Source organism: Polaromonas sp. AET17H-212, from assembly GCF_002379085.1.
In the GTDB taxonomy this organism is placed as follows: domain Bacteria; phylum Pseudomonadota; class Gammaproteobacteria; order Burkholderiales; family Burkholderiaceae_C; genus Polaromonas.
This window is the reverse complement of the sequence record NZ_NBZW01000031.1, coordinates 1-48,138: the sequence shown is the minus strand read 5'-3', so window position 1 is coordinate 48,138 and position 48,138 is coordinate 1. Positions and strand designations below refer to the sequence as shown.

Below are 48,138 nucleotides of genomic sequence, written 5' to 3'. Positions count from 1 at the left end.
GGCGCATTGTTCCCGGCCATGGATATGAACCTGCCCGAGGGGTACTTGTTCATGCAGATCCGCGAGTTCTTCCCAAAGCAGACGATCACCCCTATGCACCTGCTTGCCCTCATGGGCAACAACGGTATCGGTCGGCTGGGCTACCGACTACCTGATGAGAATGCGCCCACGCATTCCGCGGTGGTCAACAAGGCAGACTTGCTGGCCAGCGGAAACGGCCCGGCTCTCTTCCAGGATCTGATGCGGGCGTACCCGGCGAGGTTGATCGCCTCTTCGATGCTATCGCGTTGTTTGGCTCTTCCGACGAGGTGTTCGTAGCTGTCAATAGGGTCGGACGGACGCACGTAAGCCCGCATGACTTCTTCAACCGCTCGCTTTTCTATTCCTTTGATCGCCATGCCAGTGCTCCGGTAGTCCAGCGTTTCATTATGACAAACCGCTTCCTTGCATTACTCGGCCAACTCGAACAGCTCAGGCTGAATAAACTGGGATGGCATCAGCCTTGGATAAGGCTTGGCATTCTTGTTTCATTATTGCTTAAGTATTATTTTGACCCATATCCCGGCACGCCCCCAAGGTGGATTCGCTCAGCGCCACGCTGCCGCCGGCGGTGGCCGTGAAGCAGGGTGAATAGGCCTACCATGCTCGTTGCGATGAGGTCGAAGGCGAATTGAGAAGGCCGCAATGGCCGAAAGGTATGAGGCTGGCACGGAGGCCAGCGGAACTGGTATGCACCAATTACGGGGTGAATCCTTCACCTGACGGGTGGTGCCCGCAAACGGTGGCGGCCTATTTCTCCTGGCGTCCGGGCAAAAAAAAACCGCCTGCACAAGGCAAGCGGATTTTTCATGTTTAGTCCACGATCCCGGACAGAACGTCTTTTGCGGTCGGGAGGGTCGAGGCCATGGTTTCAGCCCAGGCTTCGAAATCTTTAGTCGTCGTTCCTTTTTTTCTGGCCTTTGCCCAATCCTTTTTGGAGAACGAGCTTTTCGCCTGGTCACGACTCATGAACACAGATTGCATGGTTGCGGTCACGCGAACCAGTTCCGTTTCCAGCCCCTGCTCAATCGAGGCGAGCATGGCGCTGTTCACCAGCACCTCGTCGCCCTGGTAGTCGAGGCAGTAGCGCGCGCCGGGGAGGTTGAGGCGGGAAATCGGAGGCCTGCCCGCCATGAATTCCTCGATCGCGAAGGTCGTCAAAGGATCTGCTCCTCCGTCCAGGTCGGCTCCAGAGAAGGCTTCCACGAACGGGTCGATGCCGCGAGGCACGTCGAGCATGTAGATGCCGTCACGATCGCCATTTACGGTACGGTGGATGCGAGCGGCTTCAAGCCGCGCATCCTCCGAGTCGTAGGGCCCAATGATGTAAGGCGAGACGTCGCCGGCCATGATCAGCAGCCGGCGCGCGCTGCCATTGTCATGGTCAAACGCATTGCCCTGGATGTAGTTGCCGGTGCGGACTGCTTCCAGCACTGCGGGGCTCGGTTCGGCGTTTTCGCCGATAACCTTGCCGTCGATGATCATGCCTTTCGTGGCAGCGATCAGTTGCTCGAGTTCATTCTTGATGAAGGATTCGATTTCAATTTCGGAGTCCGAGGCCAGCAAAAGCTGGACGGTGATGATTTTTGTCATGTTTTATCCTTGGTTTTTCGCCCGCCCAATCGCCGTGTGGCGTGTAGGGGTGAGTCTGGTTCGGGTAGGTCGGCCCTGCGGGTCGAGGAGCTGCTGCGAAAGCAGCCCGCGGTCGTCTAGCGGGCGGGAAACGATGTTGCGCCCGTCTTGTGGCGTGAGATGAAATCGGCAGCGACGGCATTTTGGATTTCTGTGTAGAGAACCGGCTGGATCGTGTCAATCGCGGCGTAGATCTCCTTCCAGACTTGCGCTCGACTGCGCTTGATCACCCAGTAGGTAACGCGCCACTGAAATGTGTCGTGGTCCCATTTGAGGCGGTTTGGGGCGTCGTGGCCGTACTCGACTGTGGGTAGTGCCAGGAGGGCTTTGTCGATCAGCTCTACACGCCGTTTGAGCAGGATGAGCAGCTCTCGCGGCCGTGCAACGTGAAGTCGCGAGTCCACGAACTGCGTAAAAGTGCTGGCCATGCTCAGCGGGCCATCCAGGGAGAATGCTTGTGATTCATGTCGCTTTGAGTTGGTAAACGATGAACGACACCCGTCCCTCGACGGGAACGTATTGCCCGATCAAGGTGAATTTGGGAATGCAGAAACGAAAAAGGGTTGAGCCGCCTAAGCGACTCAACCCGATTTCTTGTTTACTCTCAGTGAATTGTGCGCACGCGATGGAACAGAGCAGGAACCTGCTTGCGATCGCCATACAAAAACACTTCAAGTTTCTCACGCACCCAGCCAGAAACGGAGGGTGAATTGAGAGCTTGCACCAGCACCGCACGGTGACCGGCATCCATGACGGCATCGAGCAGTGCTTGCACTGCAACGGGACCACCGCTTTTTGCAGCACTGTTGAGAGTGCTACCGGCTTCTTCGCTCATCGACTGCAAAACGTAACCGATGTGGTCGCAAAAACCTGCGTACTTTGATTCATAGACTTGGCTCAACATGTTCATCTCCATTAAAGGGAAAAACGGGAGAACCAAGCAATGTCCCCAAAGGGAACGCATGGTTCCCGTAAGGGGTGGATAAATGCTGACAGTTGTCAGCGGATTCGGAAAATCCGAAAGCGATCTAATTTAAGCAGAGGGGGTTGGCACTGTCAACCGAGAGCGACCAGTTTGGCCCAGATCAGGTGCGCTTCTGCCTGAATTTTCCGGGATTCCGGGGTGTGGCTGTGTCGGTCCCGTTGCTTATGAGTCCGTGCCCGGCGATCAACGCAAACGGCGAATGAGTCCAATGGCAGCGACCACCGCCGCGGCGAAGCACGTGCCGGCAGTAAGGCCGTCAGTTTTGCCATAGCCGACCTGCATCGCAAGCAGGAGAAAGGCCACCGTGAGGACTATGGAAAGGCCAACCTTGCTCCTGAGCGCGAAGGAGGCCACCAGAAGAATAATCACGACGATCAGCACGGGTGAACCTTCTTTCGGCTACGTCTGGTCCGAAGTTTTCAGAGCTGAGCGTCAGAGCCGTTCATTTGGCCCGTCAGGCGAGCGCCTGGGTGAATGTCGAGGTGCTTGTCGTAGCGCACGCTTCCGTGGACGATCGAGGTGGCCGCCAGCTCGACGGCCTGCCGTGCGTGCAAGTCGTCTTTGACGGTGCCTTCCACGTAGATGAAGTCGGCAACCAGCATGTCGGTGACGACTACAGCGCCTACGCTGATATGGACCGTGCCGCCGACTTTCATGTCGATCTTGCCGGTGTAGTTGCCGTCGATGCGGATGCAGAGGTCAGACGTGGCCTCAAGGGAGCCGTTCATCGTTGCCGCCGCTGGCAGGACGTTGACGGCGCCCGCGACCTTCCCTGGCGGGACCAGGCGCATGCGGACGGCGTTTTGTTCTTGTGGGGGATTCATCATTTGGAGCATTCCTTTGTGGTGGGTAGGGATCAGGCGGCCGCTTTTGCCTTCTTCGTGGACGCCTCAACGTCGGCGCCCTCCTCGATTGCCAGGCGGGTGTAGCGGACCTCTCCCGTGCAGGTCGCTTTTGCGCCGAAACTCGCGAGGCCTCCGTTGGCTTCAATGACCCCGTCGGCCTTCCCTTCGATGCGGATGTTTGTCGCGTGTGACTCGCCGCTCAGCACGCCAGCTACTTCGACGGTGATGCTGAAGCCTTCGGCGGCGGTCACCTTGCCTTCAAACTCTCCCTGAATGCGCATGTTGCAAGGAAGGTCTGCAGTCCCTTTGAACTTCATGCCAGTTGGGATCACGCACTCATGGGCCAGACGAGCAGCTGCAGGCGCGAGGGAGTCGTCGGTGCCGAACTGGCGCGCGGGTTGGGGCACACGGAGGAAGGACGTGTCGGCACGAGCTGCTGCCGCTGCGGCGAGCACGCGTAGTGGGCCGGCTCCATCGGCGGCCATTTCAGGCTGGGCCTGCTCAGGTTGGACTGCTGCGTCTAGTGGCGAAGTTTGGGCGTGCGTTTCATCATTCATGGGACTCTCCTATTGGGGGGTATGGCTCTGTTGACCCGAGCCGTAGGCATAGAAAACGTCGAGGTGGACCCGTATCCGGCCGAGGATTGCATTCGCCTTCGCCTGGTCCCCGTCATCCAACGGCGGAAGGGGCGGGACGCACCGGTCGATCTGCTTTCCTGCCGGCGTCCAGGCCCAGCGCGGCACGCCCTGCCCGGCCAGCGCATCTGCCAGGGCCGAGCGGGCTCCCACATATTCCGGCGCCGCGCCCTTTGGCAAGATCTCCAGGGCGGCGCGCGGCACGGGCCGGCCATAGGGATCAAGGACGTGACGCAGGATCCAGTCAGGAGCTGTGCGCAGGCTGGCCTGTTCGGCGAAGAGGTTCCGGCTGAACTGGTAATGACCGTGGATCAGCGCATCGATCAGAAGTATTTCGTCCGTGTTGTTGGCAGGGATGAACACCGAGGGGTGAGTCGGCATGATCCACGCCGCGCGGGCCCACAAGCCCCCGCGCGAAGTCGTCTCAACGTGGAGGAACGCGATGGTTTCTGGCTGCCGAACATCGACCCATCCTGCAGGGCGCGGCGCGGCCAGCTCGCTTGCCTGTAGGACGCGCCGAAGCGGCGTGCGGCAGTTGCGATTGAGGAAGTCAAAAACAGCAGCATTGATCCCAATAGGCTTGTGCAAATGGCGCACATGCAGGGCTTTGGATCCACCTTCAAGGTCAGTGATCCGGCGCAGCGGCGCGATCAGCAGCCTACTCTTGACCTGGCCACCGCTAGGGACCGCCAAAGCGGCCACAAATCGCTCCAACTCGCGGTTGAGCTCGTCCCTTGCGTTTTCCCGGTACGGCCGGGGAATGAACATGTGCCGGCTCAGGGGCTCACCCTGGACGGTGATCCGGTCAGACGCCTGGGCCAGTTCATAGCGAGCACGACCCCAGTCACGATTCCACTTCGGGTGCCAACGATTCAGACTGGCTTCCGCCCACAACAAATTCAAAAGCGTACGGAGGTTCAACTCCTCCGGCTGGTCGGCCCGCTCGCCCGGTTGCTCGACCCTGGGCAGCTGGTTACCAGAGGCACCCGGATAGTTTGTTCGGAAAAAGCTGAAGCTCAGTTCAACCCCTTTCGTCCCGTCGGCGATCTGCAGCCCTCCACGGGTCTCGACAGGGGCAATCGCCTGGCCAATGTCTCTGAAAAAGATGCAGTTGGAATCATGGAGGTGACCTTCCTCCGGCCAGACGGCGAGGTGGTACTTCCCTTCGCGCAGCCTGACCTGCAACTTCAGTGGGCTGCGGCGGCACTTGCACAGTGCGTGGCCATAGCGCTTGCGTGCGTCATCCAGCGCGTGCTGGAAAGCGAGGATTTGGGAGGGGTTGCCGAGTCTGGCGTGGTCAAAGAACTCACCGGCAATGAGGATGCCAATGAATCTGCCTTGCGCGGACTTGTCGGTGAGGTGTGAAAGTGTGGCAGTGGCCACGGCAAAACTCCGGTGAAGTTACAGGCCCATTGTGTGGCCGGGTTCTCGCATTCAGCGCCCTTCTACACGCCATTTCTGCCCTGTTGAGCATCTTTCGCCTCTGTCCAAGGCACCTGTCACTTGCCGGCCGCACGTTTTGCGCATCGCGCGCGCAGTGAACTAGCCTCGGGGCGATTCTTCGCCATTGGCGCGCATGATCACCTGAAACGGGGGCATGCCGCTGAGAAGCCGTCTCCCGTAGCCCGTGTCCACCAGGCGCTTGTCATAGCAGATGACCGTGCCGGTGTCTTCCTCGGTGCGAATGAGTCGGCCGACCCACTGGTTGAGCTTGACCCCCGTCGCCGGTACGGACAATTCGTTGAACGAATCGCGCCCCTGGGTGGTCAGCCATTCGGCGCGGGCTTGCCCGATGGCATCAGTGGGTGGCTGGAACGGGAGCTTTGCGAGCATGAGGGTCTCGCAATAGGCGCCAGCGAGGTCGACTCCCTGCCCAAAGGATTGCAGGCCCAAGATGATGGAGGGCTCGCCGGCGTCCACTCGTCGCTTGTGCTCCCTGATCAGCGCCGAGCGGGACATGCTTCCCTGAACCAGCACCCTGGCTGCCAGCGATTCCGGCATGCTCTCGTGGGTTTGTTGCATGTGCTTCTTTGAAGTGAAGAGCGCCAGTGCGCCGGATTTCACATGTGCCGCGTCCACCAGGAATTCGCCGATGACCTCGCGGTTGTATTCCGCAATGTCGCGTGCTGAACTTTTGGTCCGGACCACAACAAGGCGCCCCTGGCGTTTGAAGTCAAACGGGCTTTCCACAGAAAGAGTGGTCACGTCCGGATCATCCCTGAGGCCGATTTCATTGAGGAGGAAATCAAAGGAGCCGCAGCTGGTCAATGTCGCGGATGTAATGACGGCTGACCGAACCTGGCTCCAGAAGACCTTGGCGAGGTGCTTGCCGGGGTTGAGGGGGCTTGCATGGGCCTTGACAGTGACATAACCCGTTTCGTCACTGAATGAGAGCCATTTTGCGTTGGGTTCTTCCGCATGCTCGAGCAGAAGAGTTGCGGCCTGCAGGGCGCCATCCAGGCGCGGAGCGAACGCCCCCAAGGCTGAATACATCGTTGTCAGGCGTGCAGCGTCACCGGGGGACTCCTTCAACAGGGTGTTGAGGGTATCGGCCAACCCGGTCATGTGTTTCGCAAGGGCGTTGGCGGTCGCCTGGACATTGAGCAGCGGTTGCTCAAGGTAGTCAGGAATGACTCCATGCTCGAAGCGGACCGTATCCTGACCTGCGGGCCGGTCGACAGGGAAGAGTCCCATGCCGATCGCCTGCAGCTCGTTGAGCGCCCGCTTTACGCTGCGTGTGAGCTCTATTGCTTCCGCCGTGCTGTCATAGCGAATCGCGGTTCCAACTTTCTGGACGCGTTGCGCGAGCTGGTCGAGCCAGCGGAGGTTGGTGAGGTCCATTTCTGCGGTGAATTGACCGCTGGCTACCTCGGCCAGGGCATGGCCTTCATCAACTATGAGGAGCGTGTCGCTCAAGTCCGGCAGCACTTTGGTACCCAAGGAGGCCAGCAGCAGCGCATGGTTCGAGACGATCACATCCACATCGGCAAGGCGCTTGCGCGCCTCGTAGTACGTGCAGCCCGAGAACATGGGGCAGCGCCGGCCGGTGCAGGTATGACGATCGGCGGCAACTGTTTCCCATTTCAGGCCGGCCCCTGCGATTCCGACCGTATCCTTTTCACCGTCCCACTTGCCGCTGGCCAGGTCCCTAGCAAGTTCGCGATGCAGGACGATCGCGCTCTCGCTAGTGGCCGTGGTGGGGCCGGGGTCCTTGGATGCGTCTTGCCCCGCCTCGTCGTCGAACAGTCCGTGCAGGTCGCCGCCCTTCCCGCTTGTTGAGCGCTCAAGTTTGACCTTGCAAACGTAGTTGCTTCGTCCCTTGGCGAGCATGAAGGTGAACGGCTTGTCCATCAGCGCGGAAAAGCGCGGCAGGTCCTTCTCGACCAGCTGCTGCTGCAGGGTTATCGTTGCCGTCGAGATAATCACCCGCGTTTTCCGCTGGATAGCCGCTGCAATGGCCGGGACGCTGGCTGCAAGGCTCTTGCCGACCCCTGTGCCCGCCTGGATGACCGCGATTGAGCGTGTCGGGGCTTCTGACTCGCCGAGCGTGCCCGACGAGAAGGTATTTGCGACCTGTCGCGCCATGTCGCGCTGCCCCGGCCGCGACTTGAACCCAGGATCGCCCCCGAGGACTGTCTCGTAGGCCTCAAAGGCAATTTTTGCGGTCGGGTTCATCTTGTCAGCTTGGCATGGAATGGCCGCTGCGCAAGTCAGGGCTGGGGCTTGATACCGGGCAGATACTCGATCCCGGTTAGCTCCACCAGTTCGGCGTAGCTGATCGGTGGATAAACACGGGTCTGGCTTGTATTCTCGCTCCAGTGCGCCCATGCGCGATTGGTGCTTGCGTCGTACACGAGCTTGAAAATGTGGGTTGGCACGGCCACACCGGAGCCAATCGTGCAGGCCACCGCGTCATATCGGTAGGGAACCCGAGTGCCTGGAAGGTGGGAGGCCGCTGCTACAACAGCCTGCGGATTCGTCGGCGCAGCGATGCCTGCACGGGCAAGCGCGTCCTTGGCTTCCTTCACAAACGGGCAGTGGTTGCGCAGGTAGGCGGGTCCGGTGATGACGTACACGTTGCCCTTGGCGCGCAGCGCGTATTGGCGTGTGGCCTTCTCGATGGTGACCCAAGCCTTGGCGTTGTTCACCTGGTTTTGTGGGATGATGTTCGCAAGGCTGAAGCTTTGGGCCATCGCCTCAGCGTTGGCCATGTCGGCGGCAGCAGATAGGTGACCCCGAGCGTAGGTGCTCCCTCGAAAGTCGTTCAGTGCTGCCCGATCGCGCGAGGGAATGCGCGCCTCTTCGTAGAAGGCGTCTGTGCGCTGCAGGTTCCGTGCATCCAGAATGCGCTGGCGCGAGAGCACTTCGGCCGAGTAGACCGGATTTTTGGTCTTGCCAGAGTGAAGCACCGCAAAGCCGTTGAAACACAATGCCCGCGCGCGGGGATCGGGGCTGGCGATAGCCGGGGGCTCGCCGTTGGCAAACTGATCCCGGCAGTTGCCGAAATGGCCGGTGTCCTGGACGTTTCGGGTGATGGCTGGTCGAGGGCGCGGGGTGTCTGTGAAGGCCTGGGTGACATCGTGGGCTGAAACGCCCAACATGGGCGCCACAAGCATGGCCAGTTTGATAAGGGACATGGGACTCTCCGTAAAAATTGGCAGATATATCTGCACGGTTTATCTTCTCACTGTCCGGTGCGCTGTCAACCGCGCAAGGTGCCGCGCGGGGAAGAATAGCTGAGGCTGGATCGGCTAACGACAATCAGCTAAGGGGGTGCGTTTCAAGCTTTGAGCGGCGCGCGGCGGGGCTGCACGACCGGCCTATTTGGAACTCGACCGGCCTCTGGGCTTGCGCTTGTTCAGGACAAGATGGAGGTCGAAGATGGACGAGAGTGCTACACCGCCGAGGAGGGTCGATATTTCGCCATCGTGGGGAGAATGCTGCGAACCGTCGCCTCCGCCTATCCGCTCTATCCAGTAGGCCTCGTTGCCCTTGCCCTCTTCTTCCTCCTGTAGGTACTCGTTGTGGATCCATGAAAGGTTCCCCATACGCCCGCCAAGGCTCAGGAATCGGGCATGCCAGGCCCTGCGCATCCAGGTCATGCCCTCGCGTGTGAGGTGTGCGGCCGTGCGCCTGCCGATGGGCGTCTCGCCGTCCTCCGCATCCCGATCAACGTCTGCCGGCAGATCTGGTGGCTGATCACTGGCGAGGACGAACAAAGTGACGGCCCCTATCTTGACCAGCCCGCGCAGTGCTCTGCGGACGTACTTTTTCTTTGTTGTCTTGTGCGCGCCGCCGGGCACCCGGGCGACCAGCTCTTCGAAGGAGATTCCACCCGCTTTCAAGTAGGCCCAGGTGAGGACGGTTGTGCGTTCGAGCGCGGCACTCTGCGCGGGAACAATGTGCATCAACTCGCACAGATTCGGCTGCAGTGGATACCAGTGGGGCGATGCAGGGGCCTTGGCGGCGGCGGCTATCTCGTCAAGTGGAATTGCCTCGGCATCCATGGGGCTGGAGAGAGACGGAGCCGTGTCCGCGGAGGCAGCAATGACCGAATGTGAGTGCACTCAGTCATTGTCTGGATGAAGAAGCGCGTTCTGTCCTGCTCAACAGTGCAAATCCTATGCGTTGAGCGCTAGCGCATGAGGTTATGAGCCCTGACGCCGTCCGCGCCGGTGGTGCGCCGCGATCCGATGGCCTGCTGCGCGTAGGAGGGATTGCGAAAGAGAAGCGGCTGCCAGCACTAGGCGCTCAGCCGGCCCGGTGCGGCGGTGAACGAGACCTTAGGGCGTGTCGACGAACTTTTCGCAGTCAAACTTCAGGACGTTCCATGCCTTTTCGCCGCGTGTCATGTCGTTTTGCATGTAGACCTGCCTCATGTACTGCGGGGTGTGATTGGGGTTGGCGGCGCGGTGATAGTTCTCCACCAGGGCCTCCTTTTCTGCATCGAGTGCCCCGTAGCCGGCCCACAGTTCATGTTTGCCATAGCCGGCCATGCCGCAGATCAGGAAATCCTGGATGACCACGAACGACTGGGTGTTGAGGTCCTGGACCGTTGCAGCAGGCGGGAACAGGCCGCCCTCGGTCCCAACCCACTGGCTTCCGTCGAACAAGCCCCGGACGTTGCCGTCGGTCCGCAGGCCAATGTAGAAGTTGCCAGGACGCCCGCTGTCCTGAGCAGCCGGAGAAATGAATACCGTCACCCGTTGCTTGCTCGGCGGGCCGTCGAAGCATTGCTTCTTCCATGCCGGGGCGGGCGTGTCGGCTGGACAGAAGTATTCCATGGTCGATCGGGCATCGGCATGGGCGAAGGTCGCGCAGGCGAAAAGTGCAAGGACGGCCGCGATGGCGTGTCGAGTCTTCATGTGGGGCGCTCCGGGTATGTTCGATTTCCATTATTGAATCGACGGGAGCTTGAAGATGATGCGCAACGAGTGGGTTCTGGCCTGTTGAGCACCTCCTGCTCCCCGAGGCGATTGGCAGGCGGGCCAGCGTATGTGTCCTGGCGCAGCTGCGTGACCGGCGGTTTCCCCGGGGAAACTAAGCGTTACCAAGGTCCTCCACAGCTTGGCGAGCTTTGCGAAACGGATATCCACAAATGCAAAAACCCCGTCAGCGGATGCTGGACGGGGTTTGCAATGTGTTTTCTAAAACAAGCACACCTGGGCAGGGGCTTGCTGCGGAGCTGCCACCTCGATGTCCAGAGCGCGCGCCACCGCGACGCCTGGCTTTCTGAGCAACAACATTGTTGTCGGCACATCAGTTCCGGACGCCTTGAAGGCGCCGGCGGGTACCTGTTCGACTTCCCCTCCCAGAGCTGCGACGAACGCCTGAAACCTCCGCGCGGGTGCCGTATCGTGGGTTTGCCACGTAGTTGACGCGATGCCTGACAGGACGCCGCCAGGCCGAAGGAATTTGAAAGCGTGAATTATGTGTTCGGAGTCCCTGAAATGCGCGAACGGCGGATTCATGAGCACGCGATCGTAGATTTCCGAAGGCGTGATCGCAAGAAAGTCCCGCGGCCCGTCGAGCTGGAAGCCCAATGCCTTGAGTTTCTTGACGTTTCGGCCCATCAACTCATAGCACGTCACGTTCTCACGCCCGACAATTTCAGCTGCTGCCATGGCCAACGCCCCACCACCAGCGTTTGGCTCAAGCACCTTCATTCCTGCCTCAAGGCAGGCCTTCGCGACAACCCGAGCAGTCAGCGGCGCAGGAGTTTCGAAAAACTCATATTCCCTGGAAGTGAAAACCTCCCCTGTCCGGAGGATTTCCTCCAGCACCGGAGCCGGATCGTCCTCAAAGACGTGCGCCTGCCTCGATGTCGACCACTTGCCGCCGATGTCCTGCATGAACGCATTGACCTTTGCGTAGAACGCGCTGGCCAGCCGCTGGATGATGGAGACTTCATGTCCCTCGATCACCACACCACCTAGCACGTCCAGGATGTTCTGGGGCACGCGCGTGGGACGCACATCGAACTTGCCGGGCTTGCGCTGCGGGGCTTGAGGCCCCGACGACGCAATTCTGCCGGCCGCCCAGTCCAGCTTCACGCTGCACACCAGGCTCTCGTGGTCGCGGCCGGTAAACATGGCCGTGAGCGCGGAGCCCCGGTAGTCAGGCAGAAGTTTCAGGGACTCCAGGCCGGGGATGTTCAGCGCATGGAAGTTATCCGCCTTCGCCATCAGCTGGGCGGCCTGCTTTTCCAGCGCCGGCGAGCCGCCGGTGTTGCCAATTGCCAATGTGGTTTGATGCCAGGCGTTGGCCAGCTCGAGCAGCACCTGCGCATTTCGCACGAGATCCTCGCTCGTGGGGTGGTTCGGCGCCATGCGGCGCAGCACCATCCACGTGTTGTCCAGATCCAGAGCACGGGTGTAGAGCTCTTCGGCATCCAAGGGGGTGTGAGTGGAAGTTCCGCTCTCGCCGCCGCGAAAAACCAGCCCCATCGCCACCAGAAGGGCCGACATGCCATCCGGCAGGCGTTGGCCAGTGTCCAGGGCGATGCTGAGCTTGTCGCCCGCATACGTGGCCTTGAGCAGCGGTGTATCCGCGCCAGGAAGCCACAGATCGCGATGCGTGCCTTCGACGGTGCCGTCCACAACTCGACAGTACTGGGGATCGCAGGTGAATTCGCCTTCCCAGGCCGCGAAAAGCGAACGCACGGCGAGGAACGGCAAGATCGACTCGATCATGCAAAGTTGTTTGAGAAGAAGTTTCATTGGAGATTCGACTTTTTAAGACGAAGCACCGCCCCAACGGGCAGGGCCCCGGTGGGTTGAAACGGACGACTCGGTTGAGCCGTTGAGATAAGCGAGCCGACAGCGTTGCGCTGCGACTCAAGGTGAAGGCTGACTGGGTCAGCGAAATCGGTCTATGCCGAAAGCTTTTTGATTTGACCAGAGGCACCAAACCGCGTCAAACGGTCGTGGCCAATGGTCTCGCGAGAGATACCGCAGGACCCGCCGGCGGCCGTAGGCGCCGGTCAGGAAGCTGCGGCGAAGGGCGGCGGCTGCAGTAGGTGTTTGGTGAAGACCGGAGCCTTGACGACGGTGAAGCCGGTCTGGTCGGAGGTGACCAAACCGTACGGGGCGGGCAGCTCGTGGGGGGATACGACGCCAACGGGTGCCACGAAGTAGAAGCCCTCGGAAATCAGCTCACAGGCGGCGCGCTGCTGGCGCTGTGCCATCGCGGCGAGAAAGTCCGAGCGGGTGACCACCACCTGGTAGACGCATGGGTTCGCCTGCGCCTTGTCCTGAGTTTGTCGCAGCGAGAAAACGTCGGCGTGCACCGGTGCGATGTCCGTGCTGGTGGCCCAGTTGATCATTTCCGCGGCGGCAAAGACTTTGAACTTCACGTCTTCCCACGTTTGTCGACCACTTTCCTTCAAGTAGGCGACCAGTTTGCTTACCAGCGCCGCATGGCCACCACTGGCTTGGGTCGATTCCCCGTCATTGGAACTTGAGGCAGGCGAATGGCCCGCTGTTACCGCTCGATCGGCATGCATGTGTGAACTCGCTTTCGATGATGTGTGAATGACTGCATGGCGGCGGTTTCCTGTTGTCCAGGACCTGCGGCTTAGTCATGCTCGCCTGCGTAAGCACTTTTCGGAGGCGCCGATTGGGTTTCAAGTAGTGACCCCAATTCATTATTGCCAGAACAGGCGCTTGAACCTGCGAAGCAACGAGGTACTTTCCACTCAAAGAACGCAGGCGTTCTGCAAGCCGCCCTACTTGAGGCATGCATCGATTAGAAGCGTTTTTTCTTACGTGCGTGTGAATTTGGTGACCGTGGGCAGGTTACTGCATTAGGTGCGAGCTTCCTGCAGCAGGCCATTTGCCGCGCCAATGAAATAAGGCCGGTGGGCCAGCTGCGATTGCTGCAGCTTTCCCACCGGTGTTCCTTGCAATTAAAGTCGTAAACAAGCATCTAGGTTTCATGCGCCTTTGCGGCGTTACGATTTGGCAACACGTCATTCTAAATTCGTAAACAACTTTATGCATTGGACTTCCCACGGAACGGTTGACAAATCCTGGCCTCAAACTGAGGCACGTTTAAATGCCTCGGGGCTGATGCCGCCCAGGTGACTGTGGCGACGACTGCGATTGTAAAAAACCTGGATGTAGTCAAAGACATCCGCACGGGCAAGGTCACGGGTCTTGTAGATGCGTTTGCGGATACGCTCTTTCTTCAAGCTGCTGAAGAAGGATTCCGCCACCGCGTTATCCCAACAATTCCCCCGGCGGCGCATGCTGGGCTCAAGGTTATTGGCCTAACAGAAACGCTTCCAGTCATCGCTACCGTATTGGCTACCCTGATCGGAATGCACAAGGACACTCTGCGTAGGCTTGCGCCTCCAGACAGCCATCATCAAAGCATCCAGAACGATTTCACGGGCAATGGTGAGCTTCATTGACCAGCCTACGATCTTTCGCGCATGCAAGTCCATGACCACGGCCAAGTAAAGCCAGCCCTGCCAGGTGCGAATGTAGGCGATGTCCGTGACCCACACCCGATCAGGTGCACGCGTATGGCCAAAGAACTGCTCGCACGTGCCGGCCGAAAGTGCATGGCCCCAGAAGTAATGATGACGACTAACCAGGCTGAACAGGATTTAGCCTGGCAGCCATGACAGAAATGCCGGATTTTCGAAAAGGTCGTCTGCGCGGTCCATAACTGGGATCTACACGGATGAAGAGGCAACCAGTAACCAAATCTGGCCCAAGCCAATTTTCCCCTCAATCAGTCGGATGCTTCACGCCTGAGGGCTGGCATACTGTGCCAAAAAGCAATATGGGGAGTCATTTTGGACGTTTTCGAATTTCGTGGACATCTGGTTAATGAGTATTCAGATTTCACCCGCAGCTTTACCCGCATCAAAGCGGATGACATCCGCACCTTTGTGGATGCCGAATACGACTCCCAAAAGTTCTGGCCAGAGCCGCTAATCCAGGTCAACCCCAACTTCAAAGAGGGCGGTACCGTCGAGGCCTTTGTTCAAGCTGGCCACCTGCACCCTTTGTGCGCGGACATTTTTCGCTTTGGTAAAAGCGATTCATCTGCTGGCCATTCCTTGCCCCTGCACAAACACCAGGCGGAAGCCATCAGCTTGGCGGCGTCTGGTGAGAGTTACGTGCTCACCACCGGCACTGGGTCAGGCAAATCGCTCGCTTACTTCATCCCCATCGTCGATGCCTGCCTGAAAGCCAAGCAAATCGACCAGACACCGCGCACGCGGGCCATCGTGGTTTACCCCATGAATGCTCTGGCCAATAGCCAGTTGGAAGAGCTCAAAAAGTTCCTTGGCGCTGACCCCGCTTCCCGGGCCGTCACGTTCGGTCGGTTTACCGGTCAGGAAGACACTGAAGAGCGCGAGGCAATGAAGGCCAACCCGCCAGATATCCTGCTAACCAACTTCATGATGTTGGAGTTGCTGCTGACCCGTCAAAACGCCATTGACCAGCAAGTGGTGGCCAACGCCAAGGGGTTGCGGTTCCTGGTGCTGGATGAATTGCACACCTACCGTGGGCGGCAAGGGGCCGATGTTGCCCTTCTGGTCCGTCGAGTTCGTGAGGCACTTGCAGACCAGCTCATTTGTATCGGCACGTCCGCCACCATGGCGACCGACGGCACTGAGATGGAGCGCAATGCCGCCGTCGCGGGCGTTGCAACGCGTTTGTTTGGCACTGCGATTCCCAGCCGAAATATCGTCACAGAAACGCTCAAACGCACCACCCCCGAAGCTGAGACTGAAAAAACGGTCGCCCCCAAGCTGGCCAGTGCCATCGAAGCAGGCGTTCCAGCAGACCTGTCTTTTGCCGACATGGCCGGCCACCCCGTATCGGTTTGGGTAGAACTGACGCTGGGTTTGACATATGAAAGCAACAAGCCGCGCCGGGCAAAGCCAAAGACCCTCAAGGACGCCGCTGGCCTGCTGGCGGCGGCGTCTGGCCTGCCGGAGCAGCAATGCAACGATTACCTGCAGAAGTTCCTGCTGCGGGCCTACAACGTTGTAGACGCCTCCGGCAAGTCACTGTTTGCGTTCAAGCTGCACCAGTTCATATCTGGCGGGGGCAAGGTCTACGCGACGCTGGAGGCCCCAGGAAAGCGTGCTGTAACCCTGTATGGACAGCAGTTCGTCGCGGGCGACCGTGCACGGCACCTGTACAACGTCCACTTTTGCAGAGATTGCGGCCAAGAATACGTGCCGGTCTGGGACGCAGAGGGCCCGGAGGGTCGGATTTTGCAGCGCCGCAACATCGATGAAAGACAGCACGAGGACGACGGCATCAAGTTCGGCTTTTTCATGCCTGATGTTGAACGTCAATGGAATGATGCGGATCCGGAGCGATACCCCGAAACTTGGGTGGAGGAGCGAGCCGATGGTGAGTGGCGCGTAAAGAGCACCCAAAAGAAATTCGTTCCCCAGGCTGTCAAAGTTCGCCCTGATGGCGTCTCCACTACCGCAGAAGGCGTAAATGGCTGGTTCATCCCTGGCAGCTTCCGCTTTTGTCTGGCCTGCAACACCAGTCACGCAACCGCAGGCAAGGATTCCTTGCGCCTGACATCCCTTTCCGGTGAGGGTCGCAGCTCGGCCACCACCATGCTGACGCTGTCTTCGCTTCGCTATCTGTACGAGCAAGACCACCAGCTATCACGTGAAGCCAAGAAAGTCCTTGGTTTCTCAGACAACCGGCAAGACGCAGCGTTGCAGGCAGGTCATTTCAATGACTTCTTGCAAGTTCTGTTGACGCGCGCGGCATTGTTGTCAGCACTTGAGCGAACCTCAGGAAAACCACTGTCGGAAAAAGAAGTCGCCAATTCCGTGTTCGAGGCCCTTGGTTTTGACAGAGACGACGCCGCCGTTCGGGCGGAGTACATGCAGCAACCGGATGTCAAGGGCAATGCGCGGCGCCAAGTGCAGGACGCCATGCGCTCCATCTTGGGTTACCGCAGCTTTTACGATCTACGTCGCGGCTGGCGGTTCAATAACCCCAATTTGGAGCAGTTGGGCCTGGTCCGCATCACGTACCAGGACATTGACGACCTGGCCGCTGATGAAGGGGAATGGGCAGATGCCCCTCAGGTGCTGCGTTCAGCAAAGCCGGCAGAGCGTGCAATGGTGCTGCAAAAACTGTTTGAAACCATGCGCCAGGGCTTGTGCATCGCCACACGCTACCTGGACCGCACGGAACTTGACCAATTGCGCACGCTCAGCTTTGCCAACTTGCGGGAACCGTGGGGGTTCACAGAAGATGAGCGTCCATTACCTGCCAAATGGTTTATTACGTCACGCCCAGCCGATGACAACAGACCACGTGGACGCAAACAGAACATCGAGGACTATCTGGTTATTGGGTCCAGCCGGTCGCGCTTGGGGCGCGAGCTGCGCAAAGGAAGCACCTGGGGTGGCGAAAATCCGTTTTACAAGCAAGTCAACGACAAGTCCTATCCGGATGTCATCAACGCTTTGCTCAGGGCGGCGGAAAGCTACGGATTGGTCCGTAAAGAAGAAACTGATGTTGGCCAGATGGGGTGGCAACTCAATGGCAGTTCCTTGCTCTGGGCGGCGGGTGACGGTCGCAGCGTAACGCAGTCGCATGACAACATCTTTTTCCGCAATCTGTACCGCAACATTTCACGACTGTTAGCCGAGCCCGCTCACCAGCTATTTGATTTTGAGGCCAGAGAACACACAGCGCAGGTCGAGCAGGAAGACCGTATGGAGCGGGAGGCGCGGTTCAGGTTCACTGAGAAGGACCGCAGTGAATGGATGAAAGCGCATGGTACGGAGCTCAACTGGCTGCCGGTATTGTTCTGCTCGCCAACCATGGAGCTGGGCGTCGACATATCGTCCCTGAACACGGTTTACATGCGCAATGTGCCGCCAACGCCCGCCAACTATGCCCAGCGCAGCGGTCGTGCGGGACGGGCTGGGCAGCCAGCGCTCGTCATCACTTACTGTGCCGCCCAATCGCCGCACGACCAGTATTACTTCCGTGACCCCGTGCGCATGGTGCATGGTCAGGTCAATCCGCCCACGCTGGACCTCGCCAACCGCGAGCTCGTACAGAGTCATATGCAAGCCATTTGGCTGGCTGAAACTGGCAAGAAACTGGGCAACAGCATTCGCGACTTGCTCAACATGGACAAGCCCGACGCGCTGCCCATCACGGATGACCTGGAGTCAGACCTGGGCAAGCCTCAGGCCCAGAAACGCGCCCATCAGCGCGGCTTGGCCGTGCTGGCCATGCTCAAGGACGAACTCACACCGGAGCGTGCGCCCTGGTACACGCCAACGTGGCCGGAGTCCGTATTTCAGCGGGCCTACCTGGAGTTCGACGGTTCCCTGAATCGCTGGCGTGATCTGTACCGCGCTACCGCACGGCAGATTGAACTCAACTTCAAGATTGAAAACAATCCCGCTGCCAGCGAACGCGAACGTCGCGAGGCCCAGCAAAGGCACAATGAAGCTCGCAAGCAGCGTGACCTGTTACTGGCTGGTGACAGTGCTTTCAATAGCGACTTTTATACCTATCGCTACCTTGCCAGCCAAGGCTTTCTTCCCGGCTACAACTTCCCGCGCCTGCCGCTGCTGGCCTATATCCCCGCACGGCGCGGCAACATTGGCCGCGAAAGCTTCCTGTCCCGCCCAAGGTTCCTGGCACTCAGTGAGTTTGGTCCCTATAGCTTGATTTATCACGAAGGCAGCCAGTACCGGGTGACCAAAGCACTTCTCACCATCACCAGCCAAGACCAGGTCTCTGAAGGTGCCAAGCTGACCACCGAGGTCGCGCGTTTGTGTCCATCGTGCGGTTACGGCCACTTTCGCTCGCAGCGCGACGCGGATCGTTGTGTTTCCTGCGATGCCTCGCTCTCAGGCGCCGAAGAGGTCAAGAATCTTTATCGCATCGAGAATGTGTCGACCAAGCGGGCTGAGCGCATTACCGCCAATGAAGAGGAACGCACACGCCAGGGCTACGAAATGCAAACCACGTTGCAATTCGCCGAGGCGGACGGCAAGCTGCAAGTGGTCATGTCCGAGGTGTCCGATGCTGAAGGGCCGTTGCTCGAACTGCAATACGGTCCCGCGGCCACCATCTGGCGCATGAACTATGGATGGCGTCGGCGTAAGGAGAAGTCCGTCCGAGGCTTCATGATGAACCCGGTCACGGGTCACTGGGTTGGCGGTGTGGATGAGGCTGGCGAAGAGAATGGTGATGACGCGCCCCCGGATAAGACACCTCCACAGCGCATCGTCCCCTTTGTCGAAGACCGCCGCAACATTTTGGTGGTACGTCCTTCACATCGACTCGGCGTGATGTCTGCGTCCTCTATGACCACGTTGCAATACGCCCTTAAACGCGGCATCGAGGCGGTCTATCAACTGGAGGAAAGCGAGTTGGTCGGCGAGCCCTTGCCAAACCGCGATAACAGGCAGTCCATCTTGTTCTTTGAGGCTGCAGAGGGCGGCGCAGGTGTGTTGACCCGTATCGCCACTGAACCCCATGCGCTCGCGGCCGTTGCTGCCGAGGCGCTCGAAATCCTGCACTTCCAGCGCCCGGAAGCTGGCCAACCCTGGACCCAAAAGATGCTGGTCGAGGAGCTGGACGAGCATGGCAAGTCCATTTGTGAAGCGGGTTGCTACCGTTGCCTGCTGTCTTATTACAACCAGCCCGACCACCCACTCATTGACCGAAAAGATGCTGTGGCCAAAGGCTTGGTGCTCGACATTCTTTGCCGATTGACTGCATCCAAGCTTGCTCTGGGAACGCAGGGACGTGCCCCTGAGCAGCACAGCGCTGAACTAGCCCGCATGTCCACCAGTTCACTGGAACAGGCTTGGCTGGTTTATGTTGAGTCGCATGGGCATCGCAAACCCGACCGCGCACAGCACACCATTGAGTCAGTCCATGCTTGCTCCGACTTTTTCTACGACGACTACAACCTGGTTGTCTTCATCGATGGGCCGCATCACGACAAGACTGCTCAGCAGGACAAGGATGAAGCCATTGACCGCAAGCTTGATGAGCAAGGATTCTTGGTAGTCCGCTTCCCGAAAGAGCAGGCTCTGTGGCCTGCCATCTTCGCCAAAAATGCCGACCTCTTTGGTGCTGGCCAAAACGAATAAATGATGAATGCTATGACCGCTGAGTTCTACCCGGGCAGTCTTGTCTCCGCCCGTGGCCGCGAGTGGATAGTGCTGCCTGCGTCCAATCAAGACACCCTGCATCTGCGCCCTTTGGGTGGTGGTGAGAAGGATGAATCGCTGATTTACCTGCCGCTAGAGCGCCAACCCGTCCAACCCGCCACCTTTCCATGGCCCACCATCGAGCAGGCCCGCAACCATGCCGCCAGTCAGCTATTGATGGATGCGCTGCAGCTCAAGCTGCGCAATGGGGCTGGGCCGTTTCGCAGTTTTGGCAACATCGCCGTTGAGCCGCGCGCCTACCAGCTCGTGCCACTGCTGATGGCCATGAAGCTCTCAACCGTGCGTTTGCTCATCGCCGACGACGTCGGTATCGGCAAAACCATCGAGGGCGCACTAATTGCCCGTGAAATGCTGGACCGCGGTGAAATCCAGCGAATGACGGTGCTGTGCCCGCCGCACTTGTGTGAGCAGTGGCAGCGCGAGCTGGCCGACCGTTTTCATATCCATGCCGTGGTGGTGCGCAGTGCCACTGCCGCTCGTCTGGAGCGCGAACTGGCACCAGGCACCTCGGTGTTTGACGCCAATCCATTCACCGTGGTCAGCCTGGACTACATCAAGTCTGAACGCCGACGCGAAGCATTCCAACGCTTCTGCCCCGAATTCGTCATCGTAGACGAGGCCCACACCTGCACCCATGGTGGCCAAGGTCGGCAGCAGCGCTACCAGCTTCTCAAGGGCCTGTCTGAAGACGTCAACCGCCATATGGTGCTGCTCACTGCGACGCCCCACAGCGGCGACGAAGATGCCTTCTTCAATTTGCTTGGGTTGTTGAAGCCTGACTTCACCCAACTCAAGGACTTGGCGCCCGGTGCGCGCACCGACCTGCGGGATGACCTTTCACGCCATTTTGTGCAGCGCCGCCGTCCCGATATCGCAGAGTGGCAAGACGCATCGATGTTCCCGGAGCGCAAAACAGCCGAAATCACGTACCGACTTACCGGGGCTTGGGGTCAGCTCTTTAACGACGTGCTGGACTATGCGCGTGAATTGGTGGTACGTGCCGAAGGGCAGGGCTTGCGCGAGCAGCGCATGGGCTGGTGGGCCGCTCTGGCACTGCTGCGATGTATTTCTTCATCCCCTGCCGCCGCCGTCAATGCCTTGCGCACCCGGCTGGATGGTGCAGCCAAAGGCGAAGATGCCGACGAACTGTCCTTGGAAGACATCGAATCCCAGGCTGGCGACCGTGTGCTGGATGGCATTGACGATGCCCTGTCCACCGACGACATTGAGCCCGCCGCTCAAACTGAGGACAGCGCGCTCTTACAGCAACTCATTGTCGATGCAGAAAAACTTGCCGGCGATGCCAACGACCCCAAGCTTGCCAAGCTGCTGGAGCATTTGACGCTGCTGGTCAAGGAGGGCTTCAAACCAGTGGTCTTTTGCCGCTACATTGCCACAGCTCACTACTTGGCCAACTTTCTGCGGGGCAAATTTAAGGATGCGACCGTTAAAGCGGTCACGGGCGAACTAACCCCAAGCGAACGTGAAGCAGCAGTCGAAGAGCTGGGCGATACGGAAAAGCGCATTTTGGTGGCCACCGACTGCCTGTCTGAGGGTATCAACTTGCAAGGCTTGTTCACCTCCGTGGTGCATTACGACCTGAGCTGGAACCCCACCCGCCATGAGCAGCGAGAAGGTCGCGTTGACCGCTTTGGTCAAAAGGCGCGCGAGGTCCGCAGCACCATGCTCTATGGTGAAGACAACCCGGTGGATGGTGCCGTGCTGCAAGTCATTTTGCGCAAGGCCGAAAGCATCCGCAAAGAGCTCGGCGTGCTGGTTCCCATGCCAGACGACCAAGGCAAACTTACCCAGGCGCTGCTCAATGCTGTCCTGCTGCGCAAAAACAACCGTGTCGGTCATCAGGCGCAAACCGCCCTCGACTTTGGTGAACCAGCGCGCGACATCGAAACCGCCTGGCAAAGCGCCCGCGATAAGGCCGCCAAAAATCGCTCTATCTTTGCCCAGCGCCGTATCAAGCCAGAAGATGTTCTGCCCGAATGGCGCAAGTCTGCAGCCGTTCTGGGTGGCGAAGATGATGTGGAACGCTTTGTTACGCGCGCCGTGGCCAAGCTTGGTGTCCCATTAGAAACCTACAAGCAGCACAACAAGCTGCACCTGGATCAGTTGCCAACCTCCATCAAGGAGCGCCTGGCGGCTGATGGATACACAGGTACATTGAGGGTGAACTTTCATCAACCTGCCGACCAGGGTGCGATGTTCATCCACCGCACCCATCCGCTGGTGGTCGCTCTGGCTGACACCCTTCTGGAGCGCGCACTGGCCTCGCAAGATGCGTCTGAAGACGATGCCGTCGCCCGTGCTGGTGCTGCCTTTGTCGGCCACGTCACCGCAAAAACCACTGTGTTGCTGCTGCGCCTGCGCCACCAGCTCACCGTAACCCGCGGCACCCAGACCCGATTAATGTTGTGCGAAGAGACCGTGGCGGTGAGTGCTTCCGGTAGCGATCCAATCGCAAGTCTGCCCGCCAATGAGACCCAAACCCTCTTGGGCATGGATGCCGTCCGCAACATGCTGCCAATGGTCCGTGACCGCCACCTTCAGCAGGCGCTGGACGCCATTCCAGGTTGGCAACCGCAAATGGAAGCCATCGCCCGCGAACGTGCCCAAACCCTGTTGCAAGACCACCGCCGTGTTCGTGAGGCTGCTGATGCCAAAGGCACTTACCAAGTCACAGCCAGCTTGCCGGTGGACGTGATGGGTGTTTACGTGCTGGTGCCAGCCGCAGCGGGAGTTTGACCATGGCACGCAACACCACGCAACTCATTTATCAAGCCATTCGTATTGAAGGCGGTCTGATTCCTGCCGACGAATTGGCACGCCTCACCACACTGCAAACGCCCGATAAGACCGAGCAGACCGATGGCCACTACCGCATCCCCAAGGGACTCAAGCTGCGCGATGAAGTCGCGCGGTTCTGGAAAATTGGCCAAAGCCTTTGGTCTGACTTTCAGACCCTGCGTCAACGTAATGACTTGGATGCATACCAAGCCACTGTGCGTAATTTTCTCGTTCCCCTGCTGCGCGACGTTCTGGGTTTCACTGATTTGGTTGCTGGTGCGACGGTAGAAGCCTCCGGCCATACCTACAACATTGGCTATGCCGCCAGAGAAGGTCGCTTACCCATCGTATTGGCTGGCCACACCCAGCTGCTGGACGCACCCGCAGAGCGTTTTGGCGAACTCAACCCAGACACTGGAAAAACCCGCCGCCGCTCACCCTTCATGCTGGTACAAGAGGCGCTCAACGCATCTGACCAGTCGCTGTGGGCCATCACCAGCAACGGGTTGACCCTGCGCATCCTGCATGACAACCCCAGCCTGACCCGTCCGGCCTATGTCGAAGTGGACTTGGAGGCGTTGTTCTCAGAAGATCTGTACGCCGACTTCACCGCCTTCTGGTTGCTTGCGCATGCCAGCCGCTTTGGAATCCCCGAGGCCGAGTCCACCGACTGTCCTTGGGAGCGCTGGCGTGCTGCCGGCCAAGAGGCGGGTGTCACCATCCGAAGCAACCTGCGCTACCAAGTGGCAGATGCCTTGCGCGCCCTAGGAACGGGATTTTTAAGCCACCCGTCCAATACCCACCTGCGTGAGCAGCTACAAAATCAGGAGCAATTTCAGGGCCTGAGCAAGCAAGCTTTCTTTGAAGAGCTGCTGCGGCTGGTTTATCGCCTCATCTTCTTGGCCACGGTGGAAGACCGCACTGACGCGTCCACCGGTCAGTCACTCATCTTCACGCCGGGTTCAACCAAAGAAGCACAACGGCGCTATCGGGCTGGCTACTCCATCACCTGGCTTCGAGACCGTGCTGTGCGACGCAGCAGCTTTGATACCCACAGCGATCTTTGGCAGGCCCTCAGCATCACCTTTGACGGTTTGGCGCAGGGACAGAGCTCGCTGGGTCTTCCAGCGCTCGGCGGCCTGTACGCCGCTGATCAATGTCCGAATCTGGCTCATGCCCACATTGAAAACCGTTGGTTGCTTAAAGCCATTTTTCAGCTGGGTTACTTCCGCCAAACTACCGGTCTGACCCGCGTCAATTACCGCGACATGGGGCCGGAAGAACTGGGTAGTGTTTATGAAAGCCTGCTGGAGCTGGTGCCCGACATTCAAAGCCTGAGCCAGCCGCACGCTGCCAAACTCGCCTTTGTCGGCGATGACGACATCGATGCCTCCACCCAGGGCAACACCCGCAAGCTCACCGGCAGCTACTACACCCCTGACGGCCCGGTGCAAGAACTTATCAAGTCTGCGCTGGAGCCGGTCATTGCAGACACCGTCAAAGCCAATCCGCAACAGCCGGTAGAGGCCTTGCTACAGCTCACAGTCTGCGACCTTGCATGCGGCAGTGGCCACTTTTTACTGGCCGCCGCGCGCCGCCTGGCAGACGAAGTGGCCAAACTGCGCGCGCCAGACGGCGCCCCAACCCCGGCCGACTACCGTCACGCCCTGCGCGACGTGGTCAGCCACTGCATTTACGGCGTGGACAAAAACCCCATGGCCATTGCACTGGCCAAAACTGCACTGTGGCTGGAGGCCTATACCCCGGATATGCCGCTTACATTTTTGGACCACCACCTGCAAGTGGGCGACGCGCTGTTGGGCGTGCTGGACCCCAAAATTCTGAACAATGGTATTCCCGACGCGGCTTACGCCGTACTCAGTGGGGACGATAAGGCGACCGCTGCTGCTCTTAAAAAGCAGAACAAGGCTGATCTCAAGAGCTGGAAAGAGGTTGCCGCAGGGGACATGTTCCAGGCGAGCCCGCTCGCCGCACAAGCGGATGCTGTGGAACACTTGCCCGACGACAGCTTGGAGAGCATTGCAGCCAAGCGTAGCGCATGGGCGCAGTCCGCAACTACCGCGCGACACAGCACGCTGGCGCGCTTGGCTGACACCTATGTCGCTGCCTTTCTGGCACCCAAAGTGCCTGGCAATATCAAGTCAATCCCGCTCTCAGGATACCTGTGGGAACTGGTAAACGGTGCTGGTGCCGTGAATGCTGACATTGACAGCGCAGCAGACCATTTGTGCCGCACCCACAGCGTATTCCACTGGTGGCTGGCCTTTCCGCAAGTGGCTGCCAAGGGCGGGTTCTCTGTCATGCTGGCCAACCCGCCGTGGGAGCGCATCAAGCTGCAAGAAGAGGAGTTCTTTGCTAACCGCAGTCCGCTGGTGGCCATGGCCAAAAACAAGTCTGAGCGCGGCAAACGCATTGAATTGCTGCGCCAAGGCCTGCTGCTGCACACGCTTTACCCGGATGTGGAAGCCGCCGAAGGCCTGCACCCGCCCAGCCGGGCTGAGATGCGCCTGCATGAAGAATTCATCATGGCCCGTCGCGGTGCCGAGGCGGCAAGTTTGTACGCGCATGACAGCGGTCGTTTTCCCTTGACCGGCGTGGGAGACGTCAATACCTACGCCCTGTTTGCCGAGTCGGTATATCAGTTGATTGCCCCTGCGGGCCGCGCCGGTTTCATCGTTCCCACCGGCATTGCCACCGACGACTCCACCAAGGCCTTTTTTGGCGACATCTCCCAGCGCGGTCGTCTGGTCAGCCTGTATGACTTTGAGAACAGCAGCGGCATTTTCCCGTCAGTCCACCGTAGTTTCAAGTTTTCTCTCATCACGCTGGGCAGCGCACTCGCTGCCGAATTTGTTTGCTTTGCCACGCAAGTTAGTCACTTGATAGAGCCGCAGCGCCGCTTCACACTCACCCCTGAGGAATTTCGTCTCATCAATCCCAATACTGGCACCTGCCCCATTTTCAGAAGCCAGTGGGACGCCGCGCTGACCAAGAAGCTCTACCGCGCCGCACCGGTCCTGATCGCGGAAGGGAAAGGTGAGGGCGAACTTGATGTGAACCCATGGGGCATCCGTTTCTCAGCGATGTTTCATATGTCGGCTGACAGTGGATTGTTCCGTGACACCCCCGCCGCCAGCGGTGAACCGCCACGCTTGCCGCTGTACGAAGCCAAGATGATTCACCAGTTTGACCACCGCTGGGCCACCTACGTCGATGCGCCGGACAAACTCAATGGCTTGGACACCGCCGACCTGACCGATGCCCAAAGGGCCGACCCCAGCTGCACCGTGCGCCCGCGCTACTGGGTGGACCAGGCCCAAGTGCTGGCGCGCATCGCCCGCGTGCCCAGCCGTGTGGCCAGCGCCTGGCTGGTGTGGCATGAAACAGCTCTGGCCCCAGATGCTACATCCAACACCTCACTCGACCCTGTTTTTCTAGAAGCAAGCAAAGAAAGCTCATCCAAGCTGACCTTGGCCCTGGCGGGCTGGGTAGCGGGTGAAATCTTTCGCCATAGCGCCGGCCAGCCCACGCAGGCAAGCGCCACCGACAAACCCGGCTGGTCAACCGCCGTGGCCTGGAAGGCCACCCAGACAGCCGAAGCAGTGCTCGCCAACCAGCACCCGACCTTGGCCATGGCCCTCAAGCAAGACAACACCAGCGGCAAAAAGGCACTGCCCGCTTTCACCAAATGGGCGCTGCAAGATGCAGACGTGGGCTTGAGCGATGCAGAACTGGCTGAATTGGAGGTCTTGCAAAAGCCGCCAACGACAAATGTTGCTGGCAGCGCTACTGTTTCAATAGCTGCTCACGCAAGTAGTACATGGACCAGAGGCACTTTTGGCTTAGATTTTATGGACGCTTGGATGGACCGGCGTAGTCCCAGGTGGTTGATGGGATGGAGGGACATCTGTCGTGCGACTGACGAGCGCACGGTGATTGCGTCGGTGGTGCCGAGGGTGGGGGTTGGGCATACCATGCCACTTCTTTACTCAACGCAGCCGCCCCACCTGCAGGCTGCAATGTTGGGCAATTGGAGTAGTTTGATTTTCGATTACATTGCGCGCCAAAAGGTCGGTGGCACTCACTTGACTTACGGCTACCTCAAGCAGTTCCCAGTTATCCCACCTGACCGCTACACCGCCGTCGACCTCGAATTCATCGTTCCTCGTGTGCTGGAACTCACCCACACCGCCAACGATATGCAAGCCTGGTCTGACGACCTGGCAGCCTACGACCCGCGCCCGTTGGAGAAACGCACCACGCCTTTCGGCTGGCATCCCGAGCGCCGCGCCCAATTGCGCAGCGAACTGGACACCTACTACGCCAACCTCTACGGCCTGACCCGCGACGAACTCCGCTACATCCTCGACCCCGCCGACGCCCCCTTCGGCCCCGGCGGCGCGCTCCTCGGCCTCGATTACCCCAGCGAAACCTTCCGTGGACTCAAAAGTAAGGAAGAGAGAGCGTTCGGTGAATACCGCACACGCCGGCTGGTTCTGGAAGCGTGGGACAGTTGGGCGGCCGATGCGGTTTCGCTGCCGGGTTACTCCGAGCACGGAGTAATTAGCAACAAGAGTGATGCCGATTTGGCGGGCCTGATTGCCGCCATCATTCAGCAAAGTGCCGCGGGCATCTCCGTCGTGGACATTCAAGCAGCCATCGTGCATTCGCGCACGGCCGCCACTTACCTTGAAGCTGCTGAGGCGGCTCGATTGGACGTTCTTGCCACTACCGTGGCCGCACTGAGCTTGGACTCTGCTCTAACCTCAATCCCGCCCATTGTTCAACGTCTTGAGGCAAGCGGCGCAATGACCAAACGCAGGGCAGGTGACACAAACCTCTATTCTGCGGGTGCTGGCGCACTGCCTGCGGACGTGATCAGCCGCCCCGAGCATGTCGAACTTGCACAACTGATGCTGCTGCTTGAAGGTCGCCGGGCATCCGCGCGTAGCGAATTGGGTGGTGACACAGAGCAGGATCGTCTGGTACAGGGCAATCGTTAAGGACACAGTATGGCAACCTGGCTGCAAGCTTATCCAGCAATTCGTGCCCTTCCTCGCCTCTGGGTGGAGCGAGTCTGGCTGCTTGCATCGCGCGAGCCGCTGGAAATCACCCGGACAGTGAATCTGCAGCCGGGTGTCAACATCGTTTGGGCGCGGGAGCCGGATTCGGATGAGGGTTCCGGCCTGGCCAGCGCCGGGCATGGTGTTGGTAAGACTTCGTTTTGCTTGCTGTTACGGTATCTGTTGGGTGACGATGCTACGGCAGTCACTACCTTGCGTGAGAAGGCAGCGGCGAATTTTCCTAAGGGTGGCGTGGCTGCCAAGGTCAATATCGATGGCGTGGCCTGGTTGGTGTACCGCCCCTATGGTGCTTACAGCCATTCCTTTGCTAAAATTGGCGCCCAACTTGAGGACTTGTTTGACGCCCAGATAGAGGGGGATTTTCAAACTTACCTTTCGTCATTTCGTACGGCCTTCATTGGCACACTTGCTGCTCAAACGCTGCCAGGTACAAATCAAGAATTGGAATGGCAGCATTTGCTTGCCTGGTGTGTACGTGATCAGAAGACGCGGTTTGACGGCTTCTTTCACTGGCGCGAGGGTGATGGTTTAGGCTTTCGTCGCTCACGTAAGGATCCACCGTTGTTCGTTAATTTGGTGTTGGGCCTTCTGGATGCTGAGGCTGACAAGCTGATGCGTACCGTGGAATCGACCCAAGCGGAACTGAGCAAAATTGAGGCCCAGATCCCTGACCTTGAGCGGGAGCCGGTTTTTGAACTGGCCCGACTTGAGCGGCAACTGAGAGCGCGGGTCGGGTCTAGTGACGACGAGCCGGTTCACGAGACGACTGTTGAGAGTTCGCTGGAGTCCAGGGTTAAGGACGTTTTGGCCCGCGCCGAAGAGGCTGAAAAGAAATGGGACGGGGAAGCAGCGGCCGCTGAAAATGCAATGGCCCCGAATTTGGTGAAGCTTGCTGAGTTACAAGCCAAGTTCACAATGCTTGACTTGGAAAAGCAGCAAACGCGGGCGTTGGTTGATGCCAACGAGGCGGAGTACACCCGGCTAACAACGGCGATTGCGGAGCTCGACCGCCTTGCTGGGTATTGCACGCATGGGCTGGTTGACTTTTCGGACTGCAACCACATCAAACTTCGGCGCGCTGCCCCAAACCTACCCTGGCATATGGACACTAAGGCCGCAAAAGCAGCAGCGCCGCGACTCTTGGTCGATTTGAAAGCTGACACCACTTCCTGTGAATCGGTGCAGAGGGCAAAGGAGCAACAGGAGCGAATCGTCAATGAACAGCGCGCTGCTGTCCGGCGAATTCAAATGAGAAGCGCGACAAGTGCGACGGGCCGTGAGCAACTTAAAACCCAGTGGGCTGATTTCCTGCCACTTTTCGCGCAAAGGCAGCAGGGCGCAGATTCCCCCGAACTGAAGCGTGTGAAAGACAAGCAGAAGCTGTTCTTGGGTCAGCTTGATAGTCAGAAGGCTGCACTGGTGCAGCGTAGGCAGCAATTGTCGCTGCGGGAAGAATCGTTGAGGTCGTTAACGAGATGTCTGGCAGAGCGGCTGTTGGGTGAAACGGGACATGGTCGCTTCGTTGCAGATTCAGACAGCCGGCCATTTGATCTATCGGTTGGTGGAGAGGCGTACCAAGTGTTGGAGGTTTTGCTGGGTGATGTGACTTGCCTTCTGGATGCGGCCACCTCGACCGGTAGCATCCATCCTGGATTTCTTGTTCATGATTGTCCACGTGAGGCGGACATGAGTGCGGTGCTGTACCGGAATTTCTTGATGATGGCTTCGGAGGCAGACGAGCAATTAGCCAACGGCGGCAACGTTCCATTCCAGTACATCGTTACAACGACATCGGCACCACCTGTTGAACTGCGTGGTGCGAGGCATGTGGTGCTCGAATTGCTGCCTGGGAGCGAGGAACATTTGCTGTTTAAGCGAGCGTTGGAGACAAGCTTGCCGGGCATGAACACTCAGGGCCAGATATGAAAAATTGGGCAGTCTTTTCATGAGCATCGTCAGGGAGAAGTACCTCAACCTTGCGCCACGGGCTGAGTACCTTCACGATATCGTTGTTTTGGCCCAAGCATGGAAGAAATCTCATACCTATATTCGACGTCATAACTGGTACGCGGACACGCTTGAACTGGATTGCTCAGCCGTGGATCTTGACAACAAGCTTGGTGAATGGGCAGCAGCGTTACTTCAGGGGGACTATCAACCCAAGCCATCATGTGTAGTGCCTGCACCCAAAAACGCTCCCTGGGTGTTCAGTGAATCACTGCCTGGAGGGTGGGGGCCGAAGGTGGGTTCTGCAGGTTCGGTTCTGCGGCCACTCGCTCACCTGGGTATCCGTGAACAAACGGTCGCAACGGCATTGATGTTGTGTTTGGCCGATTGCATTGAAACTGCGCAGGGTAACCCGGCGGAAACTCCAGAGCAGGCCGTAGTTAATGGCGTTTACAGCTATGGCAATCGCCTTTACTGCAACTGGTCCAGCGAAGGGAATCGAGCGAGATTTTCATGGGGAAACTCGAATACCTATAGCCGATATTTTCAAGATTATCAACAGTTTGTCGTTCGCCCGAACGCTATGGCGCGGGTCGTTCATACCCAGAAGGCTGACGATGAGTTGGTCTACATCGTCAAACTCGACCTCAGCGCTTTCTATGACAACGTCGATGTTGACCGTCTCGTAACCTGCCTGCAGCGTGAATACACGGCATTCCGCAAGTCAGATAAATCGCGGCCTGCATCAGACGCTGCATTTTGGAGGCTCGCCCGCCAAGTGCTTAGCTTCAGTTGGCGCGAACAGGACAGGGCATTGGGCCATTTATTTAGAGATGAGAAATTACCGGATGGCCTGCCACAGGGATTGGTGGCAAGTGGCTTTTTGGCAAATGCCTATATGTTGCGTATTCCGGTGACTATGCGTAGAACGTGAATATGTATAGGCAGGTAAATTGTCGCCGTCAAGCCCCCTGCAGCGGACGGCAGCAAGGGCCGATGACAGCTTCACATAGTCACAGCCCCTCCAGGAACCTCATCAGTGAGTCCGATGCGCGAAAGCGCTTGAGTTTTGTATCCGGTTCCTCGATATTTCCGAGGGCCTTTTCCTTCATGGTCAGGTCAGCCTCTACGTATTGGTGCGTTGTGTTCACATTCTCATGGCCGAGCCATAGGGCGATGACGTTGAAGGGCACACCTGACTGCAGCAGGTGCATGGCCGTCGAGTGACGCACCGTGTGTGGCGAAATACGCTTGCCGGCTAGACTCGGCTGCTTGGCGGTTGCAAATTCAACGGCCAGTGCCAGACGCTGTGCCGCGTTACATCGCGTCATCGCGTGCCCGTCGCGGTTGGGCAGCAGTGGCGTCAGGCCGCGCAACTGCGGGTTCAAACGCAACCATGCACGAACTTCCAAGACGGTCGATTTCCACAACGGAACGGAGCGTTGTTTGCGGCCCTTGCCCTGAAGATGAACACAGGCTGCGCCATCAAGCACGACGTCTGCGACACGCACCCCGACGATTTCGGATACGCGGCCCCCGGTGTTATAGAGCATCACCAGCAACAAATGGTCGCGCTGCGAGGTCCAACTTTCACCGGGCTGCCCAATTACCGCCAGCATCTCCGGCCGCGTCAGATAGCCCAGCATCGGTCGCTCGAAGCGCTTCATCGGCACGGCCATCGCCCGTTCGACCATGTGCAGTGCCGTTACGTCCCGCCGACCGGCGAACCTCAAGAGTGCGCGCAGTGCTGTCAGGCGCAGATTGCGGCTTCGTATCGAGTTGTTTCGTTCCTGCTCAAGATGGGCGAGGAAGGCTAGGAGCAGTTCCGGTGTGATGTCGGCCAGCTGCATCGCCGTCGGCACCTTGGCGAGCCGTTTACTGGCAAAGTCAAGGAACAGCGTGATCGCATCGCGATAGCACGCCACAGTGCGCGGACTGACGGCGCGCTGCGCCACCAAGTAGTCGGTAAAAAACTGCTGCACGATGGCTGGGAATGACGGTGGTTGAGAGGTGCGTTCAGACATCGCAGACCTCCGGCATATAGTCCTCGAAGCGCTGTGCAGCGATCGCCATGAGCTCCGGCACCGCCTGCAGGTACCAATAGGTGTTGCTCACTTTCGCATGGCCAACGTAGGTCGACAATGCCAACATTGCTTGATCTACGTCGATTCCTTGCTGCTGCCATAGCAGGATGCGACGTACGACGAATGTGTGGCGCAGATCGTGAATACGGGGTGCGTGGTGAGTGCCGCGGTTGACCCAGGCCAGTTCCTTTCTCAGCCCCCCGAAGACCCGCTCGACATGACGTTGATCAAGCGGCTCGCCGTGGCGCCGCAATCGAGTATCGGGAAAGAACGGCGCATCCTCATCCTGCGTGGCGCCAGCCAGATCGCGTATCCAGCGATATTTGCCAAGCGCTGACACTGCACTCAAATGCATCGGCACATTGCGCGACTTGGCAAACTTCGTCCGACGGATCGTCAGCAGGCCGCGCTGTAGATCCACATCGCTGTTGTGCAATCCGATTGCTTCAGAAACGCGCATGCCTGTACAGGCGATCAGACCGAACAACATCTCGAAGACCCTGCCGTTCAGGCCGGACTCAGGTCCGAGCCGACGTGCAGCGGCCAATAAGTCGATGATTTCAGGTTCAGTGTAGATGTGTGGCGCAAGCCGCTCGGACGGCCGACCGAAGATAGTGTAGTCAGGCACCTCGGTGCGCGGCTCAAACTGTTGCATCCAACGGGTGAATGGGCGCAGGCTTTTGAGGCGGCGCGCCCAAGTTCGCGAATCGACACGACTGAGATTCGTTTGCCGGGCCCACTCGGCCATGACATCCAGAGTCAACGATTCGTAATCGGCGATGTTGCGCACATAGCAGGCCAAGCCGCGCAGGCAATAGGCCTGACAGCGCAACTCAAAGCCCAAGCGCCGACGCTCCTCCAAATACTGCTCGACGCGTCCCCCGAGATCGGCGCTCATGCTGCGCTCCCAGGCCAGGGCAACGCCACTTTGACGAGACTGCGACTGTCAAGCTTGGCGTAGATGAGCGTGGTGTCGAGCGAGCGGTGACGCAGCACGTCGGCCACTTCCTTCAGCGACGAGCCACCAGCCAGCAGACGGCTGGCCATGGTGTGGCGCAGCAAATGCGAACCGGTATATTTCAGTCCGGCGCGGGCGTAGGCTTGACGAATGGAGTGGCGAACCACCTTCGGTCCAATTGGCTGTTCACGTGGTGCAACGTGACGCGCGAACAACATTCGATGCTTGGTCTTCGGGCGTTCATGGCTCAGATACTCGACGATGGCTTGGCCTGTAGACACGGGCAACGGCATCACATCATCGCGCCGCCCTTTGGTGCCACGCAGCGCAATCGTTCCGGCGCGCCAGTCAATGTCGTCCAGACTTAGACGAGCAACTTCGGCGCTGCGCAGTCCGAGGTCCAGCGCACAGCGCACCATGGCGTCAGCCCGCCGCATCAACGGACCGGCCTGCCCCAACGAAGCAACGAGTTGCTCGACTTCCTCGGGCTTGAGCGCCTTTGGTAGCGATGCAAGTTGCCAGTTGGCCGGGTAGACCAATACTCCTATAAGCGAATGAACCTGATCGCCCAACGTTGTGCGCCAGCGGAAATAGCTGTGCAGACTGGAAACAACATATCTGATACTGGTTGGTTTATTGTGAAGTGTGGCTTGCTGAATGAGGAAGTTTCGAACATGCTCAGCCCGTATTTCTGGGAAGTTGATGCGGCCATCGCCAAAGCACGAGAAAAGCAGGCGCCCGACGACTGCCAACCCTACCTTGCGGGTACTGGACACCAGATTACGCGCCTCGATCATATGCTTGTCATAGCGTCGGAGTTCCTCACCGATTGGAGTCAATTCGGTGGCCCTGAGTGGAATGGCGCCGGTGGCGCGAAGCGCAGCCAACAGGTGCCCGAGCGCCGTCCCGAGGCTGCTTCGGTCGTGGAGTACCGATCTACATGAGCAACGCGGCAAATGGACGTCAAGAAACTCTGCGATCAGCGCCTCGCCGACCTCGTCGGCCTTCTTTTGCGTGAATCCCATCCACCGTGACAGATGCGCGACGCCGCTCTTGCAGCGTTTGATGTAGCCAGCGGCATAACCGTGGTCAAACAGGTATTGCTCGTAGCATTGATTGTTCGATACCAGCGGACCGGCCTCCAAGTCGCTTTCGCGGGGGACGGGGCAAGAAAGATGTTTGGTCATGATTGTGGTCTCCAGAAGTAGGAATACCACTGCACCAGAGCGAAAGGACTATGTCTAGTGCATCAAGGCAATGCGTCGATCGCTCCACGAAGAAATTTACCCTAGCCAGGGAGACCGAGATGAACTACACATAGTTGACGTCTATGCATAGTCACCGGAATGTCGGTCACGATCCCGGAATCAGCGGTCACGTTGGACCGGAATACTCATATGTTGGATTTCGATAGAGCGATAGGCGCTGCATCCAAGAAAACATCTCGCATTGAAGGTGATTTCGAAATTCGCATTCACGACTACTGCCGATACGTCGATGACTTGCGACTCGTCGTTTCTGTAAAGGCAACCGAAGCGGACGAGTCGAAGGTCGCACAAACGATAGCCAAATGGATTCAGGGCTACCTCGATGATTTCACATCTGTAAAAAGCGAGGAGACTTCACGTCTGCATGTGAACAGTGAAAAGACTGAGCTGGAACTCTACAGTGCGGTGGGCGGGGAGTCCGGCATCGCGGCAAGCATGAAGTCCATGCAGCAACAGCTGAGTGGACCGTTCGACCTTGCGACACTTCAGCAAGTTGAAACGGGACTCAACGGACTCTTGGCGCTTGCGGAACTTGGATTAAAAGAGGAGTCGCCCTCGGCATCGTCAGAGTCGTTGCCCATGCTGGCCGCTGTGGCTCGCCCCAAGCTGGAGGTACGGGATGACACATTAACCCGATTTTCGGCCTATCGTCTAACGAAGTCGCTTCGCATGCGTAGAAGCATGACCGATCTGAGTGAGAAAGATGGTGAGGTTTCGGCGAAAGATGCGCTGCTGCATGATTTCGAGGTGGTTGCCCGTCGCCTCGTTGCTGCCTGGGCGGTAAATCCATCGCTGGTTCAAGTGCTTCGGTATGCGTTGGATCTTTATCCGTCCCCCGACCTACTGGCACCAGTGGCCGATGCCTTGACTAAGAAGCTTATGGTCGATGGGTTGTCCCCCAAGGAAGAGATGGTGATTCTTTACGTGCTGGCCGAACTCTTCAAGGCGGGCGCAACGGAAACCGGCCAACGCGCAGCGCACGATGCCGCATTTCAGGTTGGTGATGTGGGCGAATATCGGGTTAGTTTGGTGGGCCTCGCACAGACCGTGCTGGAATGGCCAGACGTGCCTTGGTACGTGCAGCAACAGGCTGCCTTGCTTTTTGCGACGGTAGGATATTCGACAGACGCGCTGTCTTCTGGGGATGAATTACGGTTTCATCGAACACTGCACGAGTTCCTACGGACTGAGAGTAAGAGCCGTTGCGTTTCCACTAAAGACGAGGTTTCCGTCTCCCTTGTGGGGTATCAACTGCGTGGGGAGCCCGCGGAATACATCAACTGGTTCAAGAGATTCGCTTTTGGCCGAAAGAGTCGACGAGATGTCTCCGATGCCTTGCAACTCATTGGGCAAACAGACCAGAACTTGTTCGCTGGCATAACGCGGCCAGGGCAGGGAAAAGCCGCAGTAGACGCAAAGTTAATGCCTGGATATTTGGGCCAGTATGTCGATGCCCGCTGGCCAACCAATCCGCCGGAATTGCCGGTTAACGCTTGGATTTCGTTTGCAAAGGTTATCACCCATCCGGCGGCTGTGTTCGATCAAGAAAATGCATTACTTCAACTGGCTCTAAAACTGGCCAATTTCCCTGGGGCGTCTCTTAAGATGCCCGAGCGGCTAACCCCATTGACACTTCACCTGCAGTGTCAAGACTGGCATAAGTTGAAAAATCCGAATGCTGATGTCCTGTCCGTGAAGTACGAGCCAGGTCCGGATGAGCGTGATCCAGTCCATGCAACCCCGAACTGGTGTACACGCGATAAAGCTTGGATGTACGCGTTTGGTCGGCTGTTAAGAGCTGCTGCAACTGGTGAGCTTGATTTCACCGCACGTCAGTGGCTACTTCGAGATGAATCGGGTTGGTACAGCGGCATACGGAGTACCTGGCAGAAACGTCGAATGGGTATGTTGCATACATCGACTGCGCTTGTTGGAACGACGTCAGCCATTACGCCTTGGTTTTCCAAGCTGCTGCTCGGGTTGCTACGCTGGCCAGGAATCACAGTGGACGGAGCCTTGGCTGACATAGAGGCTGTGAAGACGCCGAAGGACTTTGCTGTTTTTGTCCAGAGTCGCCTCGATCAACAAGCTCAACTGTTTGGTGCGAGTTCGAATGTCCCGGTATATCGGTACCCAGTGGAATGGCCTCTGAAAGCGAGTCGACAACTCAGGATCGTTTTGGTTCAAGGCCTTATGCCTGCCAACAAGGATTTTGACCATGGCTTGGCAGGGCTAGCAGATCCTCGGTATCGCGAACGTCACCGCAACCACACTGCCGCATTGCTGCACTTGGCGTACCGGCAACTTTTGGCCCGTGATTCCGTGCTGGGAAAGGACCATAAGCCCCAGGTTGATCTCGTTATTTTCCCGGAATACACGATTCATGTGGATGACCAGGACCTGATGCGTTCGTTTTCAGATGCAACTGGCGCTATGCTTTTTTATGGGCTTCTTGGTGCCACGGCGCCCAGAACCGTGGAGCCAATCAATGCGGCGCGCTGGTTGGTCCCGCAGCGACGAGGCGATCGGCGTTCGTGGGTGGAGGTTGACCAAGGAAAGTGGCACCTAACCACGGAAGAGCAGGAGCTGAAAGTGTCGCAATGGCGTCCGTACCAGGTTGTCATTGAGCTTTGTTGGAAAGGCGAACCCGGTTACAGAATATCTGGGGCCATTTGCTATGACGCTACGGACATCTCCCTTGCGGCGGACCTCAAGGATGAGAGTCATATGTTTGTGATTGCCGCGATGAATAAGGACGTCAAGACATTTGACAGCATGGTCGGAGCGTTGCGGTATCACATGTATCAGCATGTGCTGATCGCAAATTCCGGCGAATTTGGTGGATCAACTGCACAGGCTCCCTACGACCAGGAACACAAGCGACTGCTATCCCATGTTCATGGGGCGCAGCAGATTGCAGTCAGTGTTTTCGACGTAGACATCGATGACTTTGGTCCGAAATTAAATGCCGCTGATCCTGGGGCCGTGGTTTTGAAGCATGTATCCGAGCGGATTGGGAAAACCCGCCCCGCAGGATTGAAAAGGAAAAAATGACATGAAAGAATTCCTCTTTGTGGCGTTCATTCGAGACTATTGCACGAACCATGCGGGAGTTGAGGAGTGAACCCTCTGGAACGAACTCGTCTGGAAAAAGCCGCCGCCGACTGCGGCTTTGAACTCTCGCCTGAGTTGGTCGACGGTGGACTGGTATATCGTTCGGCCCAGTTCCCAGAAATCATCACCGTACGGCCGACAGGCGATGACACCTTCACGCTGCAAGCATCGGCACTAATGCTTTTGCCACTGGCGGATGAGTCTGCCGATGGGCTCAAGGTGCACGGCTGGAATGTCCTCTACCAAGTTCTCGACAAGGCCGCAGCCACAGCTAGAACCATGCCCAACCGCGTTGCGCAAAAGTTCCAGCAGGTGACGGCAACGATGCCAAAGGCCACCGAGGCCGAGCGCTTGGTCGTACAGCGCGTTGGTCAAAACCTGTTTCGTGGAGCGTTGTTGGATTACTGGCAGGGTTGTTGCTGCGTGACAGGCTTGGCGATATCCGAACTTTTGCGGGCCTCTCATATTCAGCCATGGGCGTTGTGTGACGCCGATGAGCAACGCCTGGATGTCTATAACGGCCTCTTGCTTTCGCCAAATTTAGACGCTTTGTTCGATGGTGGTTGGGTTACCTTCACGTCAACAGGCTCAATTGCCATCGCATCTTCACTGCCTCGGACCGCACTGGAGCTGTTGGGCGTGGGCCCGGATTCGCGAATTCAGGGGCTCAAGCATAAGCATTCACTGTATTTGGAATTTCATCGCCAGCGGGTGTTTCGGGGCAATGGAGCCAGCCTGTGACTCATATTCCGCCGTTTTCTTCTGATCATATCGAAGCGGTAGCACGTGAGGTGTCAAACGTGGGGACGCACGGGGGGCCCGCGCCCGTAGCCGTTCTTGCGGACTTCAGGGGCTTCGCGGAAAAATTGCAATACGCATACTGCATACAGGGCGACCTCAAGGGCCAGGAAGAACAAGGCGGCTGGGTGCAGTCCCAGAGGGGATTCCGTGAGGCCGAGCACTGTGGTGGCTGTTCCAGCGAAAGCGACCAGCGAATGGGCGCCCAGGACTGCGCAGAAAAGTGAGTCGCTGCGGGGTTGCTGCGCAAGGTGAACGCACCGAGCACGAACACGGTCGCAATGGTCGATGCAAGAAATACGAGCCAATCGGAGCCGTGAACGACGCTCCAGCGCAGGGCCGAGGCGATGAAGAACACGAGCAGAAACGAGAGGTCGCTGATGCCGGTGTCGGTGTCGGTGATCCATCTGTAGGCGGGCCTGCCGATGGCGATGCGCCAAAGGTGCCAGCCCATTGCACCGATCCAGGTGAAGGCGATCTGGGCGAGGATGTTGATGAGGTTCATGTTGGTTCGGGGGTGATCAATTCAGCTTCTCACCGATGAAGGTTCTGTCAATGCCGTGGATTTGCCAGGCAAATCTTTGGCAAGTGCCTGGCGCCCGGTCGATGGGCGGCATTTGGGCTGATGGCACGGCGTTACTGCATCTGATGGCGGGTTTTCAAGCTGGGACGGCGTTATTCGTTCTGTGGGGCTGGTTCGGGGTGTTCCGGCTCGCTCTGGTCAGATGGTTCGCCCTCCTCCCTGTCGCCCTTCCTCGTGGGGAGCTGGCAGGTAAGGGGCTGGCCGGTGCGGACGGGTGCTGGCCTTTCACCGGATGATGATTTCGAGGGCATCGTCTGGGGGCGACTCGTCGTGGTGCTCGCTGAGATCGACGGGGCGGCCGTAGAGCTCAAGGATGTTTTGCTTGAGTGCAAAGCGGGTGTTGGTTTCCAGCGGGCGCAGGTTTGCTGTCCGGACAATCACACGCAGCTTCTCGTTGGCATCGACCTCCAGGCCCAGGGCGAAGCGGCCGCCCAGCCAGACAGCAGACAGGCCAGCTGCGCGAACGGTGCGCTGGAACTCGGTGTTCTCTTCCGTGCGCTGGATCCAGTCAACGATCCGGGCCTTGCGGGTGCGCTCGAGCATGGGCAGGGAGCCGACATAGGCTTGCGTCACGTCCGCGCGGAAGTGCCCGAGTTCGCGGCTGACTTGCGTGCGCGCCTCAAGATCCGCGTCACGGATGGCCTGGGTGACCTGCAGGGGCGCGTCACGGTGGACGGGCGGGGCCATGCCGGCGATGCTGGCGTAGCGGCGCGCGGCGTACTGGTGGCGCAGGCCATGGGCCGTCACGCCGAGGGAGGCGCGGGTCACCCCGACCATGCCGAGCTGGTAGTAGAAGTGGTTTTTGCTCTGCAGCAGGGTTCTGCCCTGTTCGGACAGGGTGCCCTTCCTGTTGCGGGCGGCATAGAGCTTGGCGCGCTCGATCACGTCCCTCTGCCACTGGCGCATGGCCGGATCGTCCTCAAAGCGAACGTCGCGCGGCAGGCCGCCCTTGGTGCCGTGAACGATGCGCAGGACATGGCCCTCATCGGCCGCTGCCGGGTTGAGCTGGATGGACTCTTTCATCCGTAGACCAAATGCGGCCTGAACTTCCAGCTGGATGGCGGTCAGGGGGCTGCGCCGCTGCAGCTTTTCCAGCACCTCGTGCAGATCCACATCGTTTTGGTCCCAGGCCAGGCTCTCGGTGGCCACCGTATGCCGCCAGTTGGGAACCTCCACACCCTCGCGGTTGAGCCAGGCGCGCAGGTCATGGCCCTTTGGAACGATGTTTTCCTTTCCTATGAAGGTCAGAAACCTCCTCAGAATGGATATCTTGTTCTGAATGGTGCCGCTGCCCTGCCCTTGGGCGAGCCAGTACCTGATAAGTCGCAGGACGTGGGCCTTGCCGATCTCGCCAAGGTTGCGCACGGCGGCGCGGTCGGCGCGCAGGTCGTCAATCATGCGGATCATGCCGTAGCTGTAGGCGCTGCAGGTGCGCTCGGACACGGGGCGCTTGCGGCCGGTACCGGACTTGATGACGAATTCGCCGAAGAACATCGCGAGCTGGGCCTTGGGGTTGTCAGGGTGGCGTTTCTGAACCCGGGCCAGGACGCCCATGGCCGCGCCTGCCGCGTTGCTGGCTGACTTGTCCCTCCGCTTGATCTCTTGTGCCTCTTCGCGGATGCGCCTGTTGATCTCGCGCGTTGTCGGCTCACGGCCGCCGGCGCCCAACTGATCGCCAGCAAGGTCCAACGGAATCGTTCTGTGGTCGGTGCGCAGCTCTCGCAGTTCGTGCCTCATCTCGCGTCCTTTCGTGTTTCAGGGGTCAGTAGCACGGTTCATCGTCAAATTCGATCTGGGCCTGCGCATGGACGCGGGCTTCGCGTTGGGCAATGAAGCTGCAGGCCTGGTCGACGCTTTCCGGATCCAAACGCGGAAAGGGGCGGAATCCTTTTGAAGAGCTGACCCAGATCGCGCGAGTCCACCGGACGGCGCCGGTGTCGTCGGCGCAGGGCCGGGGCGGGCTGGCCCTCAGGGTCCAGTCTTGCCACATGACAGCTTTGCCGGCGGACAGGGCATCGAAGATCGAGCGGGGGTCGAGGGTCGCAACCTGTAGTTCGGGCGCTTTGTCCGTCACTTCGAGCCAATGGGCGCTCAAGTTGATGATCTGGCGTGCCGGCAGGGGCAGGCAGTAGACCCGCGCCGCCAGGGGGGCCGTGGAGTCTTCCCCCGCCGATCGGGCGTGCCTGCAGAGCACATGGCGTTGCTTGCGCATCATTTCAGCCTTTGGCTGCATCGCAGAGGGTTGCGTTCAGGCCCTGAGATCCGGACGGTACCGAATGGGCGGGCTGTCCCAAGGGAGGGGTGACCTGGGCGCGGCGGGCCGGCATGCCATGTTGTTCAGCGCACGCGGTCCCAATTGCGAGGACCTTCCGCAAGGCATTCAGTGCCCCGCCGGCGTGGTCGGAGCTGGCCAGCGCGTCCTGGGCCCGGCGCAGATGCACGCTGATGAGCATCAACCAGGTCCCGACCTCGTGCGGGTTGGCCACGACGGTCCCGTGTTTGGCGTCCTGGTAGGTGCGCTCGCCAGCAATCGCCTGGAACGCGGACGCGCGTCGCTCGTGCCCCTCAGTCACGTCCGGTGGCAACAGGCTGAGCCTTTGGGCCAAGCCGAAGGCCAGCAGGAGGGCTGCAGATTGCTGCGCGGACGCGGGCAACCGCTCGATCGCACGGCACAGCTCCTGCGCTTCCGTCAACATTTCTTCAATCATCGTTTTCTCCTGCCAGCCGGGTTCCCTTCACATCGACGCGGCTGAAAACGTCGGGTGAGCTGCCAAAAATGGCTTTTGTTCGTCGCACGCATAGGTAGAGCCGATGAGGTGCAGCTGCGTGACGTGGCTGTGCCTCCGGGCGCGGTGAAGTCGGTTTGGGGTGCGCTGGTCCCCCGCAGGATTCGTCCTACGGCGCGCTGGTGATGTGTTGCCTGGCTGTTGCGGCCCCAGGCGGGCTTGAAAGGTCAGTTGTTTCGCACGGATCGTTAGCAAACTCTCCTGCCTATCCCGTTGCGACCGGGGGGCAACTCCTTTCGGAGTCTCCTGTGCCGCGAGAACGGGCGACACAGGGGGTTACTGGCATCAGCCAGGGCTTTTAAGGAAGCCAACCTTCATCCGGCTCTCGCCGGTGTTCTTGATCCCACTCAGTACGCACTGACGTTGCGCACACCAATGTCATCTGTTTATGAGCTATCACCTTGTAAGCCTCAAAAGGCTCCCGTCCTCAAATGGACAGGCGGATAGCGCATCTCGCTGCGAGCGCCTTAAGGCCTCCAGGGAGTAGATGGTTGGAACGTGGAATTGAATTCGCTTTAACCGCTTGCGCGGCTCCGCCCATCGCCCTCACCAGAGGAGCTAAGGATGGCAGGCCCAGATTCGGGCGCTGAAGAGTTTGCTAGTGAGCGCTGTTCGTTTGAACGGCACTTCCTCCAAGGACAGTCGATGACTTCCGAGGCTTTGGGTGTATTCGACCCGTGCGATTGCTCGCGAAGATTCAGAACGCGCCTTGCGTTATGAGTTCTAAGCTGAGTTTGCTCTGCTGAGCGATGTTGTCCGAGGGACAGAAGTAGTTACGACTACCAGCGATCCCGACAAGCGGGGCCAATTCACATGTGGAGTTGGACTTTGATGGATGCTGCCACTGGGACAGCGAGTTGGCAAATTGCCAGCACGGATGAAATGTACTTCGTTTGGTTTTGTCGTGCAAGTGATTGTGGACAAAATGCTGGGAGGGAGCGGTTGTCCACAGAGTCAACTTTCGGCTCAGTGTGAATCTCAGGGGCTTAGGGGTCCAGGCAGGACCAATACGGGCGCGGGGTCCGTGTTCTCTCAGTCTTGACTCAGTTGATGACATGGCGCCGTGAGTGGGCCTGTGGAGAAGACGGTCTGCCCTGCCGTGTCGGTCATCCTGGCGCACTCCAAACGCGGGCCTCGTGAGCCGGTTGAAAGCTGCGCTGCAACGGCGAAGCCTTGATAGTGGTCTGCATCGGGCAGGCGCAGGTGCAAGCTGGTCAGCACGCTCTTGGGAACTGCGATCCAGATCGATTCACTGACCAGGAATGTCCACTTCCGGGCTTTCTGTGTCCATTTCTACTCGGCCGGCTGCACTTTTCGTGGTGCCTTGCGCCGCATTGGACAGGAACGTCCGGTTGTGGGCTTTCTGCGTCCATTTCGTCGGTCGAGCGATGCGATTGGGGGAGGCGAATGGACAGAGGTGTCCGCAATTGGGCTATCTGCGTCCACGTTGGCCGCGTTCACGGCAACGAATTAGGCACCGTCGCGTTGCCGTGGACAGGATTGGCCACTATTGGGCTTTTTTTGGTCACGATCATTTGCCGCGCGCTGGACCCGCCTCTACCATTTGCGTCAACACGACTTGTGTTGCCTTTATCTGGAGAGTCCATGAAACCCGACACCCCTGTGGTGGTCGACGTTCGAGCAATTGACGTTGGCTACTTCTCTATCAAGCTGTCCCTCGGCCGCAAACTGGTTGGTGATTCAAGCACCATTGCGACCGCCCTCTTCCCCAGCCTCGCACCGCGGCTGCCGGCAGGACTGACACCCCAAAGCGCCCTTCACGGAAAGCCCGATGGCTGCGTTGTGGCCGTCGAGGACGTCAACTACTTTGTCGGTCGCGACGCAATCCTGTACAGCTCCGGACGCGAGCCACGTGAAGTTCTTGCGGACTACAGCCAGACAGACAAATATCTCGCCCTAATGCGGGGGGCACTGCACTATATTTTTCAGGATGCGCAGGCGAAGTCAGAGCTGGTGATCCGGCACCTGGTGCTGGGCCTGCCGCTCAACACCTTCGGCGAGAACAGGGACAAGCTGGCCAAGCGTGCCATGGGCGAGCATCTTCTTCCCGATCCAGTTCACCCGGGCGCGCATCGCCGCATCACGGTTGAGCGCGCCTCGGTCATTGTGCAGCCGCAGGGCGCACTGGTCAGCTATGCCGCCAATCACACAAAAACGTTTCAGGACGGCTGGGTGCTGGTGGTAGATCCTGGCGGTGGCACCCTTGATTGGTATGTTGCACGCGGACGTCTGCCCAACTGGCAACGGTCGGGTGCCTACCCCAAGAGCATGCTCGCCTGCGCCTATGCAGTGGCAGACAAGATTGACGCGACCTGGCGCGACAACTTCGAGATCATCGAGCGGATCGACAAGGCAATTCGCGAGAATGCACCGTCATTCAAGACGGGCGGCCAGACGTACGAGTTGTCGAATTTCGCTACCGGGATTGAAGCCGTGCTGAAAGAGTCGACCGACAAGATGGTCGCAAAGCTGGGTTCGCTGGACAATCTTGACACGATCCTTTTCACCGGCGGCGGCGCGAAGGTCTACCACGACTTCTTTTCGAAGCGCTATCCCAAGCTCGCTCCGATCATGGCCATGGATGACGACCCGGTGTTTGCCAACGTCAAGGGCTTTCATGTCGCCGGCGAGATCATGTCCATGCCGGTACGGGCTTGAAGGGGGATTGAATGTCTTCCGCAGCGACCGATGACCGAGAAATCCGTTTGAGGATCTTGATCGACCGGGACATGCCCGATCTGTTTGCCCGTCTTGGCGGTGCGAAGCGCCCGGCCAGGGAGGTGATTCACCTCCTGCGACTTGGCATCCAGTTTGAGCGGTACTTCAATGGAACCTCTCCCCCCTACCTTACAAGCGCAAGCCCAATTCCGGCGGAGCGAACTTCGGCGGCCGCGCGAGAGCCTGCAAGTGCACCGGTACGGGCCGTGGCGCAGAAGGATGCAGCGGCCGAAAGCAAGGCCTTCGTCGAGCAGACGGGGCTTTCGGCTGACTACTTTAATTCGGCCCCACCCGCCTATGTTGATTAGGTGGCGCAGTTGGGAGAAAGAAAAGGCCGGGCAGATCCGGCCTTTTTTTTTGGCCTGCAATCTGGGCGGGGTGTGATGCGAAAGCAATATTCACATCGGCATAGGCATAAATTGCATGCCGTTCGTTCGGTGGCGGTTGACGCCGGCGCTGATGAACATGCGCAGATCAGTTGGAAAAGCTTTCGGCTGGGGGGTTGACGGGAAAAGAAACTATGAGAACCTGTATCTACAGAAACAGAATTCAGCTGCGAAAGGGTCTGTCATGAACCAAGTTATTTCCCTGGAAATCACGTCGGAGGACTTCCGGCAAAACTACGTCCCGGAGCCGATTGTTCCGGTCAATGGGCGCCACTGGATGCTGGACTTCGTTCCTGCACGCGACCTCCTCAAAGCGACGCTCTTGAAGCGCACACCCAGCGCAGACCCGCACCTGTTCCGGGAACGTGGCGCGAACATCCAGGCGCTCGACGTCAGGCTCGATGAAATGATTGATGTGTTGGGCCTGCGTGGCGAGCCGCGTCCAGTTGGCCACGTTGCTTGCGTCACTGCTTCAGTCAAGCTGCTTGTCCGGATGTTTCGGGAGGCGGTAAGTCTTCGATAGCACCGGGGGGGGCGGCGCTCCCGATGGGGCTCCAGCGAGTTATCCACAGGAGTGCTCTGCGGCTAGACCGCCTTCGGTCCGTTGGTGCTTTTCGAGGGACTTATCCATCTGTTCACGTGGATAAGTCGGGCCTCATTTGACGTAAAGCCTTTGCCCATGCGGGCGGAGCTGGGAATCCTATTTTTTAAGCAGCCCGGGTTCATGACATCCACGGAACGCGATCCGAAGGACCCGGTCAGAAGTACTCCAGTAGTGCGAAAAGAATGGGGCAAGCAACATCATTCGCCCGAGCGAGGGGAAAAGTTGCTCAAAATGACGATAAGCAAAGAGCCGAGTAGCGTGCAATGCGCATCGGCTACGCCAACGGGAAGTGAAATGCCTGATTTGACTAAATTGACCGATGAATGGCGTCGCCTCGCACGGTACAGCGTCTACCGAACTCAAGGTTTCGCAGTTCAACGCTCTGAAGTGAAAACGATATTGCATACGGATCAGACATACGCTCAGGCTATCGTCAAGGTCAGTTTGGCAGAGGCAGCGCTTCGGAAGGAGCCCGGCTATCGCCCGTGGGTGATGTCGAGAGCTCTTATCGGCATGCAGTTGGAGAAGCCCATAGCGATTCGGAAAGCATGACCAGGAACTGCAGCGCGCCACTTCGGTTTCGTTGTATTGACCCCTGCCTAAATTCTTGAATCTCTGCCCGCTGGGCCAAAAAAAAGCCCCGTGCCTGTCATGTGACGGGTACGGGGCTGTGGGTGTTTCTCGGGTGACCAGCTCATTGAGCCAGCAGTCATCACGTCGTGGGAATCTCCACGGGCGGGATAGCGCATTGTTGTTGGGACCGCTCACTGGTGGTGGCGGTACTCGTGCCTTAGACCTGCAGGGATGTGGTGAATATGAACCCACTCCTTGCCAGCCTTCCGGGCGATGCCGATGAGCTCCTGGATCTCATGCGGGCCTTCGCCGAAGTCCTGTTCGGGTGGTAGGACCTTGACCAGGAAACCGTCGTGGGTCTCGATCTGAACAAGATCGGTTGCGTCATTGGCGAGCAGCTCCAGGGAGAATTTTCTCAGGAGGTGCCCGTTGACCGTATAGGATTTTTGCGGAATTTGATTCATTATTTTATGGGTACGCGGAAGCTATGCGCGATGCACAGCTCCGCTACCAGCCTTGTTGTTATGTCGAAGTTGACCAGCCCTACCGGGCTTCAGTCCGGTAGGGGCGTGTGTGCGGCTTGCGCCGTCACCCGCACCGGAGTCGAATTTGCTTGTTGCGCGTGAGTACGCGCAACTTGCCGGCCGCCGGATGATGTCGCGACTGCGATGGCCACCGGAGCTTCCTCAACGTCACCGTAGACGGGGAGTTCAGACGCCACCGTGCCGTCGCAGTCCAGCATCAGCCAGTTCTGCTGATGCCGCTGGGCGTACTGGATGCAGGCCTTGAGGTCTGCCGGCACTTCATCACTAATGGTGAGTCCGTCGGCTTCTGTGGACACATGCACGAACCAGCCCCAGGGGCCTTTTGGATAAATGAGTGCGCCGTCCACGAGGTCCTGCGTCAGCAGGGATCGTGTTTCGGGTTTGAGGTGGGCCGTGGACAGGTCCAGCATCATGAAAGTCGTGGGGTGACTTTGCATTTGATTCTTCCCATAAAAAAATGGGGGAATCGCCCCAGGGGGAGATTCCCCCGTGGGTTGGTAAAAAAAATGCCGCTGAATCGCGGCATGGTTTGGTTAGGCTTCGGCGTGTCGTTTGAGACGTGCCCTGTTTCGTTCCTGGTTTCGTTGATGCAACCGTTTGTTGCCCTTCCCTACCCAACGGGCAAAGAAGAGCGCCGCAATGATCCCAAGCACCTGGAAGGCGTTGAAATATGTGAGATAGGTTTCACTCATTGTGGGTCCAAGTTCAGGCATGTTGATGACCTCATTATAAGAAACCGGTGGACTTTTTCAAGCCCTCCTGTTCCGTCTACGAGGCCGCCGTTCATCAGATTCCTGTTCCAGCTCGTGCACGCGGAATGCGAGTGCGAAGCTCAGGCGCAGAAAGATGAGATACCAGGCTGCGGCAGCGATGAAGGTTTCGGGAGAGTTCTCCTTGTAACCAAGCAAGCCACCTACTGCTGAACCGACGTTTGCGATGTCTTTGACGACGTCTCGCAGATTGTCGACGGAAGCGCGCCGCTGCATGAATGCTTTGACGTTCTTCACCAGGTAAGGTCCGACCTCAACTACAAATCCCAGAAGTGCGCATGCAAGTCCGGGGGCCAAAGCCAGAAAGACACTTTTCATAGTAGCTCCTTGGCTTACACCAGACGGAGCTACCCCAGCAGGGAAAGCCCTGTCGGGTGATTTGGGCATGCATGAAGCATGCGTCGTCGCGAAATGCGAAAACGTTCAAACTATCGCCGACTAGTCTGGATTCGGCAAATGATCACGACCAATAGTCGCGCCCCCCCCCTGTATCACCAGGCGGGTTCAGATCAGGTCAATCGTCCTGCAGGCTGGAAAATTTGGTAATTCGGTTCTGGAAGGCGAGTTTCACGGTGCCGGTCGGGCCGTTACGCTGCTTGCTGATGATGACCTCGGCCACGCCGGGTTCCTTGCAGGCGTCCTTGGTGTAGTACTCGTCGCGGTAGATGAACATGATGATGTCGGCGTCCTGCTCGATCGCGCCGGACTCGCGCAGGTCGCTCATCATGGGGCGCTTGTCGGTGCGCGACTCAACGCCGCGGCTCAGCTGTGACAGGGCGATCACCGGGCATTGCAGTTCCTTGGCCAGCATCTTCAGGCCGCGCGAGATCTCGCCGACGGCCGTGGCACGGTTTTCCTCGGCCATGCCGCTGGACACGCTCATCAGCTGCAGGTAATCGACCACGATCAGGCCGAGCTTGCCGCACTGCCGGGCCAGGCGCCTGGCATTGGCGCGCAGCTCGCTGACGGTCAGGCCTGGCGTTTCGTCGATGTGCAGCGAGATGTTGCGCAGCTTCTCGATGGCTTCGGTCAGGCGCGGCCACTCCTCGTCGGTCAGCGCGCCGGTGCGCAAATGGGTCTGGTCAATGCGGCCGATCGAGCCGACGATACGCACCGCCAGCTGGGACGCCCCCATCTCCATCGAAAACACCGCCACCGGCAGGCCTTCGTTGAGCGCCACGTGTTCGGCAATGTTGATGGCCAGCGCGGTTTTGCCCATGGACGGCCGCGCCGC

At 58.7% G+C, this 48,138-nt stretch carries 36 protein-coding genes and 2 pseudogenes; 12 read left to right on the top strand and 26 right to left on the bottom strand.

Translation table 11 applies throughout. The features are described 5' to 3' along the window. A pseudogene (locus B7G53_RS19110) lies at positions 1–318 on the top strand (type II toxin-antitoxin system HipA family toxin); the annotation flags it as partial. A 534-nt stretch (positions 319–852) separates the two neighbouring features. On the opposite strand, the gene B7G53_RS19105 reads toward B7G53_RS19110, so the two are convergent. The 14 genes and pseudogenes from B7G53_RS19105 to B7G53_RS19040 form a co-directional block, all read right to left on the bottom strand. Continuing rightward, a complete protein-coding gene (locus B7G53_RS19105; protein ID WP_096670659.1) occupies positions 853–1,632 on the bottom strand; it encodes a hypothetical protein in 780 nt (259 codons plus the stop codon). A 116-nt stretch (positions 1,633–1,748) separates the two neighbouring features. Next, entirely contained in the window at positions 1,749–2,099 is a 351-nt protein-coding gene (locus B7G53_RS19100) for a hypothetical protein (protein WP_096670657.1), read from the bottom strand. A 176-nt stretch (positions 2,100–2,275) separates the two neighbouring features. Then, positions 2,276–2,575, bottom strand: a complete 300-nt coding sequence (locus tag B7G53_RS19095; RefSeq protein WP_096670655.1) for a hypothetical protein — start codon at positions 2,573–2,575, stop codon at positions 2,276–2,278. 264 nt (positions 2,576–2,839) lie between these two features. Continuing rightward, positions 2,840–3,037, bottom strand: coding sequence for a hypothetical protein (locus B7G53_RS19090; protein ID WP_096670653.1), 198 nt, complete (start codon positions 3,035–3,037; stop codon positions 2,840–2,842). 38 nt (positions 3,038–3,075) lie between these two features. Further along, the gene (locus tag B7G53_RS19085; RefSeq protein WP_176491417.1) at positions 3,076–3,483 is read right to left on the bottom strand and encodes a bactofilin family protein; all 408 of its coding nucleotides are present in this window, start codon (positions 3,481–3,483) and stop codon (positions 3,076–3,078) included. Positions 3,484–3,512: 29 nt separating this feature from the next. After that, positions 3,513–4,058, bottom strand: a complete 546-nt coding sequence (locus B7G53_RS19080) for a bactofilin family protein (RefSeq protein ID WP_096670649.1) — start codon at positions 4,056–4,058, stop codon at positions 3,513–3,515. A gap of 9 nt (positions 4,059–4,067) precedes the next feature. Beyond that, positions 4,068–5,519, bottom strand: coding sequence for a DUF1173 family protein (locus B7G53_RS19075; RefSeq protein ID WP_096670647.1), 1,452 nt, complete (start codon positions 5,517–5,519; stop codon positions 4,068–4,070). Between the two features lie 159 nt (positions 5,520–5,678). Next, entirely contained in the window at positions 5,679–7,811 is a 2,133-nt protein-coding gene (gene dinG, locus B7G53_RS19070; protein ID WP_176491416.1) for an ATP-dependent DNA helicase DinG, read from the bottom strand. Between the two features lie 35 nt (positions 7,812–7,846). Continuing rightward, positions 7,847–8,773 carry a DNA/RNA non-specific endonuclease gene (locus B7G53_RS19065; protein WP_141396402.1) on the bottom strand — a complete coding sequence of 309 codons (927 nt, stop codon included), beginning with the start codon at positions 8,771–8,773 and terminating at the stop codon, positions 7,847–7,849. A 183-nt stretch (positions 8,774–8,956) separates the two neighbouring features. Further along, positions 8,957–9,643 (bottom strand): hypothetical protein, encoded by a 687-nt coding sequence (locus tag B7G53_RS19060; RefSeq protein WP_096670643.1) that lies wholly within the window; start codon positions 9,641–9,643, stop codon positions 8,957–8,959. Between the two features lie 276 nt (positions 9,644–9,919). Then, positions 9,920–10,501, bottom strand: coding sequence for a hypothetical protein (locus B7G53_RS19055; protein WP_096670641.1), 582 nt, complete (start codon positions 10,499–10,501; stop codon positions 9,920–9,922). Between the two features lie 282 nt (positions 10,502–10,783). After that, positions 10,784–12,355, bottom strand: a complete 1,572-nt coding sequence (locus tag B7G53_RS19050) for an SAM-dependent methyltransferase (RefSeq protein WP_141396401.1) — start codon at positions 12,353–12,355, stop codon at positions 10,784–10,786. A gap of 263 nt (positions 12,356–12,618) precedes the next feature. Next, positions 12,619–13,140 carry a hypothetical protein gene (locus B7G53_RS19045; RefSeq protein WP_141396400.1) on the bottom strand — a complete coding sequence of 174 codons (522 nt, stop codon included), beginning with the start codon at positions 13,138–13,140 and terminating at the stop codon, positions 12,619–12,621. Between the two features lie 531 nt (positions 13,141–13,671). Next, positions 13,672–14,154 (bottom strand): annotated as a pseudogene (locus B7G53_RS19040) (IS3 family transposase); the annotation flags it as partial. A gap of 285 nt (positions 14,155–14,439) precedes the next feature. Between B7G53_RS19040 and B7G53_RS19035 the strand changes: the two are divergent. The 5 genes from B7G53_RS19035 to B7G53_RS22615 are packed head-to-tail and all read left to right on the top strand — an operon-like array spanning position 14,440 to position 30,630. Next, positions 14,440–19,764, top strand: a complete 5,325-nt coding sequence (locus B7G53_RS19035) for a DEAD/DEAH box helicase (RefSeq protein ID WP_096670635.1) — start codon at positions 14,440–14,442, stop codon at positions 19,762–19,764. Positions 19,765–19,767: 3 nt separating this feature from the next. Next, positions 19,768–22,602 (top strand): helicase-related protein, encoded by a 2,835-nt coding sequence (locus tag B7G53_RS19030; protein WP_369680288.1) that lies wholly within the window; start codon positions 19,768–19,770, stop codon positions 22,600–22,602. 2 nt (positions 22,603–22,604) lie between these two features. Further along, positions 22,605–27,668 (top strand): Eco57I restriction-modification methylase domain-containing protein, encoded by a 5,064-nt coding sequence (locus tag B7G53_RS19025; RefSeq protein WP_096670631.1) that lies wholly within the window; start codon positions 22,605–22,607, stop codon positions 27,666–27,668. 9 nt (positions 27,669–27,677) lie between these two features. Further along, on the top strand, positions 27,678–29,675 hold the full coding sequence (locus tag B7G53_RS19020; RefSeq protein ID WP_096670629.1) for a hypothetical protein: 1,998 nt from the start codon (positions 27,678–27,680) through the stop codon (positions 29,673–29,675). A gap of 19 nt (positions 29,676–29,694) precedes the next feature. Next, a complete protein-coding gene (locus B7G53_RS22615; protein ID WP_141396399.1) occupies positions 29,695–30,630 on the top strand; it encodes a hypothetical protein in 936 nt (311 codons plus the stop codon). A gap of 79 nt (positions 30,631–30,709) precedes the next feature. Here B7G53_RS22615 and B7G53_RS19010 read toward each other — a convergent pair whose 3' ends face one another. From B7G53_RS19010 to B7G53_RS19000, 3 genes are read right to left on the bottom strand one after another with little or no spacing between them, the layout of a single operon-like run. Next, positions 30,710–31,720, bottom strand: a complete 1,011-nt coding sequence (locus B7G53_RS19010) for a tyrosine-type recombinase/integrase (RefSeq protein ID WP_096670625.1) — start codon at positions 31,718–31,720, stop codon at positions 30,710–30,712. Continuing rightward, positions 31,713–32,678: a tyrosine-type recombinase/integrase gene (locus B7G53_RS19005; protein ID WP_096670623.1), complete on the bottom strand. Its 966-nt coding sequence runs from the start codon at positions 32,676–32,678 to the stop codon at positions 31,713–31,715. The genes B7G53_RS19010 and B7G53_RS19005 overlap by 8 nt, the downstream gene beginning before the upstream one ends. Continuing rightward, positions 32,675–33,925 carry a site-specific integrase gene (locus B7G53_RS19000; RefSeq protein ID WP_096670621.1) on the bottom strand — a complete coding sequence of 417 codons (1,251 nt, stop codon included), beginning with the start codon at positions 33,923–33,925 and terminating at the stop codon, positions 32,675–32,677. Before B7G53_RS19000 ends, B7G53_RS19005 begins: the two co-directional genes overlap by 4 nt. 210 nt (positions 33,926–34,135) lie before the next feature. On the opposite strand from B7G53_RS19000, the gene B7G53_RS18995 reads away from it, so the two are divergent. Further along, positions 34,136–37,060 (top strand): hypothetical protein, encoded by a 2,925-nt coding sequence (locus B7G53_RS18995; RefSeq protein ID WP_141396398.1) that lies wholly within the window; start codon positions 34,136–34,138, stop codon positions 37,058–37,060. Between the two features lie 66 nt (positions 37,061–37,126). Further along, on the top strand, positions 37,127–37,861 hold the full coding sequence (locus tag B7G53_RS18990; RefSeq protein ID WP_141396397.1) for an HNH endonuclease: 735 nt from the start codon (positions 37,127–37,129) through the stop codon (positions 37,859–37,861). Between the two features lie 25 nt (positions 37,862–37,886). Here B7G53_RS18990 and B7G53_RS18985 read toward each other — a convergent pair whose 3' ends face one another. From B7G53_RS18985 to B7G53_RS18965, 4 genes are all read right to left on the bottom strand, one after another. Further along, entirely contained in the window at positions 37,887–38,423 is a 537-nt protein-coding gene (locus tag B7G53_RS18985; RefSeq protein WP_096670615.1) for a hypothetical protein, read from the bottom strand. Between the two features lie 303 nt (positions 38,424–38,726). Then, entirely contained in the window at positions 38,727–40,238 is a 1,512-nt protein-coding gene (locus B7G53_RS18975; protein ID WP_096670611.1) for an integrase domain-containing protein, read from the bottom strand. Between the two features lie 25 nt (positions 40,239–40,263). Then, entirely contained in the window at positions 40,264–40,713 is a 450-nt protein-coding gene (locus B7G53_RS18970; RefSeq protein WP_141396396.1) for a hypothetical protein, read from the bottom strand. Positions 40,714–40,717: 4 nt separating this feature from the next. After that, positions 40,718–41,209: a hypothetical protein gene (locus B7G53_RS18965; RefSeq protein ID WP_096670607.1), complete on the bottom strand. Its 492-nt coding sequence runs from the start codon at positions 41,207–41,209 to the stop codon at positions 40,718–40,720. Between the two features lie 1,683 nt (positions 41,210–42,892). Here B7G53_RS18965 and B7G53_RS18960 point away from each other — a divergent pair. The 4 genes from B7G53_RS18960 to B7G53_RS22610 all read left to right on the top strand — a co-directional run bounded on the left by B7G53_RS18960 (position 42,893) and on the right by B7G53_RS22610 (position 45,568). Next, positions 42,893–43,966: a hypothetical protein gene (locus tag B7G53_RS18960; RefSeq protein ID WP_176491415.1), complete on the top strand. Its 1,074-nt coding sequence runs from the start codon at positions 42,893–42,895 to the stop codon at positions 43,964–43,966. A gap of 11 nt (positions 43,967–43,977) precedes the next feature. Next, complete coding sequence (locus B7G53_RS18955) at positions 43,978–44,334, top strand: hypothetical protein (protein ID WP_096670605.1); 357 nt, start codon at positions 43,978–43,980, stop codon at positions 44,332–44,334. Between the two features lie 262 nt (positions 44,335–44,596). Continuing rightward, the gene (locus B7G53_RS18950) at positions 44,597–44,935 is read left to right on the top strand and encodes a hypothetical protein (RefSeq protein WP_141396395.1); all 339 of its coding nucleotides are present in this window, start codon (positions 44,597–44,599) and stop codon (positions 44,933–44,935) included. A 201-nt stretch (positions 44,936–45,136) separates the two neighbouring features. Then, entirely contained in the window at positions 45,137–45,568 is a 432-nt protein-coding gene (locus tag B7G53_RS22610; protein ID WP_141396394.1) for a hypothetical protein, read from the top strand. Between the two features lie 212 nt (positions 45,569–45,780). On the opposite strand, the gene B7G53_RS18945 is transcribed toward B7G53_RS22610, so the two are convergent. The 5 genes from B7G53_RS18945 to B7G53_RS18930 form a co-directional block, all read right to left on the bottom strand. Continuing rightward, a complete protein-coding gene (locus tag B7G53_RS18945) occupies positions 45,781–46,053 on the bottom strand; it encodes a hypothetical protein (RefSeq protein ID WP_096670601.1) in 273 nt (90 codons plus the stop codon). An 89-nt stretch (positions 46,054–46,142) separates the two neighbouring features. Beyond that, positions 46,143–46,571: a DUF5983 family protein gene (locus tag B7G53_RS18940; protein WP_217992634.1), complete on the bottom strand. Its 429-nt coding sequence runs from the start codon at positions 46,569–46,571 to the stop codon at positions 46,143–46,145. A 96-nt stretch (positions 46,572–46,667) separates the two neighbouring features. Next, entirely contained in the window at positions 46,668–46,826 is a 159-nt protein-coding gene (locus B7G53_RS22920) for a hypothetical protein (RefSeq protein ID WP_176491414.1), read from the bottom strand. A 57-nt stretch (positions 46,827–46,883) separates the two neighbouring features. Next, positions 46,884–47,222: a hypothetical protein gene (locus tag B7G53_RS18935; protein WP_096670597.1), complete on the bottom strand. Its 339-nt coding sequence runs from the start codon at positions 47,220–47,222 to the stop codon at positions 46,884–46,886. 196 nt (positions 47,223–47,418) lie between these two features. After that, on the bottom strand, positions 47,419–48,138 hold a 720-nt coding region (locus B7G53_RS18930), incomplete at its 5' end, for a replicative DNA helicase (protein WP_141396392.1).

Bases quoted from the DNA above. Each gene is read 5' to 3' on its own strand.
- B7G53_RS19050 (WP_141396401.1), bottom strand. From the start codon at position 12,355: ATGAAACTTCTTCTCAAACAACTTTGCATGATCGAGTCGATCTTGCCG.
- B7G53_RS18995 (WP_141396398.1), top strand. From the start codon at position 34,136: ATGTTGGATTTCGATAGAGCGATAGGCGCTGCATCCAAGAAAACATCT.
- B7G53_RS22610 (WP_141396394.1), top strand. From the start codon at position 45,137: ATGACATCCACGGAACGCGATCCGAAGGACCCGGTCAGAAGTACTCCA.
- B7G53_RS19005 (WP_096670623.1), bottom strand. From the start codon at position 32,678: ATGAGCGCCGATCTCGGGGGACGCGTCGAGCAGTATTTGGAGGAGCGT.
- B7G53_RS18970 (WP_141396396.1), bottom strand. From the start codon at position 40,713: ATGCGCAAGCAACGCCATGTGCTCTGCAGGCACGCCCGATCGGCGGGG.
- B7G53_RS19000 (WP_096670621.1), bottom strand. From the start codon at position 33,925: ATGACCAAACATCTTTCTTGCCCCGTCCCCCGCGAAAGCGACTTGGAG.
- B7G53_RS18960 (WP_176491415.1), top strand. From the start codon at position 42,893: ATGAAACCCGACACCCCTGTGGTGGTCGACGTTCGAGCAATTGACGTT.
- B7G53_RS19025 (WP_096670631.1), top strand. From the start codon at position 22,605: ATGGCACGCAACACCACGCAACTCATTTATCAAGCCATTCGTATTGAA.
- B7G53_RS19055 (WP_096670641.1), bottom strand. From the start codon at position 10,501: ATGAAGACTCGACACGCCATCGCGGCCGTCCTTGCACTTTTCGCCTGC.
- B7G53_RS19020 (WP_096670629.1), top strand. From the start codon at position 27,678: ATGGCAACCTGGCTGCAAGCTTATCCAGCAATTCGTGCCCTTCCTCGC.
- B7G53_RS18950 (WP_141396395.1), top strand. From the start codon at position 44,597: ATGAACCAAGTTATTTCCCTGGAAATCACGTCGGAGGACTTCCGGCAA.
- B7G53_RS22920 (WP_176491414.1), bottom strand. From the start codon at position 46,826: ATGAGTGAAACCTATCTCACATATTTCAACGCCTTCCAGGTGCTTGGG.
- B7G53_RS19085 (WP_176491417.1), bottom strand. From the start codon at position 3,483: ATGATGAATCCCCCACAAGAACAAAACGCCGTCCGCATGCGCCTGGTC.
- B7G53_RS18935 (WP_096670597.1), bottom strand. From the start codon at position 47,222: ATGAAAAGTGTCTTTCTGGCTTTGGCCCCCGGACTTGCATGCGCACTT.
- B7G53_RS19060 (WP_096670643.1), bottom strand. From the start codon at position 9,643: ATGGATGCCGAGGCAATTCCACTTGACGAGATAGCCGCCGCCGCCAAG.
- B7G53_RS18965 (WP_096670607.1), bottom strand. From the start codon at position 41,209: ATGATTGAAGAAATGTTGACGGAAGCGCAGGAGCTGTGCCGTGCGATC.
- B7G53_RS18945 (WP_096670601.1), bottom strand. From the start codon at position 46,053: ATGAATCAAATTCCGCAAAAATCCTATACGGTCAACGGGCACCTCCTG.
- B7G53_RS22615 (WP_141396399.1), top strand. From the start codon at position 29,695: ATGAGCATCGTCAGGGAGAAGTACCTCAACCTTGCGCCACGGGCTGAG.
- B7G53_RS19100 (WP_096670657.1), bottom strand. From the start codon at position 2,099: ATGGCCAGCACTTTTACGCAGTTCGTGGACTCGCGACTTCACGTTGCA.
- B7G53_RS19105 (WP_096670659.1), bottom strand. From the start codon at position 1,632: ATGACAAAAATCATCACCGTCCAGCTTTTGCTGGCCTCGGACTCCGAA.
- B7G53_RS19095 (WP_096670655.1), bottom strand. From the start codon at position 2,575: ATGTTGAGCCAAGTCTATGAATCAAAGTACGCAGGTTTTTGCGACCAC.
- B7G53_RS19045 (WP_141396400.1), bottom strand. From the start codon at position 13,140: ATGCATGCCGATCGAGCGGTAACAGCGGGCCATTCGCCTGCCTCAAGT.
- B7G53_RS18975 (WP_096670611.1), bottom strand. From the start codon at position 40,238: ATGAGGCACGAACTGCGAGAGCTGCGCACCGACCACAGAACGATTCCG.
- dinG (WP_176491416.1), bottom strand. From the start codon at position 7,811: ATGAACCCGACCGCAAAAATTGCCTTTGAGGCCTACGAGACAGTCCTC.
- B7G53_RS19080 (WP_096670649.1), bottom strand. From the start codon at position 4,058: ATGAATGATGAAACGCACGCCCAAACTTCGCCACTAGACGCAGCAGTC.
- B7G53_RS19010 (WP_096670625.1), bottom strand. From the start codon at position 31,720: ATGTCTGAACGCACCTCTCAACCACCGTCATTCCCAGCCATCGTGCAG.
- B7G53_RS19030 (WP_369680288.1), top strand. From the start codon at position 19,768: ATGAATGCTATGACCGCTGAGTTCTACCCGGGCAGTCTTGTCTCCGCC.
- B7G53_RS19065 (WP_141396402.1), bottom strand. From the start codon at position 8,773: ATGTCCCTTATCAAACTGGCCATGCTTGTGGCGCCCATGTTGGGCGTT.
- B7G53_RS18940 (WP_217992634.1), bottom strand. From the start codon at position 46,571: ATGCAAAGTCACCCCACGACTTTCATGATGCTGGACCTGTCCACGGCC.
- B7G53_RS18955 (WP_096670605.1), top strand. From the start codon at position 43,978: ATGTCTTCCGCAGCGACCGATGACCGAGAAATCCGTTTGAGGATCTTG.
- B7G53_RS18985 (WP_096670615.1), bottom strand. From the start codon at position 38,423: ATGAACCTCATCAACATCCTCGCCCAGATCGCCTTCACCTGGATCGGT.